The sequence below is a fragment of the Mycobacterium marseillense genome (genome assembly GCF_010731675.1).
Lineage (GTDB): Bacteria > Actinomycetota > Actinomycetes > Mycobacteriales > Mycobacteriaceae > Mycobacterium > Mycobacterium marseillense.
On record NZ_AP022584.1, the window covers coordinates 3,539,651 to 3,597,321 of the forward strand.

Sequence of the window (57,671 nt, forward strand, 5' to 3'; positions counted from 1 at the left end):
TCGCCTGGTAGAGCGGGAAATAGAGGTCGCCTGCGTGCTCCTGACTCTGCGTCAGGGCTTGGACGCGGGGCGCGAGAAAGTTCACCGACTGGTCGATGTTTGCGGTAACGATGTCCGCCTGCTGTTGCAAGTCCCCGATACTGTAGTCCCAGTCGCTGGCCGAACCCATGATCACACCGGGCCCATTGGGCGTGATCCGGTTGGCTTGCAAGCTGTCGATCTGCTGGATCAATTCATCGAACTGTGCGTTGTACCACTGGCACATCTCTCGTTCCGCGGTGACGTCCGCATCGGTCACGTCTCCCCTAGTTTGATCATAGGGGAAGGGCGACAACGGCTTTGAGTCCGAAGGCACCGGAGTGACTTCCGGCATTCGTTGGATGACGACCGTTGAAGGACGAAAAGGCTCAACCGGATAGCCGGGGTCTGCGGGATCTGCTAGCACGGCAGGGCAATTCATGATCGAAGCCGTTGACAATATGGCCAGCCAAACCGGCCACGCACCGCTTCGACTCCGCACGCTTGTTTCGGCGCATCTGCGCCGTATGCCGTCGCCTGGCAAGCCGCGCTCGAATCCTCTGCCGTTTCGCTTCATGGTTCGTCTCTCCCGCACCACAACCGCCGCTGCTACTTCTCCCCTACTGCTGCACCAAGACCGCCGACGTCCGTGATCAGCCAATTTTTGGCGCTGTCGATCGTGATGCTGTAGGTCGCCGTGGACTGCAAAGGATCCTGGGATTGCGAGGTTTTGGTTAGCACGCGGACAAAGGAGTCGACCACGAAGACGCCGTTGGTGTCGGAGCGGACCTTGGACGCCAGCGGACGGGCTGTCGAAGTCCACTCCAATGGCACCAAGATCTGTGCCATGGATGTCGCTGCGTCGGTGAGCTTCGCCTTGAGTTCCGGGCTTGTCCCAGCCACCAGCTTGGTTTTCCACGCATTCAGGTCTTTGAAGTTCATCTCGGCAGCGGCCACCGCGTAGTCAAGGGCAACCTTCTCCGCTCTTGCATCATTTGCTGCTTGGCGGTGCATCGCGTCGGTTTCTCGCTTTGCCCCGAAATACAGCCATGCAAACGTCGCGCTCGCACCGATGAGAACAGTGATCAGCAAGATCATAGAGACACTGCGAATGGACACCGAAATCTGCAGCCGCTTCGACTTCTTCTCGCGTCGTCGGTCCTCGACGACTGATTCCTCGGGCTCCTGATCTATTGATTCGCACCGAGCATTCAGCTCACCTAGTTCACGCGCGGCATCTTGCGGGGCATCGTCACGTTCGAGTGAATCACGTTCACTATCTACTGTTGTATGTGTCATTCTGTACCTTCCTCAGATCCACGACCTCGCTGAAGCCGAATCCGACTATCTACTAGGAGGAATATCCATATGCAGCTCAACAGTGCCATCCGTTGGCACCGTAGCTAGTACGTTAGAGAGAATTTGGCCGGCGTCGAAGTTCAACAGCGCGCCTGCAATTCCTTTGATGTGCGGGTTGAATGCTTCGCCCAGCACCCTCAAATCACCACCATTGCTGTCCAATAAGCGCTGAACCCGGTCAATGAGAGTTTTGAAGTCGGCCAGAAACTGGGGACCGCCCGCGTAACGCAGCCTTACCGTGGCAGTCCCGACATACTGTGCATCCTGACCTATCGGCTTAACGTAAGGCGTCACGTCCGCCAGGACATTACCGACCCAGCCGGCGTTGGCCAGCAGCACCTGAAAATTGTCAAGCAGCGCGCGCCCCGCGCCGTGCATTCCCGCCGCTGTGTTTCTCAACAGGGTGCCTGCACGAGACAGGTTGGGCAGCACGGCATTTACATCCGGCAATGCTGTGTCGGTCTCACTGACGATGCGTTGGAGCGCGGCCGGGTCGAGTTGGTTGAGAACTCGTCCCACGCTTGTCGCCAGTTCTGATATCGACGCGGGCTGAGTGACCGACCCCATCGGGATGTGCTGTCCCTCCCGGAATACCGGGCCACTTTCGGTCCGGGGCAGCAGCGCAACATACGATTCGCCCAGCGCGGAAAGGTTGTCGAGACGCACATCGGTGTCGGCCGGGATGTGGAAGCGGCTGTCGACATAGAAGTAGACAGTGGCCGATTGGACCGATGTTTCGATTTTGCTGATCTTCCCGACCGGAACTCCTCGCAGCAAAACATTCGAACCCACAACAAGGTTGTTGGTGTCGGCCACGCTCATGGACATATTTGTCCGGTTGGCCGGCGGCCCGAGACGAACGCCCAAGGAGCTGATGTAGAGGATCGCAATCGCGATGATCAATCCAAAGGCAGCGAAGGAGCTTGCCTCGCGTACTTTCATGGCGACGCTCCCAAAATCCGGAGCACGTCCTGGACGTTGCCCGACAGTTCCCGCCCGTCGGGTCCGACTATCGAGGTGATGTTGATTGCCGGATGTTGATCTTGCGGAAGGAAGAAGTCAGTGAACAACTTCTGCCATGCCGGGTATTCCTCTTCGAAGGCCCATTTGGAATGTTGCAACGCGCCCATGGTGTTCGCCAATGAAGTAAGCAGAGGTACCAACCAATAGCCGCCTCTAAATATGCTGCCGATGGAGGGGATGGCTTCACTCAGATACGACGTCTCGACCTGCATCCGATACATCCCCAACAACCCCTGCGGCGAGAACAAGTCCTGGTAGGCCGGTATTCGGTTGTGGACGGCCTCAGCGGTCGCGGACGCGTTGTTCAGGAGCTGGTCAACGACGTCGATGTTGTCCGACAGACCCGAGAGATCAGCAGCGACCTGCGACGCCAACTTGCGTACCGCACCGTCGCCCTGCGGAGTCACTCGGTTCAAGCCAACGATCGCCTCTTGCACGCGCTCGATCGAACCACTCGTGATGAAGTTCGCCAGATGCGCGATCGTGTCTTCCAGCTGTGGCGGAGATGTGGTCTGTGCTAACGGGATTCGTCCGCCAGAGCGCAGGATGCCGTTGGCCGGTTGGTCCGATTTATTGCGGTCGAGCGCCACATAGAGATCGCCCAGGACCGTAGCCTGCTGCAACGACGCTTGAATGTTCTGGGGCAGGGCGACGCTGGCGCTGATGCGGGCGGTGACATCGACTTGACGGGCGGTTCCCGCGACGTTGGTGACGACGCCGACAGTTTTCCCGTCCAGCACCACCTTGGCCCGTGCGGGTAGGTTCAGCGCATTGTTGAACGCGATGACGATGTCGTATCCGTCGCGATACGCATCGCCCGGACTCGGTAACGCATTCACGTTGATCGAGGCGCACGAGGAGACGATGACGCCGCACGCCAGGATCAGTGCAACCCGCAATCTCCGAGCCCTCATCGTCTCGCCGCCTCGGTCAGAACGTACTGGAGCAAGGCCACGTCAACCGCGTATGGCGTCCCCTGCACGTTCGCACAACTGCCGGGTGCCGATGCATTCATGATGTTGCAAAGTGCCACTCCGTCGGGCGTACGAATTCGGTACAGCGGCGGGCGGTACCGTATCGACGTGATCGCGCGATTGTTGTAGTGATTGGCAATTGTGTTGATCCACCACGGCACCGGGTTCATCAGGTTCGCCAGGCGCGGTGCGTGCGCGCTGGCCTTCCGAAGGGCCATTCCCGTCGCATCGAGCGTGAATTGCACCTCGTCGCCGAGATTGCGTTCTACATCCGCGACCATGGTGAGGATCGGCAGCACCGATCTGATGATCTGATAAGTGCCCTTGGTCACTAGAGCGAGGTCAGGCGTGGTCTGCTGCGCATCGAGCAATACCTGCTTCAGCGGCTCTCTGATTTCCCTCAGTGTCGACGTCAACTGGGCCAGGTTCGCGATGATGGACCCGATGTCGCTGATGGATTGATCAGGACTGTCCAATACCGCCGACGTCGTCGTCAACAACTTGTTGATGCCCACGCCCTTGCCGCGTATCGATTCGTCGAGCCCTTTTACGACGTCGCTAATGTTCGTCGAGCCGGACGGGTCGATCGAGTTGACGAACTTGTTTGCCGATCCAATTATTTCGGACAGGCTCTTGGGAGTCATCGAATGGCTCAGCGATATGCATTGGCCCGGCGCCAATTTCGGGCCCGCGCTGGGGTTGCCAACGAGTTCCAAAGAGCGGTCGGCGAGAATCGACGTCGACCTGATGAGCGCTGTGACGTCACGGGGGAAGGATCGCCGTTCCGTCACAACGAAGTCAACGCGGACGCTGGAATCGGTCGGGGTTACAGATTTGACATGCCCAATCGTGTACCCCATCTGGGTAACCGGATTGCCGACATAGAGTCCGATCGCGTCGGACATCATTGCGCAGTACTCGGCTGAGCGGCGTTCGATGTGCGGCGCACACGAGGCGTTGACGGCAATCACTGCCACCGCCACGATTCCGATTGCGGCGGTGCGCCCGATACGAGCGCTGCAGACTGTCAAATCGGGCATCAGCACGGCTTTTCCGGTAGAGGAAAACACAAGTCGGTTGCCAAGAGTTCCGGCGCCGCGTTCTGCGCATCCAGGACGCGCTCAATCTTGTTACGCACCAAGCGCAGTGCCCGCACTATCACGCCGCTGCGATCGGCCCACATGCGCGCCTTCACCGTCCAGTTACGGACCTTCTCGAGGAACAGGTCTCGGTGGTTCAGATAGAAGGTTCCGACCGGTTCGAGCTTGTCGAGAACGTCACCCATGCCCTTCAACGCCGATCCGAAACCCGCGCCATAGATGACCAGCGTCTCTTCGAGTATGGAAATTTTTTGGACGAGCTGCTTGAGTTCGTCACCGTAATCGCGTAAGGCCCGAATGTACTCATCGGACAGGTTCAGAATTGCCGTAATCTGTCCACGTTGCTTGTCTATCGTTGACATCAGACTGTTGCCGGCGTCGATGACTGCCGCGATCGATTTGAGGTTAGGGCCGGTGAGCCCTTGCTGGATTTCGTTCAAAGACTCATTGATTGGCTTTGGATCAACGTTTTCTGTGAGCTTGGTGCTATCAGAAAGCGTCCGCATCAGGTTGTAGGGCATCGTGACGCGCTCCAAGGGAATCGGGTTGTTGCCCAGTGCCGAATCGCCGAGCGACACGATATCCACGTAGTAGCCGCCGACCACCGTGAGCATGCGCACTTGGACCTGCGACCGGTCTCCCACGAACGCGTCGTTGTCGACCCGTGTCCGCACTCGTACTCGGTCCGACTCCAACGAAAGGTCTTTCACTTTGCCGACGGTGATGCCGGCTATACGCACTTGCTCTCCTGGGCGGATCGACGCTGCATCGTGGGTGTAAAAGACGACGGTCTTCTGACCCGGCGGCGTGACGTACAGCCAGGCCGCCACCAAAGCGACCACGCTGAAGATTGCCAGCAGACCGGCCCCCCATAACGTCGGGTTGCGAAGTGCCTTCCCTAGTTGTTGCACAAGACCACCCGTTGCCCGTTCAGCAGTACATCCATCGTCGCCGGCAGCTGGGCGCGTCCCCGCGAGCACGGCAAGGGCGTTCCCGGTTGATCGGGTGGCGGAATGTTGTCCCACATAGCCGGAACGAGTTTGATCGATTCGATGAAGTTATCCATGTTCGTGAACGCCCGGTCCAGCGATGCATCGATATCGGACCCGTACCGGAAGCCCACGTTGCCCAGCAATCGACTGGCCTCGGCGGTGAACTCGGGCCCGAACACGGCCTGCTTTCTGAATTCGTCGAGCACCGTCAGCGCGGCATCCAAGGGCAGGTTCAGCCATTTCAAGATCTGAACCATGTCCCTGGAATGACCGCCTATGGCGTCTGCGGTTTCGTTCAAATTGCGCATCAATGTCGCGATCACCTGCTGACGATCCGACAAGAGATCGGTGAGCTTGTGCAAGCTGTCGAGCATCGGACCCAGACCGTCACCGTCTCCGGATAGGAACGACGCCGCATTAGCCGCAAAGGTGTTGAGCTCTTCGGGACTCAGGGTGGCGATCACCGGCTGCAGACCGTTGAACAACTTTGTGATGTCGAACGATGGTTGCGTCATGGACGTCGGGACATGCGCCACAATGACTTTGCGCGAGTACGACTCGGACGGTTCGACCACGGCAATGTAGCGCGAACCGGTCAACGCCTGGTATTTGATCGCAAGCCGGGTACTGGGCACGATCCCGTACCGCGTGTCGAGGGTGAATGAGATTACGGCAACGCTTTGGCCGCCGTGTCGCTGAAGGTCGATCGACAGCACCTTGCCCACGCGGACGCCGCGGACACGCACGTCGGCATCCATATGCAAACCCGATGCATCAGTGAACTCGGCCACATACTTGTCAGTTTTGGCCTCCACCGGTTCCCTGATGACATTGACGACCAGAGTAAGGAGCACGCCGGCGAGCAAGACGCTGACCGCGAGCCGCCATAGTGCCGCCAGCGGCTTCATTCTGGGCCTCCGATTGCATCCAGTGGGGCGGCCAGTCCCGGAAGCTTGTCCAGGACAATCCGCACTTGCAGCGCGCGTTGCTCGGGAGTGCCGGCGTACATTTGCTCGAAGCGAGTACGTAGCTGCACCAACGTGTTTGCGATACCTTCGGGTCTGATCAACGGTGGCACCACATCGCTTAGAGCCTTGATGGAGTCAACCAACGGGAGCAGATCACCGACATGACTCTCCAGCAACTTCCCGGTCGAACCGAAGATGTTTACGGCTGAGTACTCCATGAGCTTCTTCTGCCTTGTATTGAAGCCTTCCTCGGACATCTCCTGCAGGTTCACGTGAGTGGCAGTTCGCTCATCGGCGCGCATATATTTCTCAGCGGCTTCGGTGGCCGTGCTAACGAAGCCGGGAAGCGGGGTGCTCAATTTGGTCGAGTTAACCAAAAGCTGTGCGGTACTGATGGTTTGGACGTGAGCTAGCGTGTTGGCGGTGATGAGCATGGTCTCGACAAACGGCTGTAGCGAGTCGATGTATCGCGTCGCCCTATTGATCACCTCGATGAGTTGGGGGGTCAACACACTGTTGGAAAGGTCACCCAGACCAGACAGCAGCGACTGAAGGGTGTAGTTCCCTACAGGAATCGTGCTTATCTGCATCCCATTCCGGAGCGCTCTACCGCCAGTATTAGGCGAGATGCTGATGCCGGTCACACCGAAATAGTTAATAGGCCGGAAGTCGATCTTCATCGAGTCGGTAAGCCCCGTCACCGGGCCCGGCTGCAGATCTGCGAGCAGTCGTACGCCTCCACCGGCCAGAGTGGCGACCCCGGTGACCTCCCCTACCTTGACGCCATGCAGAATCACCGCTGTCCCGGTGGCAACCCCTTGGCCGACATACGGGGCGTCAATCGTCACGGACATCCCGCGGTGTCCGGATCCGGCGAAGGGGTTGTAGGCGACGAGCAACACGACGAGTCCCGCGCACAGCACAGCCACCAAGCCGACGGTGGTCAGTTTTCGTGTCTGGGTTTCTTCCGAACCTCGCAGTAACACTTCTCGCCCTACCCCTTGAACACAAAGGTGGGACGGAAACCCCACAACATCACGGTCAGAAGGAAGTCGAGGACCATGATGGCCACTAGACTTGCGCGTACCGCTCGGCCCGACGCACGCCCTAGACCAACGGGACCGCCTGTAACGAAGTAGCCGTAGTAGCAGTGAATCACAGTTATTGCCGCGCAAAACACCACAGCCTTGATCAAGGAGTACGCAAGATCGGTCGGTGTCGTGAATTGGGAAAAATAGTGCAGATAGGTTCCCCCCGGCTCGTTATTGAAGACCCGAATAACCAAATCCATCACGAAGAATTGCGTGACCAAGGTCAACAGATAGCCCGGAATTACGCAGAACATACCGCCGATCAGCCGGGTACCAACCACGAACGGTATCGGCATCAGGCCCATGACTTCCACAGCATCGATCTCTTCGGCGATACGCATGGTGCCGATCTCGGCAGTCATTCGACACCCTGCTTGCGCGGCGAAGGCGATTCCGGCCGCCAGTGGTCCGATCTCTCGGACCGCCCCCACTCCGCCGGTAATTCCCGCCAGCGCACCAAATCCAATGATGTTGAGCGTGGCGTAGGCCTCCACGGCCAATGATCCACCTATCGCGACGCCGAGGATGAAAAATACGCTCATAACCCCGCCGTCAACGAGGATCCGCCCTCGACCCCACCCGAGGTTCGTCATTTCCTTCAGTGTCTGTTGACGGTAACGCCTGACAGACAGCGGTAGATACCAAAGAGTCAGGGCAATGAAAACGATCCATTGTCCAGTCTCGCGAAACGTTCGGCGCAGTGGCCGCACGGAAAGAAGTCGACTGCTGAGAAGGACGGATGGCGCCGCCACGGTGTTCGTTCCCATTAGGCAATCGCCATCGGAAAAAACATCGTTTGCAATTGGGTGATCGCGAGGTTAGCGATCACAATGCAAACCACATTAAGTGTCACTGATGCGTTGACTGCGTCGGCAACCCCCTTCGGGCCGCCCTTCGCCTCCATCCCGCGGAACGACGAAATGATCGCGACGATTGCTGCGAACACGAAGGTCTTACCCATCGCGAACCAGATATCGACGACCTTCGTAAATGTTCCGAACGACATCCAGTAGCTGCCGGGCGCCACATCGGTGACGATGACCGCCAACACGTACGCGGCCGTCGTTCCCGAAACCAAGATGACGGTGCACAGTATCGGCGCAATGACCAGCAAAGCGAGAAAACGCGGAACCACCAAGTGGCGCACCGGATCGATGCCTATTACGCGCAACGCATCGAGTTCTTCCCGGACCGCTCGCGCTCCGAGGTCAGAGGCGATGGCCGAAGCCGCCGCTCCGCCCAGCAATAGGCCCGCAGTAATCGGTGCACCCTGTCGGATGACGCCGACTCCGCTCGCAGCGCCAATCAGCGAGTTCGCCCCCAGCTGGTTTACGAGCCCCGAGGTGACGACTGAGACCATGGCGCCGAACGGAATCGCCATCAACACAGCAGGTATCGCCGTCACCGTGAGCAGCGACCAAGCCTGAACCAGGAATTCGCCGAACGGCAGCTTCACCGAGACGGTATCGGTAACTGTGTAACGGAGGACGCCCAGAAATAGCTGCAGGGCACGGCCCGTCGTCGCAGCGCTGCGAACGGGGATCTGCAGCAGTCCGGTCGCAACCCGTGCAGCCGGACTGCTCGCAGGGCGCCGAGTCTTCGGCGTCCCGGCCCCTCGTAGCAGAACGAGCTGTGTCACGCGCCACACGATACATGTAAGTACTCACTTCTCACAACCTATTGCCCTCTGCCAGAGGCTGTACATCCGGCTGTCTGCGTTGAACCTGCTACCCAGAAGCGAAGTCTGGATGCGGCTTTCGTTGCCTCTCCCGTCACTTGAGGCAAACCCTCCTGCGCCCTTCGCGCTAATCGCGGTTCCGATACGATCCTCGATCGATCGCCGCACGCTTTGTGGACGACGCCGGCAGACTGCACAATGACGCTCGAGATCTGCCGGCTGGGCTCTCTGTTTCTGTTCCCCGCACGCGGCCTGCACAACGCTAAAGCGCGGCGAATTCCCATCAACCGCCCCGCCGCCCCCGCGGATCGACGAGCCCCGACCCTGCCCTACGAACTGCGGTCGTCCTTGAACCTGGCCGACGTGTCAACGACACGGCATCCGTGAAGTCTTTGTTGTGGACTGCAGGATGGCTCTGCTGCACGAACTGATGCAAGTTTGCGTAACAAGGACTTGCCGGTCGGCGGTTGGATTGGTTATTGGGTTTGGGTCAACCGGCAGCTACCGGCTTTGTGACGGCGCCGGCGGTCGGTACATTGGGTTCGCGTGCGATCCAGAACCGCAGCTCCTCACCCGCGTCGCACAAAGTTATGCCAGCGCGTCACCCCATGCGTGCAGACGGCCCCAGAGCTGATGTCGCGTGCTGGCAAAGTTGTGAATATGCGCCATGCGGGGTACGACGGTAAGAGTGATGTCTCGAACTGAGCGATATGCCGCTGCTTCAGCACGCGGATCGGGACAAACGTCTCGGTCGCCAACAGCGAGGAATAACGGCGATTCGATCACCTCCGCCTCAGCCGACACCACCCCGGGTGTAATCGCTGATACAAATGCCGGTGGGGCATAAGAGGTGCCCCACGGGGGCATTACGCTTCGGATAGGAAAGCCACTGCCGACATCGGCGGCTCGTAGCGCCGGATCGACATCCTCCCAGTGGAACATCCAAGTGAGCGTGTCAGTGCCGAATTCCTTTGCCGAGTATTCGGTTACGTCCACATCGGTTCGACCTCGCTCGACCGCAGGCGCCTGCGTGGCGCCTTCGGGTGATGGAACCACCGAGTGCACCGCACTATAGCCAAGTACGGCAAGCCCATCGAAAGTACTGTGGCGGCCCTGCGTTATCAGCGTTATGCACCCGCCCGTGGAATGTCCCAAGCCAATGGTGCGCTCGATTTTGATCGGGCCGAGTCCTGTCACTAGTGTCCCGGCGCGCAATCCTTCGATGATTCGCCGTGAGGCGGCGTCATCGGCAGCCGCAAGCGTCTCTAGGGTCAGCGAAGTCGGATCCGGCTTGCTGCTGTCACCGACCCCGAGGTGATCGATCGCGACGAAAAGCCAGCCACGTTCGGCGTGGTAAGCCGCCTGGCTATAGCCACCGGAGTGGTCGACATCCCAGTAGCCGCGGCTATAAAAGGCACCCGGGAAGCCGACCGCCAACGTACGCGGTCCCTCCTCGGCGTTCTCCGGTACGACCAAGGTGGCGGCAAGCTCAGCCTCTGGCGCAGGAACCACGTCGCTCACGTCTACGCGCAGCTCGTACCTACACACGGTCATCGTGAACTTCCTCTCGGTTGTGTTGTGAGTCATTAAGTTTCGCGTTGAGGCAGCGCGCGGGGTCTGTGTCGTTGATTGTGGTGGCGGGTTGTCAGGGCGGCGGGTTGGGTATCGGGGTTTCATTCAGTTAGTGATCGATCTAACTTCGGCTTCGAACCAATCTTGACCCCAGGCTTGCGATGCTGCGGCATTGACGCACTGGATTCTTCGACCGTAGATCAACGGGCCGGTACCGTGACCGCCCCAGCTCACATTGGTTCGACTGCACTGCCGTCATCGAATTAGCGAAGCACAGCCGCTCACACACCCGGCGCGCCCTCACCAGCACTCACATCACCAGCCACGCTGAACGCTCCTCCCTATATTCATGCTGTCTGGCAGTCGAATTCGATATGCCGGTGCGATACACGTGCATCGCTAGCCAACATTTCGTACCCCATACGAGCCGTCGAACCCGCACACCGAGGCCGACACGGGCTGTCGACAGACATTCGCCTGACAGGCGACTGGAAACGGCCGGGTAGCAATGACGGGACGCTGCGCATTGAGCCGAGGCATGGCCGGCCACCGTTACGCACGTGATGGTTCGGGCCGCACCCAGAACCCCGGATCACACGTCGGTGACCCGAGCACCTGGTAAGTCGCGTCGATCAAGGATTGTCCCCGGTCATTGAGCCCAGTACCGAAGCCGTGGCGGTTCGTTGTGTACCCGAACGCCATCCGACAAGAGGGATCGGCGAAGCCCATTTGACCGCCCAACCCAGGTGTACCGAACGCGTCCTCGCCGATGATCACGTTTGGGCCGGTCTCGAGTTCGGGGTTCGACCACGACTTCGAAAAGCCCATCGTGTAGGTGGTTCGGGATCCGACGACGGCATCCATGTCACTAGCCGACTGGGCCGTACGCATGCGCGCCAACCCGGCCGGGCCGACGAGCTGAACGCTGTCCTGAGACCCGTCGACCGCTAGTGGCGCATACATCCCGGCGAGTCCACGGGCATTCGTGATCCCGCCCGCGGCTGGGAGTTCGGCGGCGTGAAAGGCCGGTCTGTCGACATCGGTCATCCATCCACCGTCGTTGCCGAAGAGGTGCCCCAGAAGTGGTGCCCTCTCGGCCAATTGCCCTATGAGCCCGGCAGCCTGGGCGAAATCCATCGTTTCTGTGGTGGCTACCCGGTGCTCGAATTCATCCGGCAAGCCAATCCAGAAGTCGAGCCCGAGCGGCTCCGCGACCTCCTCGCGGAAGAAGGTTCCAATCGAACGACCATCAATTCTGCGCACGAGTTCGCCCACCAAGTAACCCATACTCAAGCAGTGGTAACCCTGCCGTGTGCCGGGCGTCCAGAACGGCGCTGTATCCGCAAGCGCTTGCGTCACGAGATTCCAGTCACACACACCGCCGTCGGGCACCACTGGCTCCCAATGGAAGACGCCCGACTGGTGGTTGAAGATCTGCCGCGCCGGGATCGAGTCCTTGCCGTTCTTGGCGAATTCTGGCCAGTAGTCGGCGACTGGTCGGCTGGGATCGAGTTGGCCACGATCGATGAGCATGTTCCCGCATAGCGCCGCGGCGCCCTTAGTCGACGAGCAGATCACCTGCACGGTGTGCATGTCCCACGCCCGGCCGCTGGCCCGGTCGGCGACGCCTCCCCATAGGTCTACGACCGTCTCACCGTCGATGATCACACAAACCGAAGCACCAAGCTCGTCTCGCTCGGCGAAGTTCCGCTCAAATTCCTCCCGCACACGTTGGAACCTGGGTAGGCAAAGTCCGGCAATGGTCATGCGCGCTCCTCAGATCGTTCCCTGCTTGAAGATAGTGAGCACTAACACGTAAGTCAAGGAGGCGGTGAGAGCGCCTTTGGGCTTCTTCACACGAGGGTCTTGAACGCGGCTTGACAGGATGCGGACCGGAACGCAACGCAAGGTTCCCGATCGGCGTAGTGCGCGCGACGACAGTGCGCGAATCCGCAACGTAGCTGCCGCGCTGGCCGGTCAACACGAACCGTAACTCAAGCAGGCATAGGATCGCCTGTCGTCCCAGGCCTTGAACCAGGTCCCAGTTGGAGTCATCAGGAACTTGAACTCACCGTGCCCGCAGTACATGTTTCCGTCGGGGGTTACCGCACAGGTCGTTGCGTTGGAGGTCACGTAGCTGCGCGGCGGCAATGGTCGTTGCGCTTGTCCGCGCGGAAACTGGATTGCCGCCGTCCATCCGTGGTGTACAGCACGATTTCCGTTGAACCAAGCGATGTGATTGTCACCGGGGGGCGCGCCAGGGATGTCACCCGCGCAGCCGAATGCGCCCAGGTTCCAAATGCCGCAGTTCAGTCCCGACGGTGACAAGAACCAGACACCTGGTGCGTCTTGAATGAAAAAGTCGGCGGGATCTAGTTCCCGATACCACGTCGTGATCCGATTCATCTCCGGAAACGGACTGGTCGAATCATCACCCACGGGATCGGCATACGCGGGAGTCACCGCTGCCCATAGCAGTCCGATAACCGAGCTGATCGCCACCAACCAACGCCCACGCATGCGCACTCGTCCCTCCTAATCATCGGCCGCCGGCGACCCGGACGCTGCCAGCCGATGCGGGTGGTCCCGCGCTGACCGTCACCACCTGCATGGAACAGCAACCACCGAAGGCGTTGCTTTTATGCACTCGTATCGCCGACTTGATCGCTGTCTCCGCTCGCCACGGTGCACGAATGAACGTTCGGGCGAGCGCATCTCGTCGCCAGGCAACACTCGTGCCCCTCAGCCCGTAGCGTTCTTGACCAGACCCGGCTCGGTGTAGGTCATCGCCGGGGGCTGGAGCGGACGGCCGTCGAGCCACGCCACGACGTCGGTGGGGTTTCGGGCCGGACGGCCGAACCTTCCCTTCGGGAATCCGACGGGGATGCATGCGACGAAGGTGACGTCATCGTCGGCGCCGACGATGGTGCGAACCTCGTCGTGCACGGCGAGCAGTGCGGTAGTGAGCGTGGTTCCGAGACCCCGGGCACGCGCCGAGAGCATCAGGTTTTGCACCGCCGGCAAGATACTCGCGTACCACGTCGTGACCATGAAATGGTTCGCTTCGTGCCCGGGATAGCCCGTGGCACCGGCGAACACTGCGGCCGGAATGTCGCGGAAGTGGTCGATCATGTACTCACAAGACTTCCGCAAAGACTCGGGAACGCCGCTTGCCTGGTCTCGAAAGAGCTCGTAAATGTGGCTCCACAAGCTGCCGATCTGCGCGATCTTGTCGCGATCGGTCACCACATGGAACCGCCAATTCTGGACGAAGTTCCCCGACGGACCCATTGTCGCTGCCTCGACGATCTGGGACAGCAGCTCCTGCGGCACCGGGTCGGCTCGTAGCCTACGCATTGCTCTCGTCGTGTAGATTGCCTCATCCAGCGAGGTCATTGGCGGCGTGGTCGACACATCGGGCGCCATGGTCGCCGGGTTGCTACGCGCTGTCCCGGCCACCATGATCGCGGGACGAGCGTCCGCAAAGGCGTGGACACTGACAACTGGTTCGCTGCCGGTCTCCGGTCTCGGGTTGTCGACGGTCATCACCTGCCCGACACACTGGTCATCGGTCGCCACCCGCAGAACGACCTCAGCAACCTGCTCGGCTGTCAGCAGCTGGATGCTGTCCAAACCCTTTAGCCAGGTTGCGGGATCCCCGTCACCGGTTTCTCGAAGCATCGGGGTATCGACGGCGCCTGGGCAAACCGCATTCACTCGGATCCCCTCGTGCCGCAGCGAGAGGCAGGACCGGGTAAGCATGACAACGCCCGCCTTTGTTGCGTTGTAAACCGCATCTGCACCATGGGGGACAAGAGCTCCGAGCGACGCGGTATTGACAATTGCGCCGCCGCCACGACGCTTGAGGGCGTCGATTCCCAATCGAGTACCGAACACTGCGCCGCCCAGGTTGACCATGATCACATCCCTCGCCCGTCCCAGCGGTGTCCCAGGCCACCGCGGCGGGCCGGTTACCAAGCCGGCGTTGTTGTGCACGAGATCGATGCCGCCGCATGCGCTTTCCACTTCGGCGAAGGCAGCTGCTAGCGCCTCGGGATCAGCAACGTCGCATTCGATCACGTGGGCATGAGCGCCGGCTTGTTCTACCAGACGTACGGTCTCCTTGCATTGTTCACGATCGAGATCGATGACAGCCACTGCTTGGGCCCCTGCGCGTGCGATCGCGACGGCTGAGGCTCTGCCAACGCCACTGGCCGCTCCCGTCACCAGTGCGACCTTCCCCTTTAGGACCGCGCCATCGCCGACACCAGCGCCACCACTCATGCCCTCTCCCTTTCCTGAATAATAGTTACCACTTACTTTAAATGCTGCGTCAAGCATTCTCGACATCGGCCCTCTCCGCCGGGGTGAGGAGCGTGACGGACCTTAACCATCGTGAGGAATCGGCCGGCAACATGCCACGATCCACCCAAAAGGCGGCCGACCTTCCGCACAACTCCCGCAGCCAGCCTCTGAGGCGCGCCGAGTCGGCGGGCGCGATACGCGCACAAGCACCAACGACGATATGCGCGACCGCTTTTCGAGGGCCGCGCAAAGCGACTGACGCCACTCGACCACCATCGAGCGTTGCGAGATTGGGTTGATCGGGCGACCCGCACATCGACGTAGCGGTAAGCCACGTGTGCTCGCACACTGCCGCGAACAGCAGGAAACGGCGGGTCAGGGTGCCCGCGGCCTCAACGACTGGGCCACGTTCCCGGCGGGTCAAAGATGATCGTTCGTGGCGTGCGACTATAGTGAAGTGACTGCCCACTAGGGCCTGCAGTCCGATGGACTGAGCAGGCCGCCATCGCCGTATCACCTGGGAGGACGCCGTAATAGCCAGAGAGGGAGCGGTTGACCACCCGCAGAAACGGTTTCGCCGTCAGCCCGGACTCGGTCGCGAGCTCATCTTAGCTGCGGCACACGAAGAGTTCTGCGACCGCGGTTATGCACGTGCGACGACACGTTCAATCGCCGAACGGGCCGGTGTGGCAGAGGCATTGCTATTCCGCCAGTTCGGCTCGAAGGCCGCGCTGTTCAATGAAGTCGTGTTCGGGCCGCTGCGTGCCTTCATGGTCGAGCGGGAAAAATTGGACGCCGAAACCGGCGACGAGCTGGACATCGAAGCAAGCGCCAAAACGTTCGTCGCAGGTCTGTACGACCTGCTGAGGGCCAACCGTGGGTTGATGCTCACCTACTTCGCAACCCAGGTATTCGAGCCAGATGTACTCAAGGAGGCCGGGGATATTCCTATCTTCCTCGAGGCGATTGGTGTAATGGACCGGATGGCCGAGAAACGGATTACTGGGAACAAGCGCCTCGATCGTCGGACAAAGGCAGCCACCAAGTTTCGAGTGCATGAGCGCATCAATATCGGCTCGGTGATCGCGGCCGCACTCTTCGACGACCTGCTTTTTGCTGCGATTCCGGCAAAGCCGAACCGCAACCAGATCGTCGACGAGTTGGCAAGGATCGCGGTCGCGAGCCTGCCGACTCCGTAGCGCCGAGCTGTCCTGCGGGCTGCACGCTGCTCCTTGATTTCCCAGCCGATTGGCCGAGTCCGTTGTTGTTTCGCGTTCCCGCTGCGGGGCGATGCAGTTCCTCCCTTCCCATGCCGCTTGGCATCCTCGTGTTCCGCAACGAGCCCTCTGGATCACTCTGCGTCACCGAATGGTCATCCCGGCGAAGTGTCCGTCTTTCCGCCACTGATCCAGTAGCGCGAAGAATGCGACCGGGCCCTCGCCGTACTGACCCGCCAGCAGGCTGTGGCCACCTCTCGGCATGCCCTCCTGGTTGTAGTAGCCGGGAGTGCACTCACTCAGGAAGCCTTCGTTAAGGAATTGGAGGCGGTTGATCGTGGCAACCCACTCGGCTTCAGCGTCGGCGTTGGCTTCGATATACGTCGCCCCAGTCCTCAGGGCCTCTTTAACGATGTGAGCGAGATGACCAGTCTGTTCAGCCAGCATGTGCGGGACGTTGACCGTCAATCCGGTCTGCGTCACGCCGAGGTGAAACATGTTGGGGAAACCATGGCTGTGGAGGCCGTGCAAGGTCGAGAAGCCGTCGGCCCACTTCTCCGAAATCCGTACCTTGTCGCGGCCGATAACTTCGAGGCAAGCCCGTTTAATAGGCGATGTACCTACTTCGAACCCAGTTGCGAACACCACGCAGTCCAGTTCGTACTCGACGTCTTTCACGCACATACCGCGCTCGGTGAACCGCTCGACTCCTTGCCCATCGGTATCAACCAGAGTCACGTTGGGCCTATTGAATGCCTGGAGGTAGTCATCGCTGAAACATGGCCGCTTACAGAACATGCGGTAATAGGGCTTGAGCGCCTCGGCGGTAGCGGAATCTTCGACGATGTCATCGATGCGGGCCCGTAACTCTTCCATCTTCTGAAAGTCGGCAAGTTCTACGGCTGCGGCTACCGCTGCCATGTCCACATCGGCACCCGGCGTCCCGGTCAAGAAGCCACCAACCTTGCGCATCATGTCCGTCCAGCCGTCACCGACAAGGTCCGCCTCCTGGGGCAGGCCCGATACAAGGGCATTGAAATTCTCCATCCGCTGGCGGTGCCACCCCGGCTGCAGGCTGGCGGCCCAAGTCGAATCGGTTGGCGCGTTTCGCCGCTCACTAATCGAGGAGGGGGTCCGCTGGAACACATAGAGGTGCCCAGCGGATTCGGCCAGGTGTGGAACGATCTGCACGGCGGTGGCACCGGTACCGATGACACCGATCCTCTTGCCCACGAGTCGTTCCAGCCCACCTTCGGGGGACCCCCCGGTGTAGTCGTAATCCCATCGGCTGGTGTGGAACGTATGTCCCCTGTACTTGCTGATACCCGGTACGGCGGGCAGCTTCGGGCGATTCAGCGGCCCGCTCGACATCACGACAAACCGAGCCCGCATTGCATCGTTGCGGTTGGTCGTAACGACCCACCGTGTGTCGGCCTCGTCCCATCGAATCTCGGAGACTTCGGTCTGGAAGCACGCGTCCTCGTACAGCTTGTAATGCTGTCCGATCGACTGCAGGTACGCGAGGATCTCCGGCCCCGTGGCGTACTTCTCCGTGGGGATGTAACCCGTCTCCTCGAGCAACGGAAGGTAGATGTAGGACTCGATGTCGCACCGAGCGCCTGGATAGCGGTTCCAGTACCACGTCCCACCGAAGTCGCCCGCCTTGTCAACCACGCGGATTCGTTCTAGCCCCGCCTCCCGCAGCCTGGCCGCGGCCAGCAGGCCGCCGATACCACCTCCGACGATCAATGCATCAACCTGGTCGGTGAGCGGCGCCCGAGCAGTAACGCGTTCCACGTAGGGATCGTCAACGTAGCGGGAGAAGTCGCCCGTGGGTTCGATGTACTGCTGGATGCCGTCAGTCCTGAGTCGCTTATCACGCTCGGCGCGGTAGCGCTCTCGCAGGAAATCGGGGTCGAACCCTAACTGTTCCGCGTCAATCTTTGCAACCATTCGCTAGTTCCTTCCGCTGACAATTTCTGGCAATGAAGTCACGACACCGCGCGGCTAAAGCGCTGACGCTTACTACTTCTCAACAAGCCCGAGCGCCGGGGGCCGCAAAGGCCACTGGAATGCCCGAGTCGTCGCCTTCGCGCCTCACGCGAACGCCTTGGCCAACGCGTCGATCACAGCCTGGGTGGCTTCGTGAGCCTGCGGGAACAGTGTCGCCATCAGGAAGAAGCCGTGGATCATGCCCTCGTAGTCGATCCACTCGGCCGCGACGCCCGCATCAAGGAGACGCTTGTAGTAGGCAACCCCATCGTCGTGCGCGGGGTCGCACTCGGCGGTGATGACCAGAGCAGGTGGTAGCGCGCTGAAGTCCGACGCCTTCAAGGGCGACGCATACGGCTCATTCAGGTGGCCGGGCGCGTACTTGTTCCAGGCCCAAGCCAGAAGTGACTTGGTCAAGAACTTGCCCTCTCCATGCTCCGCATAGGACGCAGCGGTCATCGCGGAGTCGAGCGCTGCGCACACGAGGATTTGATGGGTCAGTGGCTTGGCACCCGAGTCGCGCATGTGCAGGGCGGCGGCCGCGGCCAGGTTCCCCCCGGCACTCTCGCCACCAATCGCGATGCGGTCACCATCGCCACCGATCTCGCTACCATGCTCCCGCACCCAGCTAATCGAGGTCATCACATCATCGAGCGCAGCCGGATATGGATTCTCGGGCGCGAGGCGGTAATCCACATTCAGAACGACGGATCCCACCCCATTGGCGACCATGCGGCAAAACTGATCGTTCAAGTCCACGGAGCCATACGCCCAGCCGCCCGCATGTAGCCAGACAAACACGGGGAGCGGCACATCCGAGGCTGGCCGATAGAGCCGTGCTGCAATGTCCCTACCCGGACCGGGAATCGTTGTTTCGCGGACTTCGTAGACGTCGGGCGGGTCACCGCCCATGCTTGCGATAGCGCTGACCAACGAGCGCACGTTCTCGATGGGCTGGTGCTCTATACCGTCGAACCCGGCGCCTGCCATCATGTCGATGAGTGCTTGCGCCTGTGGGTGGATGGGCATGCATTCTCCTAAAAGCGACCGCTCTGGCGAGAGATGGTTGACGTGATGGCGGTCGCGACAATCGAGTCTTCGCAGGGCGTCTCAGTCTTTCGGTCTATCGTAGTGAGTGCTTACTATTTGTCAACAGCCATCCCTTTAGTCAGCACTTGCCTAACCACGATGGCCCGGTCAGACCGAGGGTTCGGGCCATTCGCGGTGTGTTGCGACCAGGATTGTCATGCACGCATCCAAAGGTCCACCGCCGCACGGTCGATGCCACGCTCATCTGAGCAACCGCAGTCTTCGACCGGGGGCAGGTCGACGACGATCGGGCGACCGTGCTTGGGCCAAACTAGTCGGTGAACTGTGGCGGTCGCTTCCCCAACATCGCCCTGGCCCCTTCCAAGAAGTCGTTCGAGCGCAAGAGCTTTGACTGGCCCTCGACCTCGCGTTCCATGGTGGCAGGGAGTAGATCGAGCGCCGCAGCATTGATGGCACGCTTGGCCGACACGAATGCCTGCCGCGGTCCTCGAACGAAATGAGTGACCGACGCATCCACTGCCGCGTCCAACTCATCCGCCGGCACCGCCCGATCGATCAGCCCCATCGCAACGGCAGCCGACGCAGGCACCCGCTCAGCACGCATGACCATGGCCATGGCCCGCGCCCGCCCGATTGAAGCGGTCACCAAGAGCGATGCACCACCGTCCGGCATAAGGCCGACCTTGGTGAAGGCCAGCAGAAAGTAGGCGCCCTCGCTGGCCACCACCAGGTCGGCAGCCAGCGCGATAGGCACACCCACGCCTACCGCGGCGCCCGGTACCCGGGCCACAACGGGGACCTGCGCATTGAGTATCGCTGTGACGACGCGATTCGCTGCGCGCACCCCATCCTCGGGCGTAACACTCTGATCGTCCGGCGAGGAAAGATCCGCACCTGCGCTAAACGACCCACCCCTGCCTGTCAGCACCAAGGCACGTACCTCGGAGCGCTGCGCCTCGATTTCCACGCATTCCGCCAGTCGCACCATGGTTCGATAGGTGAGGGCGTTCATGCGTCTCGGACGATCGATCGTGATCGTGCTCACCGAGTTCCCCCGCTCGACGGACACCCCGGATTCGGGGTCACCCTCGGTCTGTGTCATCACTGCACCTCCAAGCATATGGCGTCGTACATCGTCTGAAGCACAAATAGCGCTGTAGCACTGGCAAAGTCGGAAAAGGGGACGCCGGTCCGTTGCAGCGCGGCGCGCATAATCGGTTTCGGCCGCCGCGGTACTCGAGAGGTGGCGCCGTCCGTTTCAAGATAAAGGCCGCTCACTGCGGTGGATGCGGGTTAGCGTCCGAGGGCGCCCGAACGCCATGAACGCAGCGTGCGTTAATCACTCTATGCCGGAAGATATTTCGCATGCAGCCCTCCAATCGTGCACGAATTAGTAGATCTAGGCAGCGCTCAATTGGTGAACCCGTCCATTCGGGACAGCACCCGAAGCATCACCTCATCGCTGCCCCCGCCGATGCTGGTCAATCTATTGTCGCGGAAGAATCGCGACGTCCACGTTTCCTCCATGAAGCCGATGCCGCCATGTACTTGCAGGCACCAGTCACCCACCTGCCGGACGAGTCGACCAGCCTTGAGCTTGGCGATCGTGGCCATCCGCCGGGTGTCCTCGCCTGCGATAAATGCGTCGGCGATGGCGTAGTTGTAGCGACCCAGCATGTCCACCTCAGCCGCCAGCTCGGCATAGGTGTACTGGAGGTACTGTTGTGCGGCAATCGCTTTACCGAAAGCTTTCCTCTGGAGCGCATAGGATTTGGTACGTTCCAATGCTCCACTGCAAGCCGCATAGGCACTGTAGACGCCCCAGGCTCGCTCGGTGACGAACTGCACCATCTGCTGTTGGAACCCGCGGCCGATCTCGCCGATTGTGTTTGCCACTGGGACTCGCACACCATCGAAGCTCAGCAGGCCGGTATCCGAGGCCCGCATACCTAGCTTGTTCAATTTCTTGGCTACCGTGAATCCCGGGCGGTCCGTAGGGATGATGATCTGGCTCATCCCCCGATAGCCGCCCTCCTCGGACGTGCGAACCAGGGCGCATATCCAGTCGGCCTGTATCCCGTTGGTGATATAGATCTTCGAGCCATTGATCACCCAGTCATCACCGTCTCTACGGGCGTGGGTACGGATGCCGGAGACGTCCGACCCTGCGTCGGGTTCCGTTACTGCGACCGCGCCGACCAGCTCACCGCGCATTGCGGGCGCCAGGTAGGAGGTCCTCAGCTCGTCGGAGCCGTAGTCATGCAGCGACGGTGTTGCCATCGCCACCTGCACCCCTAGCGCCAAGCCGAAACTGCCACTCTCACAACGTCCGGCCTCCTCGGCAAGTACGACCGTGAACGAGTGGTCGGCGCCCTGGCCGCCAAACGATGGGTCATATTCCAAACCCAGCATGCCCAGCCCTGCCATCTCCTTGAAGATCTCGTGCAGCGGCATCATCCCCTCGCGTTCCCACTCATCGACGAATGGGTTGACCCGCTCCCTTACGAAGCGGCGGACGGTGTCGCGGAACGCTTCGTGCTCAGATACGAACTGCATCGCAACTCCTGCCGGACCGCGCAGCTTCGACCTCAGGCACGGTGCGCAAGCCGGGATGCGCCAACATCGCGACCGGGACTCGGACCGGTAGGTCCAACAACTGCTGGGCTGCCGCCTTGCCTTGCGGGTCGATGCGTAGGGAGGATGTACCACCGCCACCCAGAGCTCGGTACAGCACGAAATTGACAGAGTGGGTACCGGGCAGGACGAACCGGTCGACGGCGGACGCGCCGAAGTGGCGAAGAAAATCGGCGGCCCGACTTGCTGTCACCTGTGCGTGGATGATTGGTTCGAAATCCGGATGGCGCGCCGCGATACCGATGTTGACGTTGTCGCCCTTGTCGCCGCTGCGTCCGAACGCAATTGCCACCAGGGGAAGTTCTGCTGTGGGTCCCTTGAGATCGTCAGGCACCTCGACGTCGGTTCCGCGCGGTTGATCGAGAGGCCGGCACAGCGAACCGGGTGTGTCGCTCAGATGATCGGTGCTAACTAGCTGGCCGTCGATGCGAACCTCCGCCCTTACCAAATCGCGCGGAATCAGATACGAATCTAGGCGCAGAACCTGCGACGCTTTGGGCAACGCGGCCCCTCCCAGTCCCATTCCGCACGGACCGCCCAGACCGATCGAGGGAAATTCACGCACGAATCTGGTTAGTGCCGCGGGGTCGTCATGGTGCAGGGCAATGCGCACCATCACCTCGCGAGTCGCATTGTCGCGGGCATTCCCGCCGTAAGTGTCCTCCGCGCCAAGGACTTCCACCAGCGTATTGCGAAAGTCGGCGTACCCGGCCTGGGCGAACAACATCCGAGCGCGAGTCAGCAGGTCGTGCCCAGCCCTGCGCGCACGCCTTACGGCGTCACGACCACCGAGGAAGAACAAAATTTGTGTCCGATAACCATCAAGGACCTGGCCACACGCCTTCAGCGTCAGGGGAGGAGCGATGCCCTTCGCGCCCGTGATCGCCACGCGGTTGGGCGCCACCTCGTTGACCTCGACATCCGTCCAGTCACATGTCACGTCTGGCAACAGATAGGCTGCGGGATCGGCGATCTCGTACAGCATCTGTTCGATGACAGTGCGCCGATCGACCAATGCATCGGTGTCTTTCGCGGCGGTGAGATCGAACGCCCCGTCCTCGCGAACCATCACGATAGGAAATCCAGCGTTCGCCCAGCTCGCGGTATCCTCCCAATCGGTCAGCAGTCCACCGCTAGATTGTGGTCCGCATTCGATCAGGTGTCCGGCCAAGCTCCCGCCCGACAGATTTACGAAATCATTCGGCCCCCAACCGTATTCGTGAATAAGCGGGCCGAGTGCCAGCGCGCTGTCAGCGCACCGGCCGGTGATCACGATGTCCGCACCTGCCGCGAGGCCAGCGGCGATCGGCTGAGCGCCCAAATACGCGTTCATGCTGATTGGATGGTCAGGGATCGGCGTGCCCCGGGTAAGCTCAGATATGCCCTGCGCGCGCAGCACGCCGAGTTTCGGCATGAGGTCGTCACCACTGACAGTGGCGACGCGTATCTCGACGCCGGCGGCGGACGCAATCGAGCGAAGCCGCGCGGCTGCGGATTGCGGGTTGACGCCGCCCGCGTTGGTGACGACCCTCACGCCTTGCTCACGCAAGTGGCACAGGTGGGCGCCGATGTTGGCAATGATGTCCTCTGCGTAGCCGCGATCCGGATCTTTCATTCGCGCCTTAGTCAGGATGGCCATGGTGACTTCGGCGAGCGCGTCGTAGATCACGTAGTCGCATCGACCGTCGGCGAGCAGCTGAGCGGTAGACAGGCACGAATCACCCCACATGCCCGCGCCGCCTCCGATGTTCACCGTACGGTCGCTCACTGCGGCACCGCGGCTTCCTGGGGCTCGATCCGAACGAGAATGTCATCGGCCGCGACCTGCACACCGGCAGCAACGATCTCGGTGACGATTCCCGAAATATCGGCGACCAACGGTTGTTCCATCTTCATCGCTTCAAGGACGAGTAAGCGCTGACCCACGGCGACTTCGTCGCCCACCTCGACCAGCTTCGCAGTGACGGTGCCATGCATCGGCGCGGTGACCTCACCGCTTCCCGCCCCACGGTTGCTTTCGGGCGGAGCAAACAGCACGTCACGCACATCCAGGTCGAGGTGCCCCAAACGGACGGCAATGCGGTCAAGCGTTGGGCAGCAGTAGTCAACGGATGTCCTAGACCCATCGATCCACACATCAGCTGGTGCGCTGGAAACATCGATTACATGTGATACGCCTTCGACCGTGACGCTGAGTTCATTCGACGCCCCGCTGATCTGGACATCAATGAATTTGTCGGCTACAGCGAGGCGTTGTAGGGTCCGAGGGGCTCCGTTGCTGGACCATCCCACCAGTCCGGGCGATCGTTGAGTTGTGCCGGCTTCGCGCTTGCGATGAAGTAACGCAGCAGCCACCGCAAGGTCACGAGATGCCGGCGTCGGATCGTCACGCAAGTCGACTTCATCGAGAAACGCAGTCGTCGCATGCGCGTCGGCGAACTTTTGATGGCGCAGGATGCGAACCAGCAGAGCGCGGTTGGTGGTGATGCCCGCGACGGTAGTGCTTTCGAGAGCTTTGATCAGCCGGCGGCGAGCTTCGCCACGGTTACGACCGTGCGCGATAATCTTGGCCAGCATCGGATCGTAGTGAGGACTAATGACGGTGCCAGTGCCGACTCCCGCGTCGACCCTAACGCCGCAGCCTGTCGGTGGTCGCCACAGCTCGATTCCGCCAGTCGCGGGCAAGTAACCCTTACCGGGGGCCTCCGCGTAGAGGCGAGCTTCGATCGCGTGGCCACGCAATACCACATCGTCTTGGCTGAGGGTGAGAATTTCTCCGTCGGCAATTCGCAACTGCCATTCCACGAGGTCCAGTCCTGTGACCATCTCGGTCACCGGATGCTCGACTTGCAAGCGGGTATTCATCTCGAGGAAAGCAAACGTGCCATCGGCGTCCAGGAGGAATTCGACGGTACCCGCGCCGACATATCCCACGCTTTTCGCTGCTGTCACGGCAGCCTCGCTCATCGCGCGTCGGGTTGTGTCATCGATTGCCGGACAAGGTGATTCCTCGATTATCTTCTGATGCCGGCGCTGCACCGAACAATCCCGCTCGCCAACCGCGATGACATGGCCGTACATATCGGCGAGGATCTGGATCTCTACGTGACGAGGCTGCCGCAGCGCACGTTCCAAGATCAGGGTGTCAGAACCAAACGCGGACAATGCTTCTCGGCGCGCAGTGCTCAGTGCATCTGGTAACTCCGTCGCCGACGTGACTAGCCGCATTCCCTTGCCCCCGCCGCCGGCGGCGGCTTTCACCATCAGCGGGAATCCTATGTATTGCGCCTCGCGAATGAGTCGCTCGTCAGTCTGCTCCAGTCCTTGGTATCCGGGCAGCAGCGGAACCCCACCATCGGCCATCAACCGCTTTGCCGCGGCCTTGTTCCCCATGATGCGAATCGTGTCAGGCAACGGCCCGATGAACACGAGTTCGGCGTCCGAACAGGCCTGGGCGAAATCGGCATTCTCCGATAGGAATCCGTAGCCAGGATGTACTGCTGTGGCTTTCGATTGTCTGGCCGCGTCAATCAAGCGACCGATGTCGAGGTAGGACTCTCGAGCCGGAGCCCTGCCTATCCGTACCGCCTCGTCAGCTAATCGCACATGGGGGGCCGCGGCGTCGGCGTCCGAGTACACGGCCACTGTGCGGTAACCCATGGCGGTGGCCGTGCGTATGACGCGAACCGCGATCTCGCCACGGTTGGCCACGAGGATGGTGTCAAGACTCATGCGTTCTCCTCTGCAGGACGGGTCGCGCATGTGGCTGCGCTGACGGCCCGCACTGGATGATCTGAATCTGCTTCATGGCCCGCCGCCCAAGCGGGCCGACGGTGCTCTAGGAAGGCGGCAACCCCCTCCTTGGCTTCAGCCGCAACCATCGCAGCGGCAAACTGCTTCGCCGAATGGTCCAATAGATCCGCCAACGGCAGCCGTGCTGAGGCGTTGACGAGTGCCTTGGTGGCCGCGTTGGCACGCGGTGCACAGCGGCGAACTCGTCCGAGTGTCCTGTCGATGGCGGCATCGAGGGCGCAAGAATCGTCGACGACCTCGTCGACAAGACCCGCCGCGGCGGCGGCCGCGGCGTCGAGCCGGGATGCCGTCAACATCAGGCGTCTGGCGGTATGACGGCCCACGCGCGCGGCGACAAACGGGGCAATCTGTGCTGGGAGGAGACCCAACGTCGTCTCAGTCAGCGAGAACGTGCTATCAGCCGTTGCGATCACGACGTCGGCAATCGCCGCCAGTCCCACTCCCCCACCCCTCGCTGCGCCGTCGACCGCGGCGATCACCGGAAGTGGCAGCGCATCGAGGCAACTGAGTAGCGCTCCATAGCGGCGGTTGGCTGCCGCTATGGAATCCGCTGCAGTGTCCGCGCTTTGGTAGTCGTGGCTAAACGTCTTGATGTTGCCCCCCGCGCTGAACACGCCTCCGGCCCCGCGCAGCACCAGCCCTCGGTAGTATCCCTGCCTAGCTACGACGTGTGCACAGATCTGCTCGATGTCTTCAAGAATGCTGTCTGACAGCGCATTTCGATTTGTTGGATCATTCAAGGTGACGAAGAGCGAGCCGGCGCGGACGGTCACCAACACGTCGGTCATCTCGTTCAGCTCCATCATGTGCCCTCCCTTACATTCGGGCTACGGCAAAGGTCACCGGTTTCAGGTCGAGCTGGTCTGCCTCCGCGGCAGTCGCCAGCATGAATGCCAGCACGCGGCGAGTGTCGCGCGGATCGACAACGCCGTCGTCGAGCCCGCGACCAGAGGTGTAGAACGCATCGGATTGTCGTTCCAGTACATCGGTGATAATCCGGTCGTTGCGGGCGATGGCCTCGGACGCCAACGTCTCGCCCTTGCGCTGAGCCGCTGCCTCCGCGACGATCCGCATCGTCATGGCCGCTTGACTGGAACCCATCAATCCGATTCGCGCGTTAGGCCAGCTGAACAGAAACCGAGGGTTGAAGCCGCGACCGCACATTCCGTAGTTCCCGGCTCCGTAGCTGGCACCGACCATGAACGTGAACTGTGGAACCGGAGCGGTGGACACGGCTTGGATCATCTTGGAGCCGTGCTTGATCATTCCTCCGCGCTCGGTTGCCGTCCCCACCATGTAGCCGGTGGTGTTCTGTAGATACGTAATCGGAGTGCCGATCTGAGCGCAGTGCTGGATGAAGTGTGCGGCCTTGGTGGCCCCGCTGTTGTCAATCGGACCGTTGTTGCCGACGAACGCCACCGGATGGCCATGAACTTCGGCCTCGATGCAGACCGTCTGTGCGCCGTAGCGTGGCTTGAAGTCGCTCAGCTGGGAGCCGTCGACGATCCGGGCGATAACCTCCCGCACGTCGTAGGAGGTGCGGTAGTCGACCGGGACAACCCCAGCGATCTCATCCGGGTCATAGACCGGCTCGGCGAAGCCGGTCAGGGAGGGTCGCAGATTGGTCCGACCCCAACCCAACCTGCCGACTACTTGACGGCACAGCCGGATCGCATCGTTGTCATCCTCGGCGAGGAACTCCACCGACCCCGACACGTCGGCGTGCATTTGTGCACCACCAAGATCCTCGTCGGTGGCAACCTCTCCGGTAGCCGCCTTCAACAGCGGTGGTCCGGCCAAGAACATCTTGGCGCACCCTCGAACGGCAATCACCACGTCGGACAGGCCAGGCATGTACGCCCCACCAGCCGTGGATGATCCGTGTAACACCGTGATGACCGGGATCCCCGCGGCGGACAGTCGCGCGAGCCCGGCGAACAACTGCCCGCCGCTGACGAAGTTCTCCACTCGGTAGGCGGGGATGTTGGCGCCGGCACTTTCGACAAGGTGCACGAACGGCATTCGGTTAGTGAATGCAATCGATTGGGCGCGTGCGATCTTCGCGCTGCCAGCGTTATTGAACGCGCCAGCGTTGATCCCGCTGTCGGTTACGACGACTACACAACGGGCATCCGAGATGAACCCGATTCCCACCAATTGGTTCCCCCCGGGTACGGAGGCATCCCGGTCGGCATCTTCGCCGCTGTCGGTCATCCCGAAACCGATGAGGTTCTGCAATTCAAGAAACGGCGCGCCCGGGTCCAGAACACGGGCCAACCGCTCGCGCGGCAACAGTTGGCCGCGGCGAGCGAAACGGTCCGTCGAGCGCTCTGAAGCCTGTCGGGCCCGATTTTCCAAATCGCGTAGCTGCCGAACCAGCGCCAGCATTGCCTCTCGGTTACCTACGAAACCGTCGCTCGCCGTGTCGATTCGGCTGCGGAACAAGGCCACCGGCTAGCACCCCGCGCTTCCGGGTTGGGACGCCGCAGCAGTTTGGTGATCGCGCCATGCAGCAATGAGGTCGGCGCATTGCGCGGGAGTCGCGAAGTAGAGCGCGATTTCGTCAGCGCCAGCGTCGCGGAAGGATTGCAAAGTCTGTACACAATCGTCGATCGAGCCGACCAATGCACAATCACGCAACCATGAATCCGGCACCAGGTCACCAGCCTCCTGGAACTTCGTGCGGTCACGGCTGATGCGGTCGGTCGAACTCAACTCTGCGCCGCTTTGGAATGCTGAATGGCCGACGATACGGTCCATGAGCGCCGTGTCCCAGCCGTTTCGCCGGAGGTAGCCCGTATATTCCGTGCAGGTCAAGGCGATCACTCCCTTCAGAACGGCGGGCGTGACGAGTCCGTTTCCGTAGGCGGGATTCGTCATCGACGCTGGCAGGTTTGATACATCGATATGCGACGGAGGGGGTGGCGCCGCAGCGACTCCTGCACAAATACGCAGGGTCGCCGGATCCCGGCCGATGCGCTCACATTCCCGCCTGGTCTCCTCGACGCTGCGCGCCACAGCATCCACCGTCATCAGTGGCGTCAGCATGGTGCCGTCGAATGCGGTTTGAGCGGCTACTCGCGATGACTTCGGCCCACCGAGCGTCGCAAACCAGATCTCTGGTGGCGGGCCGTCATAGGCATCTATCACTGAGACGTTCCGGTATGAGGCGAACGACCCTTCATACGTGACTTCTTCGCCGCGCAAGAGGCCTTTCACGACATTGGCGTAATCCACCAACTCCGAGTACGAGGCTTCACCCACGCCGAATGCCTCGACCCACTCGTCGGTGGCACCGCGACCCAGACCGAGTGTGAACCTCGGGCCAAACGCGTTATGCAGAGTGCTTCCAATAGACGCCGTGACGATGGGCGAGCGAGCCAATGAGGTCATCGGCATCACTCCTGCGCCAAGTCTGCTGGTGCTGGCGCCAATGGCGCCGAGCAGGACCCCCGCGTTTTTCAAGTCGAGCCGCTCGTTGACCCAGACTCGGCGCAAACCCAATCGCTCGGCTTCTACGGCCTGAGCAACCCCGAACGCGGGGTCGGCTCGACCACCCAGGATGTAACCACTCAAGTCCTCGACCACCGGCACTGGCTCGTCCGTCGTCACGTCGTCACCATCGGATTGACGGCCGACGTCGCTTATTTGTGTCATATGTCAAGCCTTCCTATCGCGCGCCGACCAGTGATCCGAATTGATCCAAATAGTCGCCGAACGCGGCCCGGACCTGGTCATCGGTGAGACCGTAACGATCGAGGGAGTATTCGTGACTGCCGAACTTGTTTTGGGGATTCTGTTGCTCCCAGCGCTCCATGAGGCCTGCGGCATCCGGTGTGAGCGAGCGACCGCAAGCCCGGTACACCTCCTCGATCACCCCGATGGTGTTGCTTCGTATGTCGTCGTATGCGACATCGACAATCCGAATGCGCTCCGCGAGTGTGCGTCTCTGGTTGAGGTTCTTGGCTGTCTCCGCCGCCCAGAATCGCAGCCATCCTTCCCCGAAAGCCTTGAGGTCGTCCGCCGGGCAGCCGGTCAACATCTGCCTCAGGCCATCGAGTCCGCTGAGCGTCGACGCGATCGCCACGTGCGGATCTCGGTGGCAATGCACGATCGTTGCCCCGTCGAAAACCTCGGCCATCGGAGCGAGGTTGCCGATATGCACCGGCGACTTGAGTATCCAGGGCCCATTGGTCCCGTTCTGCCACTGCAAATACTGCAGCAGAGATTTCTCATACTCGTACACATGCCGTTGGTGGTCGCCCTTCCCCAATTCCTCGGCGAGTGTGAAGGAGCCGACCCGAGTTGCACTGCCGAGGGCCTCGAAGGCGAAGTCATGTAGCCAGACGTCTTCGTCGGGCTCCTCGGGGTTGAGAGTATGAATCGCCTTGAAGTCCGGCGACTCCGCGTCAAGGGCCCCCATCATTTCAGCCGCCAGGTCGATTCGCGGATCACGTCCGTCGCTCCCTGTGGCCGGCATAGGCGCCGGGTTCAACGCTTGCCACAGTATGAGCGGTTGAACGCTCGGATCTAGCGACATCACGCGCTGCAGTTTGGTCGTGCCGGTCCGAGGCAGACCGACAATGATGATCGGATTCGACACCACTTCGGATGCGATCTCAGGATGCTCGCGAAGATCCCGGTGGAATCGGAGACGATTCACGAGTAACCGGTGAGCGTACGCCTGCTCAGCCACGACGCCGTTGGCGCCGAGATTGAGTTCGGTGCAGACGGTTCGTAGATATGCCTCCAGCGCTCCTCGGAATCGCTCGGGACCGAAATCATCCAGACCAGTCTCGGATACCGCTGCGTCCATTAGCCTCTCGACGTTCAGTACGCGGTCGATCGGCTCGGATGCGTCTTTATCGGCGGTCATCGCTGCCTCGTTTCACGTTCTGGGTCCAGGTGTTGCGATCTCTTCGCGCCGAGTTGGGAAGCTGCCTCGCACCCTGCACTCTCTGCCAAAGGATTTAACATAGTAAGTGCTAACTTGTCAAAGTGGCGGAGCAGGCGCACATCTTTATGCGCTCGAGGTTCCTGAACCTCAACTCAGCGCGATGCGCTCAACCTTCTCTGGAGGGGTTCCGAGCGACCCACCGGGGCCGATCGGGTATCGCCGGTGAGGATTGTGTCGGCACCACGGGTTCGATCTTGTCTTGTTAAAAGGCCCAAGTGTCGCAACAGTTCTTGGCAGCCAATGCGACATCCTGCGCGCGGCGCTCGCCCCGGCGTCCTGAGCGCCGGTCACATCGCGAAGTACACCAGCTCGCCGCCGACGACGGTGGCGGCCACCATGCCGGCGTCGAGCTCGGCCAGCGCCGTCGCCGGCGGCTCGCTGAGCACGCACAGGTCGCCCGGCTCCCCGGGGCGCACGGCGCGTGCCCGGTCCGGCTGATCGGCGCGGCCCAGGAACATCGTCAAAGCCGTTGACGGCGAGACACATTCGCCGGCGCCCAGAACGGCTCCGCTCGGTGTGGTGCGGTGCACCGCGGCGCGCATCGCCGTCCACGGGTCGCCGTGGCCGAACGGCATGTCGGTGGACAGCGCGACCGGCACCCCCGCGTTGCGCAGCGCCGCGACGCGCCACAGCTGATCGTGCTCGGCGGCGGGAACCTCGGCGAGGTACTGGTCGCCGCGCTCCGCGACGAAGTTGGGCTGGGTGACCACGGAGACCCCGAGCTCGGCGAGGTCGGCCAGGCTGTCGTCGGGCACCACCGCGGCGTGCTCGATGCGGTCCTGCGGATGGCCGCCGGCGGCACGCAGGGCCGCGATGGTCACCACCAGCTGCGCGGCGGTCACGCAGTGCACGGCGACCGGCTGCCCCGTGTCGTGCTGCCCGGCAATCCATTCCGTGAGGCCGTCGAGGTCGAGGCGGTCGTCGTGCAGGATCTTCTTGCCCGGTGACAGGAAGCGCAGCCGTGGCCTGAACTCGCCGCGGCCGTGCGCGGCCACCAGCGCGGCCATATCGTCGGCGTCGAGATCGGGAGTGGCGTCGGTGACGCCGGTGACACCGGTCGCCGTGATGCGGCGGCTGAGCTCGGCCAGGTCTGTTTCGCGCCGGTCCAGGGCCTGCGACCAGCCGTCGTCGGCGCTGCGCAGCCGGCCGTCGGGGTGTTCGGCCAGGCCGACGCGGCCGAGTGCCTCGGAGTTGAGGATCCACAGCGCGCCGCTGCGGTGCTGGATGCGCACGGGAACGCTGCGGACCATCGCGTCCAGGGCCGCGCGGTCGAGTTCTCCGGCGACCGAATCGTGGTAGCCGACAGCGCGAATCCACCCGTCGGGTCCCGGCGTGGCGTTCGTCAGCAGCTGGGTGAGCTCGGCTTCGGTGCTGACCCCGGGCGGCCCGACGAAAAACGAATCGAGCGCCGAGGCCGCCGAGCGCAGGTGCACGTGGTGGTCGTGCAGCCCGGGCAGCACGGTTCCGCCGCCCGCGTAGAGCACGCCCTCCCCAGCCCGGGGCGTGAGGCCGTCACCCGAGGGCGCCATCTCCTCGATCTGCGCACCGACCCTGATGTCGGTCACGGTCCCGTCCAGCAGGGTCGCTTGACGAATCAGCACGACAGGCAACGCCTTTGAGTGACCAGCCGGCGCACCGCCTCGTTATCGGCGCCCAGCCGGGACGCGGGTGGGGTCGGCGGCGGGGCGGGTGGTGGTGCTACCGGCTCGGGCGACTCCGACGGCCCCGTCGGTAGCGCCGCGTAGGTCGCGGCGACGGCCGCCATGGACAGCTGGATCAATTCGCCACCGCCGCGCGCCAGGGATTCGGCGACCGCCAGGGCCCCCTGCAGCCCGGTCAGCGGGTCGGCGATGGCGTCGCCGCAGAACACCGGCCCCTCGGCGCTGCTGCCCACCAGGCCGCCGCCGACGGCGGCGTCGTCCCCGAATCCCGGCCTGCGACCGTCATAGGCGGTGATTTGCAACCAGATTCGGCCCGTTCGTGGCGCGATGTCCTCGGGGCCGAGGCCCCGGCGTGCCAGCGCCGCCGGGCGCGATCCCTCGATGACGACGTCGCAGACCGCGAGCAGCTCACGCAATTCGTCGGCTTGACTGTCGAAACCGATCTCGTAGCAGAGCTTTTCGTGGTTCATCCAGTCGAAAAAGGATTGGTCTCCCGCGCGGGTGCCGTCCGGGCGGCGCGGGCTTTCCACTTTGACGACCGTCGCGCCGGCGCGGGCCAGCAGCTGACCGCACAGCGGGCCCGCCCACATCGAGGACAGATCGGCCACCAGCAACCCCCGCGCCGGGCGCGGCGGCGCGGTCGGCGCGATTCGCCGTGCGCGTGGCGGCGCGGCCGCCGCCTCGCCCAGGCCCGCGGCCGGGATGTCGAGCAGTGCCGCCCGCTCGACGATCTCGGCGACGCCACCCACGGCGGCCCAACGTTGCAGCTGCGGCCACGGATCAACGGCGACCTCGTCGACCTGCAGGAGCGCGGGGACGGCGGTGACGTCGTCGGCGCGGGAGAGGGTGAGCGCGCACCAACCGTCCCGCGCCGCGAGCAGGCGGGTGGCACCGCCGGGCGAGACCCGGCCGGCGCGCGTCAGCCCCCGCAGGGCGGCCCGCCCGGTCAGCAGGCCGGCCGCGTCGACGTCGATGGCCCAGCGGCCGCCGATGGCCGTGGCCACCTCATGCGCGCGGGACAGCACGCGGGCGCGGGAGAAGTCGGCGGGCCCGTCGGGCAGGCCGGTCAGGTAGGCCAGCCCGCTGCGTCCCCAGGTGGTTGCGGCCGAGCTCACGTCCCCCATTGTGCTCGTGGCGCGCATCGTCGTTAGAACTGCAGCGCGCGAAACCGCCAGTCCAGTACCGGCCGGTCCGGCTCAGCCGCGGTTTCACTGACCGCGTACACCAGGGATCGCAGCCCGAGCACTCCCCCGTGTTCGGCCGGTTCGGCGGATTCGATGTGCAGTTCGCTGTAGAGGGTGTCGCCCTCGTGCACGGGACCGGTGTGATCGCACGACTCCCAGCCCAGCACGGTCGCCAGGTTGGGCAGCAGCCTGCCGGCCTGCGCGAGCGCCAGCCCGATCGTATGCCCGCCGTAGACCAGACGGCGGCCGCCGACCCGCGAATCATGGTGGGTGGCAGCGATATTGAGGGTGAGCCGCGCGAGTTCGGGAGCGCTGCTGACGACGTCGGCGGTGCTGTGCAGCACCGAGCCGGCCAGGCCGGGGTCGAAGTGCGGCCCGGGCACCTTGGTGCGGAAGACCTCGCCGTCCCACTGCGCCGTCGGGTCGTGCGCCGGGCCGGGCACGTCGGCACCGACGGTGGACAGGTCGTCGTGCGGGGCTGACCCATCCTGGTCGGGCTGCCAATCCGGGCTGGCGGGCAGCATGCCGCAGCGGTAAAAGTCGAGCACCAGCTGATCGGCCTGGTCGATGGTGATCATGCGTAGCGCCACCAGCCCCGTCGGGGCCCGTCCCGGCTTGGGAGAATTCGCGCGCAGCCCAACGACTTCGGTGCGGGTGTAGAGGGAATCGCCGATCACCGGGAACCGGTGGAACACCAGGCCGCGATAGAACAGGTTGGCCTTGACCCGCTGCGTCACCAGCGTCGACTGGCCGATCGCCACGTCGCACACCAGCGCCGGGTGCGCCAGCGGCGCGGGCAGACCGGTGACCGCCCCACACAGATCGGCGTCAAGCGCCAGGCGCAGCCGGTCCCCCACGATCGCCTGGTGCGCGCCCGCCAGACCGGACGACAGCGTCATCGACGGCGCCCAGTCGAACACCTGCCCCACCGACAGGTCGTCGAAGTACGGTCCACCCTGGCGAATCCGCGCATACCCGTCACTAGTCACAGCGCCCCATGCTGGCAGGCTGTGGAATCGAGGGTCAATTCGGATCGGGCCCCAACGTCGACTTGTTGCTGCAAATTCGCAGCTTTTGGCCCAACAAGTCGACGTTCGGCGCAAATCGTGAGGTGCTCGCAGGTGAACGACGAAGAGAACATGCTGGTCGCGACGGTGCGGGCGTTCATCGACCGCGAGGTCAAGCCGAGCGTGCGCGAGGCCGAACACGCCAATACCTACCCCGAGGCGTGGATCGAGCAGATGAAGCGGATCGGCATCTACGGGCTGGCCGTGCCCGAGGAGTACGGCGGTTCGCCGGTGTCCATGCCGTGCTACGTGCGGGTCACCGAGGAGCTGGCGCGCGGCTGGATGAGCCTGGCCGGCGCGATGGGCGGGCACACCGTGGTCGCCAAACTGCTGACGCTGTTCGGCACCCAGGAGCAGAAGCGGACCTACCTGCCGCGGATGGCCAGCGGCGAGGTGCGCGCCACCATGGCGTTGACCGAGCCCGGCGGTGGGTCGGACCTGCAGAACATGGCGACCACCGCGCTGCGCGACGACGCGGGTGGGTTGGTAATCAACGGTTCCAAGACCTGGATCAGCAACGCCCGACGCTCCGGGCTCATCGCCCTGTTGTGCAAGACCGACCCGAACGCCAAGCCGCGCCACACCGGCATCTCGATCGTGCTCGTCGAGCACGGGCCGGGTCTGACGGTCTCGCGGGACCTGCCCAAGCTGGGCTACAAGGGGGTGGAGTCCTGCGAACTGTCCTTCGACGACTTCCGGGTTCCGGACACGGCGATACTGGGCGGCGTTGCAGGCGAAGGCTTTTCACAAATGATGAAGGGACTCGAAACGGGACGCATCCAGGTGGCCGCCCGCGCCCTGGGCGTGGCCACGGCCGCGCTCGAGGACGCGCTGGCCTACTCCCAGCAGCGCGAGAGCTTCGGACAGCCGATCTGGCAGCACCAGTCGGTGGGCAACTACCTCGCCGACATGGCGACCAAACTCACCGCGGCCCGTCAGCTCACCCGCTACGCCGCCGAACGCTACGACAGCGGTGAACGCTGCGACATGGAAGCCGGGATGGCCAAGCTGTTCGCCTCCGAGGTGGCGATGGAGATCGCGCTGAACGCGGTGCGAATCCACGGCGGCTACGGCTATTCCACCGAATACGACGTCGAACGCTATTTCCGCGATGCGCCCCTGATGATCGTCGGTGAGGGCACCAACGAGATCCAGCGCAATGTGATCGCCCGACAGCTGGTGACGCGCGGCGGGATCTGACCCCGGCCCGTCAATCTCGCGGCCGCAGAACGAAGTTTGGGAGTATATTTACCTGACTTCAGAACCAAAGGGAAAGGCAGCCGCCATGAGTTATCCTCCCGCGCCGCCCGGAGGTTCGCCCGAATGGCCCGGCCAACAACCGGAATGGCAAGGCCAGCAACCGGACTGGCAAGGCCAACCGCCGCCGGGGTATCCACCGCAGCCGCCACCGGCGTGGCCGGGCCAGCCGCCCGCGGGATGGCCGGCACCGCAGCCGGGCTGGCAGGGCCAGCCGGAGCCGGAGAACTATCTGGTCTGGGCGATCCTGTGCACGGTGCTGTGCTGCCTGCCGCTGGGGATCGTCTCGATTGTGTACTCCAACAAGGTCTCCGGGCTGTGGGCGCAGGGCCGCTACGCCGAGGCGCAGGAGGCCGCCAACAACGCCAAGAAGTGGGCGATCATCGGCGCCGTCGTGGGCGTCGTCGCGGCGGTGATCTTCGTGCTCATCTACATCGTCGCCGGTGTGCTGGTCGTCTCCCATCTGCCCTCGACGACCACGACCACGTATTCGAGCTTCTGACGCTTCGGCGGCCTGCGTCGGGCGTGGGCAGCGCGGACGCTAGGTCTCGTCCACCAGTCCCCAGGCCAGCGCGGCGTCGGCGCCGACGGTGTGGCCGGACAGCACGAGATACGCTGTGCGCCATCGCCCTATGCGGCGCGTGACGCTGACGGTGCCGCCGGCGCCGGGGATCAGGCCGAGCGCCAATTCGGGCAGCCCGAATACCGCGTCGCCGCGCGCGGTGACCCACCCGCAGAACGCGGCCATCTCGAGTCCGCTGCCCATCACCCGGCCGTGCACCTCGGCGCGGCACGCGCGGCCGAGCCGCGCGGTCAGCGCGTCGAGCGCCAGGGCGGGGCTGTGCCGGGTGCGGGCCAGGTGGGCGCTCGCGGGGTCGGCGAAGGTGCCGAATTCGGCGAGGTCCCCACCGCTGCAAAACGATGGACCGTTGCCGCTCAACACGATGCCGGTGACGGAGGGGTCCAGCTGCGCGACGGTCAGGGCCTCCAATAGCGCCGCTCGCGCGTCGGTGGAGAACGCGTTGTGGCGCTGCGGCCGGTTGAACGCGACGCGCACGATGTCGCCGTCGCGGTCAGCCCGCACCGGGTCGGCGATGTCGGGCATGCGGGCCGGTCCGCGTTCCTGCAGCCACCGCGCGAACTCCGGGCCGGACTGCAGCGTGGAATAGCCCAGCGACTCGGCCACCACCCCGGACAGCGTCGGCCCGCCGGTGTCCACCGTGCGCAGCACGTCGTCACAGATCCCGCTGGCGCGCGGCCAGCGTCGACAGCGTTCGGTCAGCTCCACCAGGGCGTCGGACACGGAATCGACGGTGACGACCCGGCGGTCGGCGCAGGCGTCCTCGGTCAGTGTGAAAGTCGCCGCGTCAAGCCAGGTTCCGGCCCGAGCGATGTCGGCGGCCGTGCCGACGGCGACGATCACGCCCGGCGGCGACGCCGGGCCGTCCTCCGGCGCGCTCGCCAGGTCGACCACCCGGAGCATCGGTTACACCGAGTACTTCTCGATCAGCCCGTTCTTGTAGAGCTTGCCGGTGTCGGTGCGCGGCAGCTGCGCTTCGAAGGCGATCGATCGCGGACATTTGTAGTGCGCCAAGCGATCCCGCAGCCAAATCAGCAGCTCGTCGCCGAACGCATCGGTGGCATCTGAGGGGTCGACGGTCTGCACGACCGCCGTGACGCGCTGGCCCATCTCGTCGTCGGGAACACCGAACACCGCCGCGTCCATCACCTTGGGGTGGGTGACCAGAAGGTTCTCGGCCTCTTGCGGGTAGATGTTGACCCCGCCCGAGATGATCATGTGGTGGCGCCGGTCGGTCAGGTACAAGTAGCCCTCGTCGTCGAGATAGCCGATGTCGCCGACGGTGGCCCAGCCGTGCTTGGACCGGGATGACGCGGTTTTCGTTGGGTCGTTGAGGTATTCGAACGAATAGCCGCCCTCGAAGTAGATCTCGCCGGCCTGCCCGGGCGGCAGCTCGTCGCCGTTCTCGTCGAGGATATGCACGGCGCCGCCCATCGGCTTGCCGACCGAACCCGGATGCGCCAACCAGTCTTCGGCGGTGATCAGCGTCGACCCGTGCGCCTCAGAGGAGGCGTAGTACTCGTCGATGATCGGACCCCACCAGTCGATCATCTGCTTCTTGATCTCCACCGGGCACGGTGCCGCCGCGTGCATCACCCGCTGCAGGCTGCTCAGGTCGTACGAATCACGCACCTTCTCAGGCAGTTTCAGCATCCGGGTGAACATCGCCGGCACGAATTGGCCGTGCGTGACCTGGTGGCGCTGAATGGCATCGAGGCAGCCTTCGGCGTCGAATTTCTCCATGACCACCGTGGTGATGCCGCCGGCCTGCGCGCTCATCGACCACACCGACGGCGCCGTGTGGTACAGCGGCGCGGGACTGAGGTAGATCGAATCGGGCGTCATCCAGAAGCCGACCAACGCCGACATCATGCCCGGCGCCTCGGCCGGGGGAACGTGCGGCAACTCGCGCTTGATGCCCTTGGGCCGCCCGGTGGTTCCCGACGAGTACTGCAGCAGGTCACCCTCGATCTCGTCGTCGATCGGGGTATCCGGTTGGCCGGCAACGCATTCCGGGTAGCGTTCCCAGCCCGGCAGGCCATCGTCGTCCCGCTCGGCGGCGATCAGCAACAGTTCCGGCAGGCCGCGCGGCAGATGCTCGCCGAAGCCGGCGCAGGTTTCGCGCAGCGCGGCCGAGCCGATGATCGCTTTGGCGGCGCTGTTGTCGACGATGTAGGCGGCCTCCGCCGCGGTCAGGTGGGTGTTGATGGGCACGTAGTACAAACCGCTGCGGCGAGCAGCCCACATGACCGCGTGGATGTGCTCGTTGTTCTCCATCAGGATGGCGACCGTGTCACCCTCGCGCAGGCCCGCCTGGCGGAATCGGTGCGCCAGGCGATTGGCGCGGGCCTCGAGGTCATCGAAGGTGACGACCGTGCCGGACGGGTAGAGGATGACAGCAGGTTTGTCGGCGCCGATATAGGGGCGGATCTGCATGCGCAGACTGTACCGCCGCCAAACTTGACGGGTGTTAAGTGGTGGTCGGCACGACGAGTTTGTGCGTCATTCCCGGCGCGCGGTGCGCGTCGCCAGCCATAATGCAGTCAAGTAGAGCGCCGTGGGCCGTGGAACCCGACCTTGGTCAGCAACGCGCGGCGGGATACGCGACTCTCGCACGGAGGTGCGCATGACCGCGGAGGATGTCTCGGAGCCTGCCGCATCCTCGTTCGCCGTTTCGGAGTATGTCGACGGCATGGAGCGGCTCGTACATGCCATTCAGGAGCTGTCGCTGGCGCGCACCCTGCCCGACCTCCAGCGCATTGTCCGCTCCTCGGCACGCGAGCTCACCGGCTGTGACGGCGCGACGTTCGTGCTCCGCGACAACGACAGCTGCTACTACGCCGACGAGGACGCGATCGCCCCGCTGTGGAAGGGCAGCCGCTTCCCGATCAGGTCCTGCATCAGTGGGTGGGCGATGCTCAACCGCGACGCAGCGGTGATCCCCGACATCTACCGCGACCCGCGCATCCCCCACGCGCTGTACCGCCCCACCTTCGTCAAGAGCCTGGTCATGGTGCCCATCCGCAAGCTCGAACCGATCGGGGCGATCGGCAACTACTGGGCCAGCCCGCACAACCCGTCGGGGCAAGAAGTCCACCTGCTGCAGGCGCTGGCCGATTCGACGTCGATCGCGATGGAGAACGTCCAGGTGTACTCCGAGCTGGAACGGCGGGTGCGCGACCGCACCGCCGCCCTGGAGGACGCCAACGAGGAGATCCGCCGGCTGTCGGTCACCGACGAACTGACCGGGCTGAACAATCGGCGCGGCTTCTACCTGCTGGCCGAGCAGAAACTACGCGGGTCGCACCACCTGGGCCACAACTGCGTGCTCGCCTTCCTCGACGTCGACGGGCTCAAAAAGGTCAACGACGAGCTGGGCCACGACGTGGGCGACGGCCTGATCAAAGACGTCGCCCGGGTGCTGCGCACCATCCGGCGAGAGTCCGACATCCTCGCCCGTATCGGCGGCGACGAGTTCTGCGTGATGGTCACCGAAAGCGACGGCGACACCCCGTCGCTCGAAGAGCGGCTCGCCCTCGCGTTCGAGAATTTCAACAAGACCAGCGACCGGCCCTACCGGCTCTCGGCCAGCATCGGCTTCGTGCGGTCACCCGTGTCCGACGCCGCCAGCGTGGACGAACTGCTCGCGCGCGCCGACGAACTGATGTACGCGGAGAAGAAGGCCAACCCCAATTCGCGGCTGGCGGTCTGATCGAGCAGCCCTGAGCGGGCTCAGCCCGCTTCGGACAGCCGCTGCTTGAGCGCCTCGAACTCGTCGCGGACGCCGGTCGGCAGCTTGTCGCCGACGAACTCGAACCACTCCTCGATCAGCGGCAGTTCCTCGCGCCACTCGGCGGCGTTGACCGCCAGCGCCTGGGCCACCTCGTCGCTGCTGGCGTCGAGCCCGTCCAGGTCGAGGTCCTCGGCCTTCGGCACGATGCCGATCGGGGTGTCCTGGCCGCCGGCCTTGTGCTCGATGCGGTCGACGATCCACTTGAGCACGCGGCTGTTCTCGCCGAAGCCCGGCCACAGGAAGCCGCCGTCGGCGTCGCGACGGAACCAGTTGACGAAGAACACCTTCGGCATCTTGGACTCGTCGGAGTTCTTGCCCAGGTCGATCCAGTGCTGGAAGTAGTCACCGACGTGGTAGCCCAGGAACGGCAGCATGGCCATCGGGTCGCGGCGCACGGTGCCGACCTTGCCTTCGGCGGCGGCGGTCTGCTCGCTGCCCATGGTGGCGCCCATGAACACGCCGTGCTGCCAGTCGCGGGCCTGGGTCACCAGCGGGACGGTGGTCTTGCGGCGGGCGCCGAACAGGATGCCCGAGATCGGCACGCCCTGCGGGTCGTCCCACTCCGGCGCCAGGATCGGGCACTGCGACATCGGCGTGCAGTAGCGCGAGTTCGGGTGCGCGGCCTTCTCGTCGGAGTCCGGCGTCCAGTCGCGGCCCTTCCAGTCGGTCAGGTGCTGGGGGTCGCCCTCGAGACCCTCCCACCACACGTCGTTGTCGTCGGTGAGCGCGACGTTGGTGAAGACGGTGTTGCCGGCCTCGATGGTGCGCATGGCGTTGGGGTTGGACTTCCAGTTGGTGCCGGGGGCGACGCCGAAGAAGCCGAACTCGGGGTTGACCGCGTACAGCCGGCCGTCCTTGCCGAAGCGCATCCAGGCGATGTCGTCGCCGAGCGTCTCGGCGCGCCAGCCCGGGATGGTCGGCTGCAGCATCGCGAGGTTGGTCTTGCCGCAGGCCGACGGGAACGCCGCGGCGAAGTAGTACGCCTTGTTCTCCGGGGAGATCAGCTTGAGGATCAGCATGTGCTCGGCCAGCCAGCCCTCGTCGTGGGCCATCGCCGAGGCGATCCGCAGCGAGTAGCACTTCTTGCCCAGCAGCGCGTTACCGCCGTAGCCCGAGCCGTAGCTCATGATCTCGCGGGTCTCGGGGAAGTGGGTGATGTACTTGGTGTCGTTGCACGGCCACGGCACGTCCTTTTGGCCGTCCTCCAGCGGCGCCCCGACCGAGTGCAACGCCTTGACGAAGAAGCCGTCGTCGCCCATCTTCTCCAGGGCGGCCTTGCCCATCCGGGTCATCACCTTCATCGAGATGACGACGTACTCGGAGTCGGTGATCTCCACGCCCAGCTTCGGGTCCTCGGCGCCGAGCGGGCCCATGCAGAACGGCACCACCCACATGGTGCGGCCACGCATGCAGCCCCGGTACAGGTCGGTCATGATGGACCGCATCTCGGACGGGTCCATCCAGTTGTTGGTCGGCCCGGCGCCGCTCTCCTGCTCGGTGCAGATGAAGGTCCGCGACTCCACCCGCGCCACGTCCGACGGGTCGGACAGCGCCAGGTAGGAGTTGGGGTGCTTCTTCTCGTTGAGCTTCTTGAGGGTGCCGGCCTCGACCAGTTGCCCGGCCAGGCGGTTGAACTCCTCGTCGGAGCCGTCAGCGAACACCACCCGGTCGGGCTGGGTGAGCTCGGCAACCTCCTGCACCCATGACAGCAGGCCCTGGTGGTTCGTGGGTGCTGTATCCAAACCGGGAATGGTCGCTGAGGTCATCGAACTCTCCTGGATTCGTTGCGTATCGGGCTTGGTGGTGCTCGGTATGCCGTCGCCCACATAATTAAGGACTTGGTGGCGTTAACTACAGGTTATCGTGAGGAACTTGTCGGGGAAGTCTCGGGCAGGTATAAGCCTTCTCACAACAACGATTCAGAAGCTCCCGACGGGTCGCCATCTTCGCTCCTCGAAGCGGGTTTTTCGGTTTCGTCGCCACCGGCATCTTCGGTGGAACTTTCAGCCGGTTGTATACCCGGTTCTCCGAGTTCTGCACGCACCGCCCGCAGTGCGGCGGTGACCGCGGGCATCTCCCGATCCCGCGCGGCCGCGGCGCGCGCGGCGGCCAGGGCGTGCTCGCGCAGTTCGGCGTCGATGACGCCGACGGCGGCGGACGCCTGCGCGTTCTCGGCCTCGTCGTGGGCCAGCAACGCTTTGCTCAGCACGGACTCGGCGACCAGCACCCGGGTGGCGACCAGTTCCTCGACCACCGACCGCAGCGAGGACGTCGCGTCACCCGCCCAGCGGTCCAGCAGCGCCCGGTCATGCAGCAGCGCGCGAATGTTGATCACCAGAAAGGTGAGCGCCACCGAGATCGCCACGCACACCACGGCCGCGACTATTTCCAGCCCGGGGCTGAGCCGCGAGACCACGCCGCTCATCAGCCGGCTCAGCGTGAGCGCCACCCCCAGACCGAAGCCGACGCCCAGCAGGATCATCAGCCAGGTTTCCTGCCGGCGTGACTTCAGCGGCGGCGCCGAGACGTCGACCTCCGGCAGCTTCTCGGCGGCCGGCAGGTCCACCGGCACACCCACCGCCTGCGCGACGTCGGCCAGCTGCGTCTCGGTGCCGTCGCTGACCTCGGCCACCACCTCGTCGAGGCGGGCGCGGGTGTGCCCCTCGAACCCGGACATGCCGGCCCGCGACAATCCCGCCGCGTGCTCCTGCAGTTCGGTGCGCGCCGTCGCGCATCGGTTGCGCGCGGAGTGCGACAACTGCACCCGGGCCTGCTGGATCTGGCCGCGCAGCGTGATGGTCCGTTCGCTCTTCGCCTGACGCCGCTGCTGCAACGCCGTGCTGCGTTCCTCGCGCAGCGCCTCGACCCGCGCGCGACGACCGGATCCCTCGACGTCGCGGTCGAACCGCCGTTTGACCGTTTGCAGGCGAGATTCCCACGCCCGCAACCTGTTTCGCCGGGCGAGGTCGGGGTCGTCGAGTTGCGCCGAGACGGCGTCGACCAGGGCGTCGACGTCCGGCTCACCGACATCGGGCAAGGCCGCCGCGCCCACCCACGGCACCCGGCCGTAGCGGGGCGCGTGCGCGGCCAAGGCGTCGCGGTTGGCGGCGACGACCTCACGCCAGGTGCGGTGCACGTCGATCTTGGACACCACCGCGACCACCGCGTCGGTGTGCTCGGTCGCGGCGCTCAGCAGCGCGCAGTCAGACGCCGTGAGGTGGGCCGCCGCGGACACGACGAACACCACCGCCATCGGCACCTCGCCGGGTCCCAGATCCGCCGACTCCACGAACTTGTGCTGCGGCAGCCGCCCTTGCAGCGCCGTGGCCACCGCGCTCACCCCGGCCATCCACGGGCCGGTCACCAGCACCACGTCGCAGCGGTGCACGGCCGGCGGATCCAGTTCCGGCGCGACCGCGGCCACCAACGCGTCCACCTGTGCGATGGGATCGCCGCCGCTCACCAGGATGCCCCCGGCAGTGACGCGCAGGCCTGCGACCACAGCCGCAGCGATCCGCGGGCGATGTCCGCTCCGCAGGCGCGGTGCAGGTCGCTCGCCGAGGCGCGGCTGTAGCGCTGCCACCGCACGGCGCGCGGCAGGTGCGCCGACGGGTCGCGCTCCACGTCGGCCGGCGCGGGGCCGCCCGGGTCGAGTCCGGCGGCCTCGGCCAGGTCCACCGCGGCCGCCATCCGGGCGACCACCGTGTCGTCGCGGGACAGGAACCCGCCGATCTGCTCGCCGAACTCGCCGCCGCCGGCGGCCAGCGCCTCCAATTCCGCGACGGCCGCGAGCACCCGCTGATAGCGTGCCTCGGCGCCGAGCGCGCCGACCTTGGCCAGGACGGCGTCGACGCCGCTCATGCGGCACAGCAGGGTGCGCACCTGCGCCCGGGTCCTGCCCTGGCGGATGGCGGCGACGGCCAGCGCGGTGCCGAACAGGTCCAGGGTGTCCAGCAGGCGCTGGCGCGCGCCGGTGGGCACCGGGCCGTCCGCCGCCAGGAAGCCGGCAAACGAGCCGTCGAGGCACGCGGCGGCCCCGGGCTGCGTGGCGAGCGCGTGCAGCGCCGCCCACAGCGGGTTGTCGTCGTCCAGCTCGTCGGTCGCGACCGCGAGCAGGCCGACCATCGGCTCCATGGGCACACCGATCAGCGCCGACAGGTCGGCGCACCGCGCCCGCGCGGCCGCGACTGGCCCGTCGCCGTGCCGGCCCGACAGGTCGGCCTTGTTCAGCACCGCCACCACCGGGTGCCCGGCGTCCGCGATGGCGTGCGCGTCCTCGGGCTTGACCACCTCCGCGACCACGTAGACGACCGCGTCGGCACCGGGGTCGGGCGGCTTCGAGGTCACCTGGAGGTCCGCCGCGATCCCCGAGGCACGTCCCGCCTGCCCGAGGGCGCGGGCCACCGTGCGCCGGCCGACCCCCCGGCGGCCGCGAACCGCCACCCGCAGGGGTGCGGCGGTTCGCCTCGCGATCGCCGTCACACGCGGGTCGACGAGTCCGTCGGCAAACCGCGCCAGCTCATCGACGAAAATTTGGTGTCCTTGTCCCCTCATATCCCGCCTGTTCGGTCCGAATGACCCGATCGCCCCCATCGGTCCCACCGAATGGTGGCATTCACGTCGCCAAGAAGCGAGCCACCGTTAATCAGTTACCAGTTGAAGACAACTGTTGGGTATCAATCCGGACCAGGGGCGGCTACATCCGAGGTTTATAGGCCACCATGGACAAATGCATGCGCAGCGCGGGGTGGCGATGTCTGCCGAGACGTCGGCCGGGGAATCGGCCCGCCCCGACCAGCGCTATCTGCCCGCGACGGCGTTCCGGTCGCGACGATCCGCCCTGTCCGACGCGCAACGCCAGACGTGGGAGCGGCGCTGGCCCGAACTCGGCCTGTCGGTGGGCACCCCCGCCGACGGAGCCGTCGGCGACGAGCCGCCGCTGGACACCCGCTCATGGTTCGGCCGTGAGGCGCCCCTGGTGCTCGAAATCGGTTGCGGCAGCGGTACATCCACGCTGGCGATGGCCAAGGACGAACCCGGCGTCGATGTGGTCGCCGTGGAGATCTACCGGCGGGGACTGGCGCAGTTGCTGTGCGCGATCGACCGCGACGCGGTGACCAACATCCGGTTGATCCGCGGCAACGCGCTCGACGTGCTGCAGCGGCTCATCGCCCCGGCCTCGCTGACCGGGGTGCGCGTCTTCTTCCCCGATCCGTGGCCCAAGGCGCGGCACCACAAGCGCCGGTTCCTGCAGCCGGGCACGATTGGCTTGATAGCCGACCGGCTACTCCCTGGTGGTGTCCTGCACGTTGCGACGGACCACGCCGGCTACGCCGAGCACATCGCCGAAGTCGGCGCGGGCGAGTCCCGGCTGCGCCCGGCCGACCCCGACATCGCGTTGCCCATCTCGACCGTTCGCCCGACCACCAAGTACGAGACGAAGGCCCAAGAAGCGGGCAGCGCCGTCACCGAGTTCGTTTGGCTTAGGCGATGAATAGGCGATGAGCTATGAGCCTGACTGAAACGACCGCCGCCGGCGCGGAACCCGTTGCGCTGCCGGGCGATGACGTGGGGAGTATGGGCGGCTTCTCCCCTCCGGGTGGACGGGTGCTGCTGGTGTGGGACGCCCCCAACCTCGACATGGGCCTGGGTTCGATCCTGGGCCGCCGACCCACCGCCCTGGAACGCCCGCGGTTCGACGCCCTCGGACGCTGGCTGCTGGCGCGCACGGCTGAGGTCAGCGCCGAACGCCCGGGCGTCGTGGTCGAACCCGAGGCCACCGTGTTCACCAACATCGCGCCGGGCAGCGCCGACGTCGTCCGGCCCTGGGTGGACGCCCTGCGTAACGTGGGTTTCGCGGTGTTCGCCAAGCCGAAGATCGATGAGGACAGCGACGTCGACCGCGACATGCTGGCCCATATCGAACTGCGGCGTACCGAGGGGCTGGCGGCTGTGGTGGTGGCGTCGGCCGACGGCCAGGCGTTCCGCCAACCGCTCGAGGAGATCGCCCGTAGCGGAATCAGCGTCCAAGTGATCGGATTTCGCGAACATGCGAGTTGGGCGCTAGCGTCGGATACCTTGGACTTCGTTGATCTGGAGGATATCTCCGGGGTCTTCCGGGAACCGTTGCCGCGGATCGGCCTAGATTCGCTACCTGACCAGGGTGCATGGCTGCAGCCGTTCCGGCCGCTGTCAGCGCTGTTGACCGCGCGTGTGTGACACTGGAAAACCAGTTCGCGGGTCGTTGACGACTAAGACGATCCAGTAAGGAGCTTGCGTGTTCGCCTGGTGGGGTCGAACTGTGTACCGATATCGGTACATCGTGATCGGGGTCACGGTAGCTCTGTGTCTGCTCGGCGGCGTCTTCGGAATCAGCCTGGGCAAGCATGTTACACAGAGCGGCTTCTACGACGAAGGCAGTCAATCCGTTAAGGCGTCGGTGCTCGGCGACCAGACCTACGGCCGCGACCGCACCAGCCACGTGGTGGCCACCTTCGCCGCTCCCGACGGAAAAACGGTCGACGACGCGGCGTGGCGAGACAAGGTCGTCGCCGAGCTCAACAAGTTCAAGACCGATCATCCCGACCAAGTCGTCGGGTGGGCCGGCTGGCTGGCGGCCCCCGACAGCACGAACCCCATCATCAAGGGCATGGTCAGCGAGGACAAGAAGCACACCTTCGTGTCCATCCCGCTGAAGGGCGACGACGACGACACGATCCTGAACAACTACAAGGCCATTGCGCCGGATCTGCAGAAGCTCAACGGCGGCTCGGTGGAGCTGGCCGGCCTGGAGCCGATTGCCAGCGCCCTGACGGGGACGATCGCCAGCGACCAGAAGCTCTTGGAATATCTCGGGCTACCGATAGTCACGGTGGTGCTATTCCTGGTGTTCGGCGGAGCGGTCGCCGCCGGCCTTCCCGTCATCGTGGGCGGGCTGAGCATCGCGGGCGCGTTGGGCATCCTGCGGTTTGCTGCCATCTTCGGCCCGGTGCACTTCTTCGCCCAGCCGGTGGTTTCGCTGATCGGTTTCGGTATCGCCATCGACTACGGGCTTTTCGTGGTGAGCCGGTTCCGGGAGGAAATAGCCGAGGGCTACGACACCGAGGCCGCCGTGCGAAGAACCGTGATGACGGCCGGCCGCACGGTTGTATTCTCGGCGGCGCTGATCATCGCCTGCAGCGCCAGCCTGCTGGTGTTGCCGCAGGGCTTCGTGCACTCGCTGACCTACGCGATCTTCGCCGCGGTGGGCCTCGCCGCGCTGCTGTCGATTACCTTCCTGCCGGCCTGCCTGGGCATCCTCGGCCGCCACATCGACGCGCTGGGCGTGCGAACCGCGTTTCGGGTGCCGTTCCTGCGGAACTGGAAGTATTCGCGGGCCTACCTCAACTGGCTCGCCGACCGGCTGCAGAAGACCAAGACGCGCGAAGAGGTCGAAGCCGGCTTCTGGGGCAAACTGGTCACCCGGGTGATGAAGCGGCCGCTGGCCTTCGCCATCCCGATCGCCGTCGGCATGATCCTGCTGATCATCCCCCTGGGCAACCTCTCGCTCGGCGGCATGAGCGAGAAGTACCTGCCGCCGGACAACCCGGTACGCCTGGCGCAGGAGCACTTCGACAAGCAATTCCCCGGCTATCGCACCGAGCAATTGACCGTGGTGATCCAGAGCGACAACCACAGCAAGGTCACCGACCAGCAGGTGGCCGATATCCGGAACAGGATTTCCTCGATCGGCGGCTTCACCGACAAGCAATGGGAGGAGCGGGCCTGCCCGACCATCGCCGGGAACCCCTGCGTCGCCGGCCCGAACGGCACGACGGTGCCCAAGGACGGCTCGGTGCGGGTGATCCAGAACGGCCTGGTCAATAAGAATGACGCGGCCAAGAAGATCACCGACCTGCGGGCGGTGAACCCGCCGAAAGGCCTGAACCTCTACGTCGGCGGCACCCCGGCGCTCGAGCAGGACAGCATCCACAGCCTGTTCGACAAGGGCCCGCTGATGCTGGTGCTGCTGCTCAGCGCCAGCCTGTTGCTGATGTTCCTGGCGTTCGGGTCGGTGGTGTTGCCGATCAAGGCCGCGCTGATGAGCGCTCTCACCCTGGGATCGACCCTGGGGATCTTGACGTGGATCTTCGTCGACGGACACTTCTCGACATGGCTGAACTTCACGCCCACGCCACTGATGGTGGTGCTGATCGCGCTCGTCGTCGCCGTCGGTTTCGGTCTGGCCACCGACTACGAGGTCTTCCTGGTCTCGCGCATGGTCGAGGCGCGCGAGCGGGGCATGTCGACCGCCGAGGCCATCCGGATCGGCACCGCGACCACCGGGCGCCTGATCACGGCCGCCGCGCTGGTGCTGGCCGTGGTCGCCGGTTCGTTCATGTTCTCCGACCTGGTGATGATGAAGTACCTCGCCTTCGGCCTGGCGGCGGCGCTGCTGCTGGATGCGACCGTCGTCCGGATGTTCCTGGTGCCGTCGGTGATGAAGCTGCTCGGCGACGACTGCTGGTGGGCGCCGCGCTGGGCCCGGCGCCTGCAGAACAAGATCGGGTTGGGCGAGATCGACCTGCCCGACGAGCGCAAGCGGCCGACGCTCAACGGCCGGCCCGCGCGGCCGCCGGTGGCGGCCAGCCTGGTCGCCGCGGCGCCGCGTCCCCCGCACGACCCGACCCACCCGGCTCCGCTGGAGCCGTCGCGACCGGCGCGCCCGGGACCGAGCGGCCCGCCGGAGCCCAGGCCCGCCCAGAAGCCGTCGGCGACCGCCGGGGCCGACGACAGCGTCGACACCACCCGCATCCCGGCTCGCGCCAGCCAGCCGACCGAGGCCAAGACCACGCGTTTCTCCGCGCAGGGCGCCCCCGGCCGGGAACGCCCGGCCGACCCGCGACCCGCGGCCAAGCCCGCACCGCAGGGCCCGCCCGCACCCCAGCGGCCCCAGGGGCCGGCGGCGCCGCCGTCCGGCGATCAGACCCGGGCCATCCCCGTCCCCGGCAACCGGTCCGACGAGACCAACAGCGACGCCGCCGGCGACGCGGTGAACTCTCGCGGCCAGGGCGAGAACGGCGACCCGGCGCGGCAGCGGCGCCGCTCCGGCGGCGGGCTGTCCGCCGCGGATCTGCTGCGCCGCGAGGGACGGTTATAGCCACGCGTCCCGGCGCGTCCTGACGCCGGCATCAGTCGGCGCCCTCCGGCTTGTCCGGTTCGGCCTGCAGGATGGCGTTCTTCTCGTCGGCCTCCTCGGTCTGCTTTTCGGCTTCCGCCTCGGGATTCGGCGCCAGCAGCACCTGGAACGCGTTGTTGAGGAATGCGACCGTCGGGACGGCCAGCAGGGCGCCGACGATCCCGGCGAGCACGCCGCCGGTGGAGATGGCCAGCACCACCGCGAGCGGGTGGATCGAGACGGCGCGACCCATGACCAGCGGTTGCAGCAGGTGGGCCTCGATCTGGTTGACCGCGATCAACACCCCCAACGTGATGAGCGCGTACACGATGCCCTTGGCCAGCAACGCGACCACCACGGCCAGCAACCCCGAAATCAGCGCACCGATCAGCGGGATGAAGGCACCCAGGAACACCAGCGAGGCCAGCGGCAGCGCCAGCGGAATACCCATGATCGCCAAGCCGGCGCCCACCCCGGCCGCGTCGGTCAGGGCCACCAGAAAGGTCGCCCGCACGTACCCGATCAGCGACCCGTACCCGGCGTTGCCGGCCTCGTGCACCCGGTCGCGGACGTCGGCCGGGATGATCTGCACCACGTACTGCCAGATGTTGCGCCCACCGTAAAGAAAGAAGATCAGCGTGAAGAGCACCAGCACCGCCGCCGTGACCAGCTCCGTGACGGTGGCCGCGGTCGACAGCGCGCCGCTGGTCAACTTCGCCTGATTGTTGTGCAGCGCCTCGATCGCGGCGTTACCCGCGCTGTCGATCTGTTCGCTGCGCAAATGCGCCGGCCCGTTGATCAGCCACCGGCGCGTCGATTCGATGCTCTGCGTCACCTGCTCGGTGAGGCCCGGCAGGCCGTCGATGAACTGCAGGATGACGAACGCCAGGATGCCGCCCAGGATCGCGAAGCCACCCAGCAGCACCAGGGCCACCGCGCCGCCGCGCGGCAGGCCACGCCGGTCCAGCCAGTCGACGACCGGCACCAGCAACGCGCTCAGCAGCAGCGCGACCAGCACCGGGACGACGATGACTTCGAGTTTCTTGACCACCCACAGCAGGGCGACCGCGGCGGCCAGGATGACGAGCAATCGCCACGCCCAGGCTGCGGTCTTGCGTACTACGGGTTCGACCGAGGCGTCGTCGACGTTTGCTGACATTTGGCCAGCCTATCGGTAGCGGCGGCGCTTCGAACCCGTTCGCAAGGGCCTCCGCGTCGCCGGCAGCCGTCGGAGCCGGCACGATCCGGTTACGACGCCGACACAGTCGGCGGCGCGCAACGATCCCCGCGCCACCTGCACCGTTACCCTAAATCACGTGTCACACGACGCGCCCGCCCGCAATCTCGACTTCCCGCGCGAACAAACCCCGCGCGGGAAGTACTGGTGGGTGCGCTGGGTCATCCTCGGCATGGTTGCCATCGTGCTTGCCGTCGAGGTTTCCCTGGGCTGGGATCAGCTGGCCAAAGCCTGGATGAGCCTGTACGAGGCGAACTGGTGGTGGTTGCTCGCCTCGGTGGTGGCGGCGGCCGCGTCGATGCACAGCTTCGCTCAGATCCAGCGCACCCTGCTCAAGTCGGCCGGGGTGCACGTCAAGCAACTGCGCTCGGAGGCCGCGTTCTATGCGGCCAACTCGCTGAGCACCACGCTGCCCGGCGGGCCCGTGCTGTCGGCGACGTTCCTGTTCCGGCAGCAGCGGCTGTGGGGCGCCTCGACCGTGGTGGCGTCGTGGCAGCTGGTGATGTCGGGCGTGCTGCAGGCGGTCGGGTTGGCTTTGCTCGGGTTGGGTGGCGCTTTCCTGCTGGGCGCGAAGAACAACCCTTTCTCGTTGCTGTTCACGCTCGGCGGTTTCGTGGCCCTGCTGCTGCTGGCGCAGGCCGTCGCCTCGCGCCCGGAGCTGATCGAAGGCATCGGCAGCCGGGTCCTGGCGTGGGTCAACTCGGTGCGCGGCAGGCCGGCGGACACCGGCCTGGACAAATGGCGCGAGACCCTGATGCAGCTCGAATCGGTGAGCCTGGGCCGTCGCGACCTTTCGGTGGCGTTCGGGTGGTCGATGTTCAACTGGGTCGCCGACGTCGCCTGCCTCGGCTTCGCCGCCTACGCCGCCGGGGACCACGCGTCGGTGGCGGGGCTGACCGTCGCCTACGCCGCGGCCCGCGCGGTCGGCACGATCCCGCTGATGCCCGGCGGCCTGCTGGTGGTCGAGGCGGTGCTGGTACCGGGCCTGGTCTCGAGCGGGATGTCGCTGTCGAGTGCGATCTCGGCCATGTTGATCTACCGGCTGATCAGCTGGCTGTTCATCGCCGCCGTCGGCTGGGTGGTGTTCTTCTTCGTGTTCCGCACCGAGAACGTCGCCGACTCCGACGACGACCCGATCACGGGTCCGCTGCCGATCCTGCCGCAGCCGAGCGACCCTTCCGCCGACCCGACCGGGGCCGCCCTGCAGGGGCCGTTACCGCCGGATCGGAACCCGGAGACCGAGGCCTAGCCGACGGTGTTTCCGCGCGGCGGGCCCGAGAGCGGGTTCGCGGCCGCGGGAGGAGCGGGCTGCGGCGCGGCGGGCGGGGCGCCCGTCCCGCCGAGCGGCGAGACGCCCGCGGGGCTGCCGGGCAGCGCCGGAAGCGCGCCGGCGGCGCCCTGCGCCTGCTGCATCATGCCCATCATCTGCGGGATCGAGATCGGCAGCTTGCACTGCAGCGACAGGTTGGTCAGCGGCTGCGCGATCGACGTCATGTCGCCGGCGACCTTGGGGTTGGCGTCGAAGTAGGACTTCAGCCCGCTCAACGACTGCGGACCCGCTTGCTGCTGCAGCATCGAGGTCATCGTCTGGTTGGTCTCCGGGTGCGAATCCAGGTAGTCACCCATCGACTTGGACACCGAGCCGATCGTGCGGGCGACCTCGCTGGCCGCGCACGGGTCGTTGGCGCCGGTGGCCGCCGGCCCGGCGAGCACCGCGAGGGCGGCACCGGGCGCGGTCGCGGCGATCAGCCCGGCGAAGATTCTGCGACGCCGTCCAGCGCTGCCTGTCGTCATGGAGAACTCCTTACAGTTTGCGCAGCCCGCCAAGGATCGGCGCCTCGCAAACGACTGCAATAGACGGCCTTGACGATTGCCTGGTCCCCCTGAATCCCCCGGGGACCCGCCAAGCCAACCGACATCCTGCCACCGCCGATATCGCCCGGCCAGCGGCGAACTGCGGATGTGACCGAGATCCCGCTTGATCACCGGTTCACAACGACTTCGTAGCTTCTTGGCAACGAGGCTGTCACCGCAGCTCAGGAACTACATAACCCCACATAAACCACAGCGTGCTCCGGTATCGTCGCCTGCACGCGTTACGCGAGACCCGGGGAGCGAGAAAAATCCAGCAGTTAATGATGCGCCTCAGCCGCAGCCTGCGGAGGTACCGCTGGTTGGTCTTCACGGGCTGGTTGCTGGCATTGGTTCCGGCGGTCTACCTGGCGCTGACGCAATCCGGCAACCTCACCGGCGGCGGTTTCGACGTGGCCGGTTCCCAGTCGCTGGCGGTCCACGACGAGCTCGAGGAGCTCTACCACGACCAGGGCGGATCGTCGCTGGCGCTGGTGGCCGCGCCCCGCGCCGACGCCAGCTACCAGGACATGAACGAGGCGGTCGCCCAGCTGCGTAGTCTCGCTGCCGAACTTCCGGGCACCTCGGAGATCCCCAACCCCACCCAGCGGCCGCCGCAGCCCGACCGCCCGTATGTGCTGTCGGTGCGGCTGGATTCCCGGAACACCAGCGATGTCGCCAAGAAGCTCCGCACCAAGGTCGGCATCAAGGGCGATCAGCCCGGCCAGACCGCCAACGGACGGGTGCGGCTCTACGTCATCGGGCAGGGCGCGCTGAGCGCCGCCGCGGCCGCCAACACCAAGCACGACATCGCCGCCGCGGAACGGTGGAATCTCCCGGTCATCCTGATCGTGCTGCTCGCCGTGTTCGGGTCGCTGGCCGCCGCGGCGATCCCCCTGGCGCTGGGCGTGTGCACGGTCGTGGTGACAATGGGCCTGGTCTATTTGCTGTCCGCGTACACCACCATGTCGGTGTTCGTGACCTCGACGGTGTCGATGTTCGGAATCGCTCTGGCCGTGGACTATTCGCTGTTCATCTTGATGCGCTTCCGGGAGGAGCTGCGGACCGGGCGCCAGCCGCGCGAGGCCGTCGACGCCGCGATGGCCACCTCCGGGCTGGCCGTCGTGTTGTCCGGGGCGACGGTCATCGCGTCGCTCACCGGGATCTACGTGATCAACACCCCGGCGCTGAAATCGATGGCCACCGGCGCAATCCTGGCCGTCGCCGTCGCGATGCTGACATCGACGACTCTGACGCCGGCGGCGCTGGCCACGTTCGGCCGGGCCGCCGCCAAGCGGTCGGGATTCCTGCACTGGTCGCGCCGGCCCGAAAGCACCCAGTCGCGGTTCTGGAACCGGTGGATCGGATGGGTGATGCGCCGGCCGTGGATGTCGGCACTGGCGGCGTCGCTGGTGCTGCTCGTGATGGCCGCGCCCGCGGCGTCGATGGTGTTGGGCAACAGCCTGTTACGCCAGTTCGACTCGTCCCACGAGATCCGCGCCGGCGTCGGAGCCGCCGCCCAGGCGCTCGGTCCCGGCGCGCTGGGCCCGATCCGGGTGGTGATCAACTTCCCCGACGGCGGCGCGGCCTCGCCCGAACACAGCCACACCGTCGGCGCCGTGCGCCAGCGGATGACCCAGGCGCCGAACATCGTCTCGGTGTCACCGCCCCAATATGCGGAGGACAACGGCAGCGCGCTGCTGTCCGCGGTGTTGTCGGTGGATCCCGAGGACATGCGGGCCCGCGAAACCGTGGGCTGGATGCGCGCGCAGCTCCCGAAGGTCCCCCAGGTGGGGACGGCGCGGGTGGACGTCGGCGGCCCGACCGCGCTGATCAAAGACTTCGACGACCAGGTGTCGGCGACCGAACCGCTGGTGCTGGGCTTCGTCGCGCTGATCGCATTCGTGATGCTGCTGGTGTCCATCCATTCGGTGTTCTTGGCGCTCAAGGGCGTCCTGATGACGTTGCTGTCGGTCGCGGCCGCCTACGGCAGTTTGGTGATGGTGTTCCAGTGGGGGTGGCTGAAGGATCTCGGCTTCGCCCAGATCAGCTCGATCGACAGCACCGTTCCCCCGCTGGTGCTCGCGATGACCTTCGGGTTGTCGATGGACTACGAGATCTTCCTGCTCACCCGCATCCGCGAACGGTTCCTGCATTCGGGTAACACCCGCGACGCGGTGGCCTACGGCGTCAGCACCAGCGCGCGCACCATCACCAGCGCGGCGCTGATCATGATCGCGGTGTTCGTCGGCTTCGCGTTCGCCGGCATGCCGCTGGTGGCCGAGATCGGCGTGGCCTGCGCGGTGGCGATCGCCGTGGACGCGACCGTGGTGCGGCTGGTGATGGTTCCGGCGTTGATGGCGATGTTCGCCCAGTGGAACTGGTGGCTGCCGCCGTGGCTGTCGCGCATGCTGCCGTCGGTCGACTTCGACCGGCCGCTGCCCGAGGTCGACCTCGGCGACGTCGTGGTCATCCCCGACGACATCTCGGCGCTGGTGGCGCCCAGCGCGGACCTGCGGATGGTGCTCAAGTCCGCCGCCAAGCTCAAGCACCTGGCGCCCGACGCCATCTGCGTGACCGATCCGCTGGCCTTCAGCGGCTGCGGGCGCAGCGCCGGCGCGGCCTCGTCGTGCCCCGACGACGAACCGACCCGCGGCCTGGGGCCCGGGCAGATCCCCCACCAGGTCGCGCTGAGCGAGGAGAAGGTCGCCGTCGGGGTGGCCGCGGGCGAGAAGAGGACCGGCGCCAACGGGCATGCCAACGGTTCGTCGGGCGCCAAGAAGCTGGTCGGGGGGCTGGCGTCACGAAATGGGATCGCCAAGGCCATCTCCGGATCCGACCGGCCCGTTCATCCGGTGACGCTGTGGCGGGGCCGGCTGTCGGTCGCGATCGACGCGCTCGAAACGGACCCGGACGCCGCGCCGTCGGGTGCCACCGACCGGCCGAAATACGCGCGGCGCAGCCCGGTCGAGACCACCCACGTGCAGCTGCCCACCGGCGACCGGTTGCTGGTCCCGACCGGCGCGGAAACCCTGCGGCTCAAGGGCTACCTCATCATGTGCCGTAACAGTCGCCGCGATTATGCCGACTTTGCAGACATGGTGGATTCGATGGAACCCGAGACCGCCGCGGTGGTGCTCGCCGGGATGGACAGGTATTACTGTTGTGAATCGTCCAGGCGGCCATGCATCGCCACCCAGTTGGTCCGTCGACTCGCCGATCCCGATCCGTGCGACTACCCGGAAGACCAGGGGCCGGAAGCCGACGTGAACGCGGACTGGGAGGGGATCAGGGAGCGCTGCCTGTCCGTGGCGGTAGCGATGCTGGAGGAGGCGAGGTGACGTTGGCGGGCGCCCGCAACGAATTCATCCCCCCACCGCGGCCCCGCCGGCCGGCCCCTGAGCAGCGCAACCGCGGTAACGGGCCGTCCGGATCGGTTCCGGACCTCGACCAGCCGGTGGAGTTCTGGCCGACGGCCGCCATCCGTTCGGCGCTTCAGGGCGGGGACATCGCGACCTGGAAACGCATCGCCGGCGCGTTGAAGCGCGACCCGTACGGTCGCACCGCCCGCCAGGTCGAAGAGGTCCTCGGCGGCACCCGGCCCTACGGCATCGCCAAGGCGCTGTGGGAGGTGCTCGAGCGCGCCCGCACCCACCTGGACGCCAACGAGCGCGCCGAGGTGGCGCGCCACGTGCGGCTGCTGATCGACCGTTCGGGACTCGCGCAGCAGGAATTCGCGTCCCGCATCGGAGTCAGCGCCGAGGAACTGGGCGGCTACCTCGACGGCAGCACCAGCCCGACGGCCGCGCTGATGATCCGGATCCGCCGCCTGTCGGATCGGTTCGTCAAGGTGAAGTCCGGCCCCTCGGCCGAATCCAACTGAGCTACCTGATCGGCAGCACGTCGGCGACCAGCCAGTCGCTGCCGCGCTTGGTCAGCGTCACCCGCAAGGCCGGCGCCGCCTGACTCGGTGGCTGGCCCGGCGCGTTCTGGGTCACCCGCACGACCACGGCCACGCTGGCCGCCGACGGCCCGAGCGCCTCGACGCCGGCCGAGACCGTGGCGGCTTGGGCGGTGACGTGGTGCTGGCCCAGCTCGGCGCTGGACTTGGTGTACTGCTCCTTGAACGCGGCGGCGTGCTCGGGCACGACCATGGCCGTGGCCCGGTCGATGGAACCGGTCGGGGCGGTGGGGCTGAACGACGCCATGGCCTCGGCCATGTCGGCGGCGATCCGCACGACCTTGCGGGAGTCGTCGGTGAAATCGCGGTCCGTCTTGGTCCAGTGCGTGTAGCCGGTCGCCACAGCCGCCGCCAGGGCGGCCGTGCTCAGCAGGACGACCGCCAACCGCAGCCCCGGTGCTTCGTCGTCGGTGCCGAGGCTGACCGAATCGCGGCGCAGCAGCCAGAAATTGACGCCCATCCCCTCCACGATCAGCAGCACCAGCACCGAGCAGGCCGACACCCACCACAGCGGCCAGCCGAGCACCGCACCGATGGCCAACAACGCGGCGATCGCGGCCAGCGGGGCCGCGAGGTCGAAGGCGAACAGTCGCCAGATGTTTCTCATCGGATCCTCACCTGATCGACGCCAGCCCGGAGATCATCAGCTTGCCGTCCACGTTGGATACGTCCAGCCGCAGGTTCCAGTGCACGGTCTGCGGCTTGGCGCCGACGTTTTCGCTGACCGACGTGGCGATCAGCATCACCGAGTCGGTGCGGCTCGCGAACGGCGGCAACTTGGTGGGGACCGACTCTGATCCCGGGGGCCGTGGCGCACCCGGCTGGGAGTCGAGTTCGTGGTGCACGGTCTCGATCGCCACGGCGTTGATCCGCCCGGCGCTCTTGGACTGCAGCTTTTCCACCACGGCGCGGTAGGGCTGCACGGCGGCATCGAAGTCGGTGTTGAGTTCGCCGACCGTGCCGTCGTGCAGCCGCTGCAGGCTGGCGTCGACGTTGCCGCTGTTCATGTTGATCAGCACGTTCGTCCACTCCGCAGCGGTCTGCATGACGCGGCTCAGGTAGCCGCGCTCGGCGACCTGGTCGCGGTGGCCGGACCAGATGAACACGCCGAGCACGATCGCGGCCACCGACAGCACGCCGAGAACCGTTGACGCGACGCCGTAATGGGAGAAGACCTCTC

At 64.9% G+C, this 57,671-nt stretch carries 46 protein-coding genes and 1 pseudogene (2 of these 47 running past the window's edge); 11 read left to right on the forward strand and 36 right to left on the reverse strand.

All coding sequences use genetic code 11. From position 1 onward, the window contains the following. The 14 genes from G6N26_RS16280 to G6N26_RS16345 form a co-directional block, all read right to left on the reverse strand. A protein-coding gene (locus G6N26_RS16280; protein ID WP_232067473.1) for a hypothetical protein crosses the window boundary here: on the reverse strand, positions 1-298 show its 5' portion. 143 nt of this gene lie to the left of the window's left edge; only the first 298 of its 441 coding nucleotides appear in the window; the start codon lies at positions 296-298; its stop codon lies beyond the left edge, outside the window. 329 nt (positions 299-627) lie between these two features. Beyond that, entirely contained in the window at positions 628-1,317 is a 690-nt protein-coding gene (locus G6N26_RS16285) for a hypothetical protein (RefSeq protein WP_083019359.1), read from the reverse strand. A 45-nt stretch (positions 1,318-1,362) separates the two neighbouring features. After that, on the reverse strand, positions 1,363-2,319 hold the full coding sequence (locus tag G6N26_RS16290; protein ID WP_083019358.1) for an MlaD family protein: 957 nt from the start codon (positions 2,317-2,319) through the stop codon (positions 1,363-1,365). Next, on the reverse strand, positions 2,316-3,314 hold the full coding sequence (locus G6N26_RS16295; RefSeq protein ID WP_179960223.1) for an MlaD family protein: 999 nt from the start codon (positions 3,312-3,314) through the stop codon (positions 2,316-2,318). The genes G6N26_RS16290 and G6N26_RS16295 overlap by 4 nt, the downstream gene beginning before the upstream one ends. Then, the gene (locus tag G6N26_RS16300; protein ID WP_083019416.1) at positions 3,311-4,414 is read right to left on the reverse strand and encodes an MlaD family protein; all 1,104 of its coding nucleotides are present in this window, start codon (positions 4,412-4,414) and stop codon (positions 3,311-3,313) included. The genes G6N26_RS16295 and G6N26_RS16300 overlap by 4 nt, the downstream gene beginning before the upstream one ends. After that, on the reverse strand, positions 4,414-5,385 hold the full coding sequence (locus G6N26_RS16305; protein ID WP_083019357.1) for an MlaD family protein: 972 nt from the start codon (positions 5,383-5,385) through the stop codon (positions 4,414-4,416). Before G6N26_RS16305 ends, G6N26_RS16300 begins: the two co-directional genes overlap by 1 nt. Next, on the reverse strand, positions 5,373-6,374 hold the full coding sequence (locus G6N26_RS16310; RefSeq protein WP_083019356.1) for an MlaD family protein: 1,002 nt from the start codon (positions 6,372-6,374) through the stop codon (positions 5,373-5,375). The genes G6N26_RS16305 and G6N26_RS16310 overlap by 13 nt, the downstream gene beginning before the upstream one ends. Next, positions 6,371-7,363 carry an MlaD family protein gene (locus G6N26_RS16315; protein ID WP_232067474.1) on the reverse strand — a complete coding sequence of 331 codons (993 nt, stop codon included), beginning with the start codon at positions 7,361-7,363 and terminating at the stop codon, positions 6,371-6,373. The genes G6N26_RS16310 and G6N26_RS16315 overlap by 4 nt, the downstream gene beginning before the upstream one ends. 65 nt (positions 7,364-7,428) lie before the next feature. Beyond that, complete coding sequence (locus G6N26_RS16320) at positions 7,429-8,292, reverse strand: MlaE family ABC transporter permease (RefSeq protein ID WP_083019354.1); 864 nt, start codon at positions 8,290-8,292, stop codon at positions 7,429-7,431. Continuing rightward, positions 8,292-9,164 carry an ABC transporter permease gene (locus G6N26_RS16325; protein WP_232067475.1) on the reverse strand — a complete coding sequence of 291 codons (873 nt, stop codon included), beginning with the start codon at positions 9,162-9,164 and terminating at the stop codon, positions 8,292-8,294. The genes G6N26_RS16320 and G6N26_RS16325 overlap by 1 nt, the downstream gene beginning before the upstream one ends. Positions 9,165-9,791: 627 nt before the next feature. After that, positions 9,792-10,724: an alpha/beta fold hydrolase gene (locus G6N26_RS16330; RefSeq protein ID WP_139799188.1), complete on the reverse strand. Its 933-nt coding sequence runs from the start codon at positions 10,722-10,724 to the stop codon at positions 9,792-9,794. A 603-nt stretch (positions 10,725-11,327) separates the two neighbouring features. Next, the gene (locus tag G6N26_RS16335; RefSeq protein WP_083019351.1) at positions 11,328-12,542 is read right to left on the reverse strand and encodes a serine hydrolase domain-containing protein; all 1,215 of its coding nucleotides are present in this window, start codon (positions 12,540-12,542) and stop codon (positions 11,328-11,330) included. A gap of 210 nt (positions 12,543-12,752) precedes the next feature. After that, entirely contained in the window at positions 12,753-13,277 is a 525-nt protein-coding gene (locus G6N26_RS16340; RefSeq protein WP_139799187.1) for a hypothetical protein, read from the reverse strand. A 240-nt stretch (positions 13,278-13,517) separates the two neighbouring features. Next, a complete protein-coding gene (locus G6N26_RS16345; protein ID WP_083019347.1) occupies positions 13,518-15,125 on the reverse strand; it encodes an SDR family NAD(P)-dependent oxidoreductase in 1,608 nt (535 codons plus the stop codon). A gap of 560 nt (positions 15,126-15,685) precedes the next feature. On the opposite strand from G6N26_RS16345, the pseudogene G6N26_RS26575 reads away from it, so the two are divergent. Together G6N26_RS26575 and G6N26_RS16350 are read left to right on the forward strand one after the other, a co-directional pair. Continuing rightward, a pseudogene (locus G6N26_RS26575) lies at positions 15,686-15,766 on the forward strand (TetR family transcriptional regulator); the annotation flags it as partial. Next, complete coding sequence (locus tag G6N26_RS16350) at positions 15,767-16,279, forward strand: hypothetical protein (protein WP_232067476.1); 513 nt, start codon at positions 15,767-15,769, stop codon at positions 16,277-16,279. It begins immediately after the preceding pseudogene. 162 nt (positions 16,280-16,441) lie between these two features. On the opposite strand, the gene G6N26_RS16355 is transcribed toward G6N26_RS16350, so the two are convergent. The 13 genes from G6N26_RS16355 to G6N26_RS16415 all read right to left on the reverse strand — a co-directional run bounded on the left by G6N26_RS16355 (position 16,442) and on the right by G6N26_RS16415 (position 34,577). Then, the gene (locus G6N26_RS16355; RefSeq protein WP_083019343.1) at positions 16,442-18,250 is read right to left on the reverse strand and encodes a flavin-containing monooxygenase; all 1,809 of its coding nucleotides are present in this window, start codon (positions 18,248-18,250) and stop codon (positions 16,442-16,444) included. Between the two features lie 144 nt (positions 18,251-18,394). Continuing rightward, positions 18,395-19,318, reverse strand: coding sequence for an alpha/beta hydrolase (locus G6N26_RS16360; RefSeq protein ID WP_083019341.1), 924 nt, complete (start codon positions 19,316-19,318; stop codon positions 18,395-18,397). 331 nt (positions 19,319-19,649) lie between these two features. Then, entirely contained in the window at positions 19,650-20,441 is a 792-nt protein-coding gene (locus G6N26_RS16365) for an enoyl-CoA hydratase (RefSeq protein WP_083019412.1), read from the reverse strand. A gap of 308 nt (positions 20,442-20,749) precedes the next feature. Next, positions 20,750-21,895 carry an acyl-CoA dehydrogenase family protein gene (locus G6N26_RS16370; protein ID WP_083019340.1) on the reverse strand — a complete coding sequence of 382 codons (1,146 nt, stop codon included), beginning with the start codon at positions 21,893-21,895 and terminating at the stop codon, positions 20,750-20,752. Beyond that, the gene (locus tag G6N26_RS16375; RefSeq protein WP_083019338.1) at positions 21,879-23,741 is read right to left on the reverse strand and encodes an acyclic terpene utilization AtuA family protein; all 1,863 of its coding nucleotides are present in this window, start codon (positions 23,739-23,741) and stop codon (positions 21,879-21,881) included. The genes G6N26_RS16370 and G6N26_RS16375 overlap by 17 nt, the downstream gene beginning before the upstream one ends. Beyond that, on the reverse strand, positions 23,738-25,705 hold the full coding sequence (locus tag G6N26_RS16380) for an acetyl/propionyl/methylcrotonyl-CoA carboxylase subunit alpha (RefSeq protein WP_083019336.1): 1,968 nt from the start codon (positions 25,703-25,705) through the stop codon (positions 23,738-23,740). Before G6N26_RS16380 ends, G6N26_RS16375 begins: the two co-directional genes overlap by 4 nt. Next, complete coding sequence (locus G6N26_RS16385; protein WP_083019334.1) at positions 25,702-26,592, reverse strand: enoyl-CoA hydratase/isomerase family protein; 891 nt, start codon at positions 26,590-26,592, stop codon at positions 25,702-25,704. The genes G6N26_RS16380 and G6N26_RS16385 overlap by 4 nt, the downstream gene beginning before the upstream one ends. Positions 26,593-26,602: 10 nt before the next feature. Continuing rightward, positions 26,603-28,237, reverse strand: a complete 1,635-nt coding sequence (locus G6N26_RS16390; RefSeq protein WP_232067477.1) for an acyl-CoA carboxylase subunit beta — start codon at positions 28,235-28,237, stop codon at positions 26,603-26,605. Positions 28,238-28,240: 3 nt separating this feature from the next. Beyond that, positions 28,241-29,398, reverse strand: coding sequence for a TIGR03857 family LLM class F420-dependent oxidoreductase (locus tag G6N26_RS16395; protein WP_064893375.1), 1,158 nt, complete (start codon positions 29,396-29,398; stop codon positions 28,241-28,243). A 58-nt stretch (positions 29,399-29,456) separates the two neighbouring features. Further along, entirely contained in the window at positions 29,457-30,662 is a 1,206-nt protein-coding gene (locus tag G6N26_RS16400; RefSeq protein WP_083019331.1) for a sulfotransferase family protein, read from the reverse strand. Positions 30,663-31,030: 368 nt separating this feature from the next. After that, entirely contained in the window at positions 31,031-32,344 is a 1,314-nt protein-coding gene (locus tag G6N26_RS16405; RefSeq protein WP_083019330.1) for an amidohydrolase family protein, read from the reverse strand. Beyond that, the gene (locus tag G6N26_RS16410) at positions 32,338-33,528 is read right to left on the reverse strand and encodes a CoA transferase (RefSeq protein ID WP_163648828.1); all 1,191 of its coding nucleotides are present in this window, start codon (positions 33,526-33,528) and stop codon (positions 32,338-32,340) included. The genes G6N26_RS16405 and G6N26_RS16410 overlap by 7 nt, the downstream gene beginning before the upstream one ends. A gap of 23 nt (positions 33,529-33,551) precedes the next feature. After that, positions 33,552-34,577: a MaoC family dehydratase gene (locus G6N26_RS16415; protein ID WP_083020355.1), complete on the reverse strand. Its 1,026-nt coding sequence runs from the start codon at positions 34,575-34,577 to the stop codon at positions 33,552-33,554. Between the two features lie 132 nt (positions 34,578-34,709). On the opposite strand from G6N26_RS16415, the gene G6N26_RS16420 reads away from it, so the two are divergent. Both G6N26_RS16420 and G6N26_RS16425 read left to right on the forward strand, forming a co-directional pair. Next, positions 34,710-35,855 carry an acyl-CoA dehydrogenase family protein gene (locus G6N26_RS16420; RefSeq protein ID WP_083020356.1) on the forward strand — a complete coding sequence of 382 codons (1,146 nt, stop codon included), beginning with the start codon at positions 34,710-34,712 and terminating at the stop codon, positions 35,853-35,855. A gap of 85 nt (positions 35,856-35,940) precedes the next feature. After that, positions 35,941-36,414, forward strand: coding sequence for a CD225/dispanin family protein (locus tag G6N26_RS16425; RefSeq protein ID WP_067168392.1), 474 nt, complete (start codon positions 35,941-35,943; stop codon positions 36,412-36,414). 39 nt (positions 36,415-36,453) lie between these two features. On the opposite strand, the gene G6N26_RS16430 is transcribed toward G6N26_RS16425, so the two are convergent. After that, positions 36,454-37,395 carry an enoyl-CoA hydratase/isomerase family protein gene (locus G6N26_RS16430; protein WP_083020357.1) on the reverse strand — a complete coding sequence of 314 codons (942 nt, stop codon included), beginning with the start codon at positions 37,393-37,395 and terminating at the stop codon, positions 36,454-36,456. A gap of 3 nt (positions 37,396-37,398) precedes the next feature. Beyond that, the gene (gene fadD4 / locus G6N26_RS16435) at positions 37,399-38,928 is read right to left on the reverse strand and encodes a fatty-acid--CoA ligase FadD4 (protein WP_083020358.1); all 1,530 of its coding nucleotides are present in this window, start codon (positions 38,926-38,928) and stop codon (positions 37,399-37,401) included. Positions 38,929-39,118: 190 nt separating this feature from the next. Between fadD4 and G6N26_RS16440 the strand changes: the two genes are divergently transcribed. Next, complete coding sequence (locus G6N26_RS16440; protein WP_083020359.1) at positions 39,119-40,204, forward strand: GGDEF domain-containing protein; 1,086 nt, start codon at positions 39,119-39,121, stop codon at positions 40,202-40,204. A gap of 20 nt (positions 40,205-40,224) precedes the next feature. Here G6N26_RS16440 and G6N26_RS16445 read toward each other — a convergent pair whose 3' ends face one another. The 3 genes from G6N26_RS16445 to G6N26_RS16455 all read right to left on the reverse strand — a co-directional run bounded on the left by G6N26_RS16445 (position 40,225) and on the right by G6N26_RS16455 (position 44,839). Further along, positions 40,225-42,051: a phosphoenolpyruvate carboxykinase (GTP) gene (locus G6N26_RS16445; protein ID WP_067168418.1), complete on the reverse strand. Its 1,827-nt coding sequence runs from the start codon at positions 42,049-42,051 to the stop codon at positions 40,225-40,227. Between the two features lie 140 nt (positions 42,052-42,191). Then, complete coding sequence (locus G6N26_RS16450; protein ID WP_083020366.1) at positions 42,192-43,748, reverse strand: hypothetical protein; 1,557 nt, start codon at positions 43,746-43,748, stop codon at positions 42,192-42,194. Continuing rightward, entirely contained in the window at positions 43,745-44,839 is a 1,095-nt protein-coding gene (locus G6N26_RS16455) for a hypothetical protein (RefSeq protein ID WP_083020360.1), read from the reverse strand. The genes G6N26_RS16450 and G6N26_RS16455 overlap by 4 nt, the downstream gene beginning before the upstream one ends. Before the next feature lie 157 nt (positions 44,840-44,996). Between G6N26_RS16455 and trmB the strand changes: the two genes are divergently transcribed. Genes trmB through mmpL3 form a run of 3 tightly spaced genes read left to right on the forward strand, consistent with a single transcriptional unit; the run spans position 44,997 to position 49,424 of the window. Then, positions 44,997-45,779, forward strand: a complete 783-nt coding sequence (gene trmB, locus G6N26_RS16460) for a tRNA (guanosine(46)-N7)-methyltransferase TrmB (protein WP_225323391.1) — start codon at positions 44,997-44,999, stop codon at positions 45,777-45,779. A 14-nt stretch (positions 45,780-45,793) separates the two neighbouring features. Then, positions 45,794-46,504, forward strand: a complete 711-nt coding sequence (locus tag G6N26_RS16465; RefSeq protein WP_067168398.1) for an NYN domain-containing protein — start codon at positions 45,794-45,796, stop codon at positions 46,502-46,504. A gap of 58 nt (positions 46,505-46,562) precedes the next feature. Then, positions 46,563-49,424, forward strand: coding sequence for a trehalose monomycolate exporter MmpL3 (mmpL3, locus tag G6N26_RS16470; RefSeq protein WP_067168399.1), 2,862 nt, complete (start codon positions 46,563-46,565; stop codon positions 49,422-49,424). A 31-nt stretch (positions 49,425-49,455) separates the two neighbouring features. Here the strand turns inward: mmpL3 and G6N26_RS16475 are convergent, their stop codons facing one another. Next, positions 49,456-50,601, reverse strand: coding sequence for an AI-2E family transporter (locus G6N26_RS16475; protein ID WP_083020361.1), 1,146 nt, complete (start codon positions 50,599-50,601; stop codon positions 49,456-49,458). Between the two features lie 157 nt (positions 50,602-50,758). Here G6N26_RS16475 and G6N26_RS16480 point away from each other — a divergent pair, with 157 nt between their 5' ends. Next, positions 50,759-51,928 carry a lysylphosphatidylglycerol synthase transmembrane domain-containing protein gene (locus G6N26_RS16480; protein WP_067168401.1) on the forward strand — a complete coding sequence of 390 codons (1,170 nt, stop codon included), beginning with the start codon at positions 50,759-50,761 and terminating at the stop codon, positions 51,926-51,928. Here G6N26_RS16480 and G6N26_RS16485 read toward each other — a convergent pair. Further along, entirely contained in the window at positions 51,925-52,473 is a 549-nt protein-coding gene (locus tag G6N26_RS16485) for a hemophore (RefSeq protein ID WP_067168402.1), read from the reverse strand. The two genes, G6N26_RS16480 and G6N26_RS16485, sit on opposite strands and share 4 nt — an antisense overlap. Positions 52,474-52,814: 341 nt before the next feature. Between G6N26_RS16485 and G6N26_RS16490 the strand changes: the two genes are divergently transcribed. Both G6N26_RS16490 and G6N26_RS16495 read left to right on the forward strand, forming a co-directional pair. Continuing rightward, positions 52,815-55,871 (forward strand): MMPL family transporter, encoded by a 3,057-nt coding sequence (locus G6N26_RS16490; RefSeq protein WP_083020362.1) that lies wholly within the window; start codon positions 52,815-52,817, stop codon positions 55,869-55,871. Then, positions 55,868-56,413 carry a transcriptional regulator gene (locus tag G6N26_RS16495; protein ID WP_083020363.1) on the forward strand — a complete coding sequence of 182 codons (546 nt, stop codon included), beginning with the start codon at positions 55,868-55,870 and terminating at the stop codon, positions 56,411-56,413. The genes G6N26_RS16490 and G6N26_RS16495 overlap by 4 nt, the downstream gene beginning before the upstream one ends. A gap of 1 nt (position 56,414) precedes the next feature. On the opposite strand, the gene G6N26_RS16500 is transcribed toward G6N26_RS16495, so the two are convergent. Both G6N26_RS16500 and G6N26_RS16505 read right to left on the reverse strand, forming a co-directional pair. Further along, the gene (locus G6N26_RS16500) at positions 56,415-57,098 is read right to left on the reverse strand and encodes a hypothetical protein (protein WP_083020364.1); all 684 of its coding nucleotides are present in this window, start codon (positions 57,096-57,098) and stop codon (positions 56,415-56,417) included. Between the two features lie 7 nt (positions 57,099-57,105). Then, a protein-coding gene (locus tag G6N26_RS16505) for a hypothetical protein (RefSeq protein WP_083020365.1) crosses the window boundary here: on the reverse strand, positions 57,106-57,671 show its 3' portion. It continues 82 nt past the right edge of the window; only the last 566 of its 648 coding nucleotides appear in the window; its start codon lies off the right edge, out of view — the gene reads right to left on this strand; its stop codon occupies positions 57,106-57,108.

What these genes read in the sequence shown, in the direction of transcription:
- G6N26_RS16475 (WP_083020361.1), bottom strand. Translation starts at nt 50,601, where the DNA reads ATGTCAGCAAACGTCGACGACGCCTCGGTCGAACCCGTAGTACGCAAG.
- G6N26_RS16345 (WP_083019347.1), bottom strand. Translation starts at nt 15,125, where the DNA reads ATGTCGAGAATGCTTGACGCAGCATTTAAAGTAAGTGGTAACTATTAT.
- G6N26_RS16295 (WP_179960223.1), bottom strand. Translation starts at nt 3,314, where the DNA reads ATGAGGGCTCGGAGATTGCGGGTTGCACTGATCCTGGCGTGCGGCGTC.
- G6N26_RS16285 (WP_083019359.1), bottom strand. Translation starts at nt 1,317, where the DNA reads ATGACACATACAACAGTAGATAGTGAACGTGATTCACTCGAACGTGAC.
- G6N26_RS16425 (WP_067168392.1), top strand. Translation starts at nt 35,941, where the DNA reads ATGAGTTATCCTCCCGCGCCGCCCGGAGGTTCGCCCGAATGGCCCGGC.
- G6N26_RS16410 (WP_163648828.1), bottom strand. Translation starts at nt 33,528, where the DNA reads ATGGGGGACGTGAGCTCGGCCGCAACCACCTGGGGACGCAGCGGGCTG.
- G6N26_RS16400 (WP_083019331.1), bottom strand. Translation starts at nt 30,662, where the DNA reads ATGACCGCCGATAAAGACGCATCCGAGCCGATCGACCGCGTACTGAAC.
- G6N26_RS16370 (WP_083019340.1), bottom strand. Translation starts at nt 21,895, where the DNA reads ATGCAGTTCGTATCTGAGCACGAAGCGTTCCGCGACACCGTCCGCCGC.
- G6N26_RS16290 (WP_083019358.1), bottom strand. Translation starts at nt 2,319, where the DNA reads ATGAAAGTACGCGAGGCAAGCTCCTTCGCTGCCTTTGGATTGATCATC.
- G6N26_RS16465 (WP_067168398.1), top strand. Translation starts at nt 45,794, where the DNA reads ATGAGCCTGACTGAAACGACCGCCGCCGGCGCGGAACCCGTTGCGCTG.
- G6N26_RS16380 (WP_083019336.1), bottom strand. Translation starts at nt 25,705, where the DNA reads ATGAGTCTTGACACCATCCTCGTGGCCAACCGTGGCGAGATCGCGGTT.
- G6N26_RS16300 (WP_083019416.1), bottom strand. Translation starts at nt 4,414, where the DNA reads ATGCCCGATTTGACAGTCTGCAGCGCTCGTATCGGGCGCACCGCCGCA.
- G6N26_RS16385 (WP_083019334.1), bottom strand. Translation starts at nt 26,592, where the DNA reads ATGATGGAGCTGAACGAGATGACCGACGTGTTGGTGACCGTCCGCGCC.
- G6N26_RS16360 (WP_083019341.1), bottom strand. Translation starts at nt 19,318, where the DNA reads ATGCCCATCCACCCACAGGCGCAAGCACTCATCGACATGATGGCAGGC.
- fadD4 (WP_083020358.1), bottom strand. Translation starts at nt 38,928, where the DNA reads ATGCAGATCCGCCCCTATATCGGCGCCGACAAACCTGCTGTCATCCTC.
- G6N26_RS16365 (WP_083019412.1), bottom strand. Translation starts at nt 20,441, where the DNA reads ATGACACAGACCGAGGGTGACCCCGAATCCGGGGTGTCCGTCGAGCGG.
- G6N26_RS16490 (WP_083020362.1), top strand. Translation starts at nt 52,815, where the DNA reads ATGATGCGCCTCAGCCGCAGCCTGCGGAGGTACCGCTGGTTGGTCTTC.
- G6N26_RS16440 (WP_083020359.1), top strand. Translation starts at nt 39,119, where the DNA reads ATGACCGCGGAGGATGTCTCGGAGCCTGCCGCATCCTCGTTCGCCGTT.
- G6N26_RS16430 (WP_083020357.1), bottom strand. Translation starts at nt 37,395, where the DNA reads ATGCTCCGGGTGGTCGACCTGGCGAGCGCGCCGGAGGACGGCCCGGCG.
- G6N26_RS16310 (WP_083019356.1), bottom strand. Translation starts at nt 6,374, where the DNA reads ATGAAGCCGCTGGCGGCACTATGGCGGCTCGCGGTCAGCGTCTTGCTC.
- G6N26_RS16335 (WP_083019351.1), bottom strand. Translation starts at nt 12,542, where the DNA reads ATGACCATTGCCGGACTTTGCCTACCCAGGTTCCAACGTGTGCGGGAG.
- G6N26_RS16320 (WP_083019354.1), bottom strand. Translation starts at nt 8,292, where the DNA reads ATGGGAACGAACACCGTGGCGGCGCCATCCGTCCTTCTCAGCAGTCGA.
- G6N26_RS16445 (WP_067168418.1), bottom strand. Translation starts at nt 42,051, where the DNA reads ATGACCTCAGCGACCATTCCCGGTTTGGATACAGCACCCACGAACCAC.
- G6N26_RS16455 (WP_083020360.1), bottom strand. Translation starts at nt 44,839, where the DNA reads ATGAGGGGACAAGGACACCAAATTTTCGTCGATGAGCTGGCGCGGTTT.
- G6N26_RS16355 (WP_083019343.1), bottom strand. Translation starts at nt 18,250, where the DNA reads ATGGTTGCAAAGATTGACGCGGAACAGTTAGGGTTCGACCCCGATTTC.
- G6N26_RS16485 (WP_067168402.1), bottom strand. Translation starts at nt 52,473, where the DNA reads ATGACGACAGGCAGCGCTGGACGGCGTCGCAGAATCTTCGCCGGGCTG.
- G6N26_RS16500 (WP_083020364.1), bottom strand. Translation starts at nt 57,098, where the DNA reads ATGAGAAACATCTGGCGACTGTTCGCCTTCGACCTCGCGGCCCCGCTG.